General features: G+C 76.0%; 53 protein-coding genes and 1 pseudogene (1 of these 54 running past the window's edge). 30 read left to right on the top strand and 24 right to left on the bottom strand.

Features of this window, described 5'->3' with window-relative positions; genetic code table 11:
• Window positions 1–165: 165 nt before the first annotated feature.
• Window positions 166–468: a hypothetical protein gene (locus MUK52_RS28365; protein WP_246042607.1), complete on the top strand. Its 303-nt coding sequence runs from the start codon at window positions 166–168 to the stop codon at window positions 466–468.
• A gap of 97 nt (window positions 469–565) precedes the next feature.
• Here MUK52_RS28365 and MUK52_RS28360 read toward each other — a convergent pair whose 3' ends face one another.
• Both MUK52_RS28360 and MUK52_RS28355 read right to left on the bottom strand, forming a co-directional pair.
• On the bottom strand, window positions 566–1525 hold the full coding sequence (locus tag MUK52_RS28360; protein ID WP_428985438.1) for an MASE1 domain-containing protein: 960 nt from the start codon (window positions 1523–1525) through the stop codon (window positions 566–568).
• 45 nt (window positions 1526–1570) lie between these two features.
• Entirely contained in the window at window positions 1571–2404 is an 834-nt protein-coding gene (locus MUK52_RS28355) for a PP2C family protein-serine/threonine phosphatase (protein WP_114056304.1), read from the bottom strand.
• A 237-nt stretch (window positions 2405–2641) separates the two neighbouring features.
• Between MUK52_RS28355 and MUK52_RS28350 the strand changes: the two genes are divergently transcribed.
• Window positions 2642–3559, top strand: coding sequence for a MurR/RpiR family transcriptional regulator (locus tag MUK52_RS28350; RefSeq protein ID WP_114056305.1), 918 nt, complete (start codon window positions 2642–2644; stop codon window positions 3557–3559).
• Window positions 3560–3881: 322 nt separating this feature from the next.
• On the top strand, window positions 3882–4253 hold the full coding sequence (locus tag MUK52_RS28345; RefSeq protein WP_114056306.1) for a hypothetical protein: 372 nt from the start codon (window positions 3882–3884) through the stop codon (window positions 4251–4253).
• Here MUK52_RS28345 and MUK52_RS28340 read toward each other — a convergent pair.
• The 3 genes from MUK52_RS28340 to MUK52_RS28330 are packed head-to-tail and all read right to left on the bottom strand — an operon-like array spanning window position 4240 to window position 10791.
• The gene (locus tag MUK52_RS28340) at window positions 4240–5331 is read right to left on the bottom strand and encodes a trypsin-like serine peptidase (protein ID WP_284581182.1); all 1092 of its coding nucleotides are present in this window, start codon (window positions 5329–5331) and stop codon (window positions 4240–4242) included. The two genes, MUK52_RS28345 and MUK52_RS28340, sit on opposite strands and share 14 nt — an antisense overlap.
• A gap of 1 nt (window position 5332) precedes the next feature.
• On the bottom strand, window positions 5333–9151 hold the full coding sequence (locus MUK52_RS28335) for a trypsin-like peptidase domain-containing protein (protein ID WP_284581180.1): 3819 nt from the start codon (window positions 9149–9151) through the stop codon (window positions 5333–5335).
• Entirely contained in the window at window positions 9151–10791 is a 1641-nt protein-coding gene (locus MUK52_RS28330) for a P-loop NTPase family protein (RefSeq protein WP_284581178.1), read from the bottom strand. Before MUK52_RS28330 ends, MUK52_RS28335 begins: the two co-directional genes overlap by 1 nt.
• 420 nt (window positions 10792–11211) lie before the next feature.
• Here MUK52_RS28330 and MUK52_RS28325 point away from each other — a divergent pair, with 420 nt between their 5' ends.
• The 4 genes from MUK52_RS28325 (at window position 11212) to MUK52_RS28310 (ending at window position 14103) form a co-directional block, all read left to right on the top strand.
• Entirely contained in the window at window positions 11212–12015 is an 804-nt protein-coding gene (locus tag MUK52_RS28325; protein WP_284581176.1) for a caspase family protein, read from the top strand.
• Between the two features lie 217 nt (window positions 12016–12232).
• Window positions 12233–12424: a DUF5302 domain-containing protein gene (locus MUK52_RS28320; RefSeq protein ID WP_114056309.1), complete on the top strand. Its 192-nt coding sequence runs from the start codon at window positions 12233–12235 to the stop codon at window positions 12422–12424.
• Window positions 12425–12553: 129 nt separating this feature from the next.
• The gene (locus MUK52_RS28315) at window positions 12554–12964 is read left to right on the top strand and encodes a rodlin (protein ID WP_114056310.1); all 411 of its coding nucleotides are present in this window, start codon (window positions 12554–12556) and stop codon (window positions 12962–12964) included.
• 230 nt (window positions 12965–13194) lie between these two features.
• Window positions 13195–14103 (top strand): glycoside hydrolase family 19 protein, encoded by a 909-nt coding sequence (locus MUK52_RS28310; protein ID WP_502963636.1) that lies wholly within the window; start codon window positions 13195–13197, stop codon window positions 14101–14103.
• A 64-nt stretch (window positions 14104–14167) separates the two neighbouring features.
• On the opposite strand, the gene MUK52_RS28305 is transcribed toward MUK52_RS28310, so the two are convergent.
• The 3 genes from MUK52_RS28305 to MUK52_RS28295 form a co-directional block, all read right to left on the bottom strand.
• On the bottom strand, window positions 14168–16933 hold the full coding sequence (locus tag MUK52_RS28305) for a helix-turn-helix transcriptional regulator (protein WP_284581172.1): 2766 nt from the start codon (window positions 16931–16933) through the stop codon (window positions 14168–14170).
• A 213-nt stretch (window positions 16934–17146) separates the two neighbouring features.
• Window positions 17147–18937, bottom strand: a complete 1791-nt coding sequence (locus MUK52_RS28300; RefSeq protein WP_114058758.1) for a S8 family peptidase — start codon at window positions 18935–18937, stop codon at window positions 17147–17149.
• Window positions 18938–19368: 431 nt separating this feature from the next.
• Complete coding sequence (locus MUK52_RS28295) at window positions 19369–20124, bottom strand: DUF1838 family protein (protein ID WP_114058759.1); 756 nt, start codon at window positions 20122–20124, stop codon at window positions 19369–19371.
• A gap of 124 nt (window positions 20125–20248) precedes the next feature.
• Here MUK52_RS28295 and MUK52_RS28290 point away from each other — a divergent pair, with 124 nt between their 5' ends.
• The 6 genes from MUK52_RS28290 (at window position 20249) to MUK52_RS28265 (ending at window position 25778) form a co-directional block, all read left to right on the top strand.
• Window positions 20249–21280: a DUF1996 domain-containing protein gene (locus MUK52_RS28290; RefSeq protein ID WP_284581169.1), complete on the top strand. Its 1032-nt coding sequence runs from the start codon at window positions 20249–20251 to the stop codon at window positions 21278–21280.
• A 110-nt stretch (window positions 21281–21390) separates the two neighbouring features.
• Entirely contained in the window at window positions 21391–21996 is a 606-nt protein-coding gene (locus tag MUK52_RS28285; RefSeq protein WP_114056312.1) for a sigma-70 family RNA polymerase sigma factor, read from the top strand.
• The gene (locus tag MUK52_RS28280) at window positions 21993–22760 is read left to right on the top strand and encodes an anti-sigma factor family protein (protein ID WP_114056313.1); all 768 of its coding nucleotides are present in this window, start codon (window positions 21993–21995) and stop codon (window positions 22758–22760) included. Before MUK52_RS28285 ends, MUK52_RS28280 begins: the two co-directional genes overlap by 4 nt.
• A 291-nt stretch (window positions 22761–23051) precedes the next feature.
• Window positions 23052–24008 carry an ATP-grasp domain-containing protein gene (locus MUK52_RS28275; RefSeq protein WP_114056314.1) on the top strand — a complete coding sequence of 319 codons (957 nt, stop codon included), beginning with the start codon at window positions 23052–23054 and terminating at the stop codon, window positions 24006–24008.
• Complete coding sequence (locus MUK52_RS28270) at window positions 24005–24832, top strand: ATP-grasp domain-containing protein (protein ID WP_114056315.1); 828 nt, start codon at window positions 24005–24007, stop codon at window positions 24830–24832. The genes MUK52_RS28275 and MUK52_RS28270 overlap by 4 nt, the downstream gene beginning before the upstream one ends.
• 76 nt (window positions 24833–24908) lie before the next feature.
• Window positions 24909–25778 carry a DMT family transporter gene (locus tag MUK52_RS28265; RefSeq protein ID WP_114056316.1) on the top strand — a complete coding sequence of 290 codons (870 nt, stop codon included), beginning with the start codon at window positions 24909–24911 and terminating at the stop codon, window positions 25776–25778.
• A 25-nt stretch (window positions 25779–25803) separates the two neighbouring features.
• Here MUK52_RS28265 and MUK52_RS28260 read toward each other — a convergent pair whose 3' ends face one another.
• Together MUK52_RS28260 and MUK52_RS28255 are read right to left on the bottom strand one after the other, a co-directional pair.
• Window positions 25804–26163 carry a hypothetical protein gene (locus MUK52_RS28260; RefSeq protein ID WP_284581163.1) on the bottom strand — a complete coding sequence of 120 codons (360 nt, stop codon included), beginning with the start codon at window positions 26161–26163 and terminating at the stop codon, window positions 25804–25806.
• Between the two features lie 44 nt (window positions 26164–26207).
• Window positions 26208–27281: a DUF2330 domain-containing protein gene (locus MUK52_RS28255; protein WP_284581159.1), complete on the bottom strand. Its 1074-nt coding sequence runs from the start codon at window positions 27279–27281 to the stop codon at window positions 26208–26210.
• Window positions 27282–27424: 143 nt separating this feature from the next.
• Between MUK52_RS28255 and MUK52_RS28250 the strand changes: the two genes are divergently transcribed.
• Complete coding sequence (locus MUK52_RS28250; protein WP_162793259.1) at window positions 27425–27904, top strand: hypothetical protein; 480 nt, start codon at window positions 27425–27427, stop codon at window positions 27902–27904.
• On the opposite strand, the gene MUK52_RS28245 is transcribed toward MUK52_RS28250, so the two are convergent.
• A complete protein-coding gene (locus MUK52_RS28245; protein WP_284581157.1) occupies window positions 27862–28734 on the bottom strand; it encodes an NAD-dependent epimerase/dehydratase family protein in 873 nt (290 codons plus the stop codon). The two genes, MUK52_RS28250 and MUK52_RS28245, sit on opposite strands and share 43 nt — an antisense overlap.
• Before the next feature lie 72 nt (window positions 28735–28806).
• On the opposite strand from MUK52_RS28245, the gene MUK52_RS28240 reads away from it, so the two are divergent.
• From MUK52_RS28240 to MUK52_RS28225, 4 genes are all read left to right on the top strand, one after another.
• Window positions 28807–29742: a LysR family transcriptional regulator gene (locus tag MUK52_RS28240; protein ID WP_114056321.1), complete on the top strand. Its 936-nt coding sequence runs from the start codon at window positions 28807–28809 to the stop codon at window positions 29740–29742.
• Entirely contained in the window at window positions 29739–31307 is a 1569-nt protein-coding gene (locus tag MUK52_RS28235; RefSeq protein ID WP_284581154.1) for a hypothetical protein, read from the top strand. Before MUK52_RS28240 ends, MUK52_RS28235 begins: the two co-directional genes overlap by 4 nt.
• Before the next feature lie 114 nt (window positions 31308–31421).
• Window positions 31422–32906: a condensation domain-containing protein gene (locus MUK52_RS28230; protein WP_284581151.1), complete on the top strand. Its 1485-nt coding sequence runs from the start codon at window positions 31422–31424 to the stop codon at window positions 32904–32906.
• A 218-nt stretch (window positions 32907–33124) separates the two neighbouring features.
• Window positions 33125–33502, top strand: coding sequence for a DoxX family protein (locus tag MUK52_RS28225; RefSeq protein WP_114056324.1), 378 nt, complete (start codon window positions 33125–33127; stop codon window positions 33500–33502).
• A 44-nt stretch (window positions 33503–33546) separates the two neighbouring features.
• Here MUK52_RS28225 and MUK52_RS28220 read toward each other — a convergent pair whose 3' ends face one another.
• Window positions 33547–33816: a hypothetical protein gene (locus MUK52_RS28220; protein ID WP_114056325.1), complete on the bottom strand. Its 270-nt coding sequence runs from the start codon at window positions 33814–33816 to the stop codon at window positions 33547–33549.
• A 48-nt stretch (window positions 33817–33864) separates the two neighbouring features.
• Between MUK52_RS28220 and MUK52_RS28215 the strand changes: the two genes are divergently transcribed.
• From MUK52_RS28215 to MUK52_RS28205, 3 genes are all read left to right on the top strand, one after another.
• A complete protein-coding gene (locus tag MUK52_RS28215) occupies window positions 33865–34212 on the top strand; it encodes a thioredoxin family protein (RefSeq protein ID WP_114056326.1) in 348 nt (115 codons plus the stop codon).
• A gap of 146 nt (window positions 34213–34358) precedes the next feature.
• Window positions 34359–35546, top strand: coding sequence for a cytochrome P450 (locus MUK52_RS28210; RefSeq protein WP_114056327.1), 1188 nt, complete (start codon window positions 34359–34361; stop codon window positions 35544–35546).
• Window positions 35543–35794, top strand: coding sequence for a ferredoxin (locus MUK52_RS28205; protein ID WP_114056328.1), 252 nt, complete (start codon window positions 35543–35545; stop codon window positions 35792–35794). The genes MUK52_RS28210 and MUK52_RS28205 overlap by 4 nt, the downstream gene beginning before the upstream one ends.
• A gap of 106 nt (window positions 35795–35900) precedes the next feature.
• Here the strand turns inward: MUK52_RS28205 and MUK52_RS28200 are convergent, their stop codons facing one another.
• Window positions 35901–36107, bottom strand: a complete 207-nt coding sequence (locus MUK52_RS28200; protein WP_114056329.1) for a cold-shock protein — start codon at window positions 36105–36107, stop codon at window positions 35901–35903.
• 159 nt (window positions 36108–36266) lie between these two features.
• Window positions 36267–36635: an HGxxPAAW family protein gene (locus tag MUK52_RS28195; RefSeq protein ID WP_284581145.1), complete on the bottom strand. Its 369-nt coding sequence runs from the start codon at window positions 36633–36635 to the stop codon at window positions 36267–36269.
• Between the two features lie 300 nt (window positions 36636–36935).
• Here MUK52_RS28195 and MUK52_RS28190 point away from each other — a divergent pair, with 300 nt between their 5' ends.
• Window positions 36936–38312 (top strand): DEAD/DEAH box helicase, encoded by a 1377-nt coding sequence (locus MUK52_RS28190; protein WP_246042840.1) that lies wholly within the window; start codon window positions 36936–36938, stop codon window positions 38310–38312.
• 63 nt (window positions 38313–38375) lie between these two features.
• Here the strand turns inward: MUK52_RS28190 and MUK52_RS28185 are convergent, their stop codons facing one another.
• The 3 genes from MUK52_RS28185 to MUK52_RS28175 all read right to left on the bottom strand — a co-directional run bounded on the left by MUK52_RS28185 (window position 38376) and on the right by MUK52_RS28175 (window position 40697).
• A complete protein-coding gene (locus MUK52_RS28185) occupies window positions 38376–39323 on the bottom strand; it encodes a class I SAM-dependent methyltransferase (protein WP_284581142.1) in 948 nt (315 codons plus the stop codon).
• Window positions 39324–39513: 190 nt separating this feature from the next.
• On the bottom strand, window positions 39514–40068 hold the full coding sequence (locus MUK52_RS28180) for a hypothetical protein (protein ID WP_284581140.1): 555 nt from the start codon (window positions 40066–40068) through the stop codon (window positions 39514–39516).
• 98 nt (window positions 40069–40166) lie between these two features.
• A complete protein-coding gene (locus MUK52_RS28175) occupies window positions 40167–40697 on the bottom strand; it encodes an SRPBCC family protein (protein ID WP_284581137.1) in 531 nt (176 codons plus the stop codon).
• 245 nt (window positions 40698–40942) lie between these two features.
• Between MUK52_RS28175 and MUK52_RS28170 the strand changes: the two genes are divergently transcribed.
• The 3 genes from MUK52_RS28170 to MUK52_RS28160 all read left to right on the top strand — a co-directional run bounded on the left by MUK52_RS28170 (window position 40943) and on the right by MUK52_RS28160 (window position 43330).
• Entirely contained in the window at window positions 40943–42166 is a 1224-nt protein-coding gene (locus MUK52_RS28170) for a DUF418 domain-containing protein (RefSeq protein ID WP_114056336.1), read from the top strand.
• Window positions 42167–42294: 128 nt separating this feature from the next.
• Window positions 42295–42726 carry a hypothetical protein gene (locus tag MUK52_RS28165; RefSeq protein WP_284581135.1) on the top strand — a complete coding sequence of 144 codons (432 nt, stop codon included), beginning with the start codon at window positions 42295–42297 and terminating at the stop codon, window positions 42724–42726.
• A 64-nt stretch (window positions 42727–42790) separates the two neighbouring features.
• Window positions 42791–43330, top strand: a complete 540-nt coding sequence (locus MUK52_RS28160) for a nucleotidyltransferase domain-containing protein (protein WP_284581133.1) — start codon at window positions 42791–42793, stop codon at window positions 43328–43330.
• 109 nt (window positions 43331–43439) lie between these two features.
• On the opposite strand, the gene MUK52_RS28155 is transcribed toward MUK52_RS28160, so the two are convergent.
• Entirely contained in the window at window positions 43440–43652 is a 213-nt protein-coding gene (locus tag MUK52_RS28155; protein WP_284581131.1) for a hypothetical protein, read from the bottom strand.
• A 161-nt stretch (window positions 43653–43813) separates the two neighbouring features.
• Between MUK52_RS28155 and MUK52_RS28150 the strand changes: the two genes are divergently transcribed.
• The gene (locus MUK52_RS28150) at window positions 43814–45637 is read left to right on the top strand and encodes an RNA ligase family protein (RefSeq protein ID WP_284581129.1); all 1824 of its coding nucleotides are present in this window, start codon (window positions 43814–43816) and stop codon (window positions 45635–45637) included.
• On the top strand, window positions 45624–48611 hold the full coding sequence (locus tag MUK52_RS28145) for a poly(A) polymerase (RefSeq protein ID WP_284581127.1): 2988 nt from the start codon (window positions 45624–45626) through the stop codon (window positions 48609–48611). The genes MUK52_RS28150 and MUK52_RS28145 overlap by 14 nt, the downstream gene beginning before the upstream one ends.
• A gap of 98 nt (window positions 48612–48709) precedes the next feature.
• On the opposite strand, the gene MUK52_RS28140 is transcribed toward MUK52_RS28145, so the two are convergent.
• The 3 genes from MUK52_RS28140 to MUK52_RS28130 form a co-directional block, all read right to left on the bottom strand.
• Window positions 48710–49627, bottom strand: a complete 918-nt coding sequence (locus MUK52_RS28140) for an NADP-dependent oxidoreductase (protein ID WP_114058761.1) — start codon at window positions 49625–49627, stop codon at window positions 48710–48712.
• 80 nt (window positions 49628–49707) lie between these two features.
• Window positions 49708–50778 (bottom strand): RNA ligase (ATP), encoded by a 1071-nt coding sequence (locus MUK52_RS28135; protein WP_284581125.1) that lies wholly within the window; start codon window positions 50776–50778, stop codon window positions 49708–49710.
• Between the two features lie 113 nt (window positions 50779–50891).
• Window positions 50892–51659, bottom strand: coding sequence for a peptidoglycan-binding domain-containing protein (locus tag MUK52_RS28130; protein ID WP_284581123.1), 768 nt, complete (start codon window positions 51657–51659; stop codon window positions 50892–50894).
• Window positions 51660–52304: 645 nt separating this feature from the next.
• Between MUK52_RS28130 and MUK52_RS28125 the strand changes: the two genes are divergently transcribed.
• Complete coding sequence (locus MUK52_RS28125) at window positions 52305–52445, top strand: hypothetical protein (RefSeq protein ID WP_162793262.1); 141 nt, start codon at window positions 52305–52307, stop codon at window positions 52443–52445.
• Window positions 52446–52450: 5 nt separating this feature from the next.
• Here MUK52_RS28125 and MUK52_RS28120 read toward each other — a convergent pair whose 3' ends face one another.
• Together MUK52_RS28120 and MUK52_RS33220 are read right to left on the bottom strand one after the other, a co-directional pair.
• Complete coding sequence (locus tag MUK52_RS28120) at window positions 52451–52753, bottom strand: hypothetical protein (protein WP_114056342.1); 303 nt, start codon at window positions 52751–52753, stop codon at window positions 52451–52453.
• Window positions 52754–52800: 47 nt separating this feature from the next.
• Window positions 52801–52950, bottom strand: coding sequence for a hypothetical protein (locus MUK52_RS33220; protein WP_342777115.1), 150 nt, complete (start codon window positions 52948–52950; stop codon window positions 52801–52803).
• A 78-nt stretch (window positions 52951–53028) separates the two neighbouring features.
• Here MUK52_RS33220 and MUK52_RS33215 point away from each other — a divergent pair, with 78 nt between their 5' ends.
• Together MUK52_RS33215 and MUK52_RS33210 are read left to right on the top strand one after the other, a co-directional pair.
• Window positions 53029–53307, top strand: coding sequence for a hypothetical protein (locus MUK52_RS33215; RefSeq protein WP_342777116.1), 279 nt, complete (start codon window positions 53029–53031; stop codon window positions 53305–53307).
• Window positions 53189–53554, top strand: a pseudogene (locus MUK52_RS33210) (DUF3224 domain-containing protein); the annotation flags it as partial. The gene MUK52_RS33215 and the pseudogene MUK52_RS33210, both read left to right, overlap by 119 nt.
• A 102-nt stretch (window positions 53555–53656) precedes the next feature.
• Here MUK52_RS33210 and MUK52_RS28105 read toward each other — a convergent pair.
• Window positions 53657–54234, bottom strand: partial view of a LamG-like jellyroll fold domain-containing protein gene (locus MUK52_RS28105; protein WP_284581119.1) — the final stretch only. The gene runs 2158 nt beyond the window's last position; only the last 578 of its 2736 coding nucleotides appear in the window; its start codon lies off the right edge, out of view; it ends in the stop codon at window positions 53657–53659.

The following is a 54234-nucleotide window of genomic DNA, read 5'->3' as shown; positions in this document are numbered from 1 at the left end:
GGTGGGCAACCAGCGCCGCACACTGGGGTGTTGATGCGGTATGCCCCGCGGCGGCCGATTCCGCACCGGCCGGTCCAGCGCCGTATGCTGATCAAGAACGCTCCATCCGGAGCGGTTCGCGATCCATGTCGACTGCCCGATCGGGCACTTACGGGGAGAAGCACTGTGAAGCACGACGCGCTGCGCCGCGCGGCGTTGGCAACCGCGACGGCCGGCCTCCTGCTCGGCGCGGTGGCCACGGCCGCCCCGGCCTCCGCCGCCGGCAACTACGGCTGCACCGGCTGGAAGCAGAAGGTCAACACCTGGAGCGCCGTCTGCACCGTCAGGAGCGGACAGGCCCGGTCCGTCACCGAGTGCAGCAACGGCAAGACCGTCTACGGCAAGTGGGTGGGCCGCGGGAAGTGGAGGTTCGGCGGCGACTGCGGCCGGTACTTCATCGTCGCCCAGGACACGCAGGGCCGCGGCTAGCAGCCGCAGGGCGACGGGGGCCTGCCGAATGCCGGCGGGCCCCCGGTCCGCGTCCCGGGGCCGCGGGACGGGCCCAGCCGGTCGCCGTCGGCCGCCGTCAGTCGTCGGTCCCGTTCCGCCGCGGGGCCAGGCGTTCCACGACCTCGGAGAGGTCTTCGCACACCTGCTCGATCCGCAGCCGGATGTTGTTCTGCTCGGTCACCAGGGCGGACAGCAGCAGCACGGTCAGGGCCGCGGAGCCGTTGAGCGCCTGGAGGTTGACCATGATCTCGAACAGGGTGTGGTCGGCGAAGGGGCCCGCCTGGTCGATCGCCGCGGAGATCGCGATGACGGAGACCAGCAGGGCGCACGGCGCGCCGCCGACGTGCTGGAAGCGGACGCCGGCCCAGATCAGCAGCGGGAAGACGAGGAAGAGCACCGACAGGGAGCTGCGGCAGGCCACGGTGGTGACGAGGCCGCAGGTGACGAGCAGGGCCAGCGCCTCGGCGGCGCGGTAGGCATCCGCCGGCGGGGTGACCTGCGGGAGGATCAGCAGCACCGGGGTGACGAGGAGCACGCCCATGGCGTCGCCGGCCCACCAGGCGGCCCACACCGGCCAGAAATCCGACGGCGGCAGGTCGCCGGTGGCGACCAGCATCCCGGTGCCGATGGTCGCGCTGATCAGCATGGCGGGCAGGCCCGCCAGGAAGACGAGGGCCAGGGCGTCGCGCAGGTGGTCCATCTGCGTGCGGAACCCGGCCCGGCGCAGCAGCAGGTACGCGCACACGGGGGCGAGGGTGTTGCCGAGGAGGAGCCCCGCGTCCCCGGGTTCGAAGGAGGCCAGGTGCTCGATGTTCATGTACGCGCCGAGCGTGATGCCGGGCCAGGCGCGCAGGCCGAACCACAGCAGGGCGGCGAGGGCGATGCCGGTGGGCGGCCACAGCGGGGTGACCATGGCGCCGTCGACGACGATGCTCAGCAGGAGCCCGGCCTGTCCGGTTGCGTAGTAGGCGACCGCGACCGCGAGGATCCTGAGGACGTCGGCGGCGAGGGCTCGCCATTCCACGGTACGCACCACAGCATCAGACAACAGGCGGCGCCCCGGGGCCGGGCGTGACACGCGCTACTCGGCGCCCCGTCCGCCTCCGTCGTGGCTGATGACGAGGACGGCGGCGTCGTCGGCGTGGCCGGTGGAGTCCGCGACCTTCATGACCTCGGCGGCCAGTTCGGCGGGGTCGGCGCCCGCCGCCTCGCGTACGACGCCCAGCACGCGTTCGAGGCCGACGTCGATGGGGAAGGCGGGGCCCTCGACGACGCCGTCGGTCAGCAGGACGATGGATCCGGCCCGGTCCAGCCTGCGGCGGGTGACGGCGTATCCGGCGCCGGGCAGCATGCCGAGGGGGACGCCGCCCTCGTCCTCGGCCATGCCGTAGCGGCCGTCGACGGTGGCCCATATCGCGGGGACGTGGCCGGCCCGGGCGCAGTCCAGTTCCCAGGTCTGCGGGTCGAAGCGGAGCAGGGTGCAGGTCGCGAAGAGCTCCGGTCCGGTCGAGAGAAGCACGTCGTTGGTCCTGCCGAGGACCTCGCCGGGGTCGCCGACGACGGAGGCGATGGCGCGCAGGCCGATGCGCACCTGGCCCATGAAGGCGGCGGCTTCGACGTCGTGCCCCTGGACGTCGCCGATGGAGAAGGCGAGGGCGCCGTCGGGCAGCCGGAAGCCGTCGTACCAGTCGCCGCCGATGTCGAGGCCGTGCCGGGCGGGCGCGTAGCTGGCGGCGGTGCGCAGTCCGGGGACGGCGGGCAGGGAGGCGGGCAGCATCTCGCGCTGGAGGGCTTCGGCGAGCTCGACGCGGGCCTGCTGGTGTTCGGCGCCGGCGCGGGCGCGGGCGGTGAGCCGTCCGAGGGTGCTCAGCAGGTCGTCCGCGCTCTGCGACCGGGGGCCGCGGCGCGGGATCACGGACTGCTCCCGGCTGCTTCCATACGTCGCTCGTCCCTGCTCTCGGTTCTCGCGGCGTGTCTGCGCCCCAGACCCGTGCCCATCATATTTGCAGGTCTGCGCGGGCCGCGACAGGTCCGGTGCCGTACGGTTCCCCGACGGCCTTCCCACAGGCCGGAGCAGGGGCGGAGCACCGGGGGGCGACCACAGGGCGTGAGCTATGTTGGAAGACGAGTGACATGAGAGGGAGGCACACGGGTGTCATCCGGGCAGCAGGCACGCGCGCAGGCGGCTGCGATCACGCCGAGCGGGCAGGCGCCCGACCACGAGAGGGCTCCCGGTGACCGGGTCCGCGCCCTGTTCGACGGCCGCCGCCTCTCGCCCGGCCAGCGGCGCATCGCGCAGTACCTGATCGACCACCTCACCGAGGCGGCGTTCCTGTCGATCACCGAGCTCGCGGAGCGGGTGGGTGTCAGCCAGCCGTCGGTGACGCGCTTCGCGACGTCGCTCGGGTTCAGCGGCTATCCGGCGCTGCGGGACGTCCTGCAGCCGATGGCGCTGAGCGCGGTGGCGGGCTCGCCGGAGGCGCGTGAGCAGTACCGGCGCAACGAGCTCCAGGCGGCCGTCGACGCGGAGATCGAGAACCTGGAGAACGTGCGGCGGCTGCTCGCCGACACCAACCAGGTGCTGGACATCGGGCGGGAGCTGGCCCGCTCGGTGCCGCTGACGGTGCTGGGCCTGCGGATCTCGGTGTCGCTGGCCGAGTACTTCGCGTACGCGGCGCGGCGCATCCACCCCGACGTGCGGCTGGTGACCCGGGGCGGCAGCGTCGCCTACGACGCCCTGCTGCAGTCGCGGGAGGCGGGCGGGACCTGGGCGCTGGCGTTCGCCATGCCGCGGCACGCCAAGGAGACCCTCTCGGCACTGCGGGCGGCCCGGCACGCGGGGCTGAAGATCGCGCTGATCACCGACCACACGCTGGGCCCGCTGGTGGACGAGGCCGATGTCGCGCTGACCGCGGGGACCGGGGCGCGGCTGGTGTTCGACTCGTACGCGGCGCCGGGCATGCTGTCGGCGGCGCTGCTCCAGGCGATGGCCGATGCGGATCCGGAGCGGACGCAGGCCCGGCTCGAAGGGTACGAGCAGGTCGCCGACCAGCACGGATTCTTCCTCTAGGGACCGGTTTGCCCTGTGGTGACCTGCGGATTTTCATGCCGTCGAGGCGCATGTAATTTTTCATTCTCTTGTCTACTCGACGGTATATATATTTACTGAGCAGCGCGCCGGATCCGTCAGACGCGCCAAGGAGGGCGACCCCTAACGCCTTCCCGGAACGGATACCCGGGCCGGACGACTCCTCCTCACGTCCTGCCCGGGTGCCGGTCCCGGCAGCGGGTCCATCCAGAGCGCTTGTGGCGGCCCCCGGTCAACCCCTGGGCCGGGGCCGCCGCCCACCGACGTCTCGATCACCGTTCGACACCCTTCGGAAGCGACGAGAATGCGCCAGACGCTCTCCCCCGCCCTCAGCCCCGACTGGCCCTGCCAGGTCAAGGCTCCGGGCACCCAGGACTGGGAACGCACGGCCATGCGCTGGCTCCGGGACCTGCTCCCGGCACGCTACGGCAGCTACTCCACGCTGACCCGGAGTTCCGTCCTCCTCGCCCGGCACGCCCAGCTCCAGCTCCAGCACGAGATGCGGACCGTCCGCGTCGCCCTGGAGACGAGCCGGGCCGAGCTGCCGGCGCTCGGCGTCGGCGAGGCCGTCATCGAGAACTCGATCCGCATGTACGCCGTGGAGCTCCAGCAGCTCGGCCGTCTGTCGAGGGCCGTCCGGCTCGTCGGCGACGCCCTGCGCGTCACACCCAGTTGATCCCGGCGCGGGCGAGCAGCGGGTCGTCGACCAGCTCCCACAGCGGGACCGCGTAGTTCCCGAAGCCGTAGCGGCCGCCGTAGTGCAGGCCGAGGACGCGGTGGTCGGCGAGGTCGAAGACCGGGGAGCCGCTGTTGCCGCCGAGGGTGGAGCAGTCGTGGCGGACGGTGAGCCGGTCGGGTGCCAGGCCCGTCGTCGTCCCCGGCTGGAGCCGTTTGACGTTGTAGACGTCCATGAAGATGCGGCGCATCGCCTCGGGCTCGTTGCGGCGGCCGTCCTCCGCCGGGTAGCCGACCACGTACACGGGGCGGCCCGGCAGGTCGCCGGGCGGGTCGGCGGCCACCGCGAGGGGCGTCGCCGGAGCGCGGCCGTCCGCGGCGGTGTCCACACGCAGCAGGGCCAGGTCGACATCGGGGTGGATGCCGATCACCTCCGTGACGGCGAACTCGAGCGAAGGATCCCCGGCCGCGGTGTCCGCCTCCTCGGCGAGGTCCAGCCGGGCGGACATCCCCGGCCGGAACGTCCAGGCGCCGCCCCCGCCGTCGCCGTCGCGGCCGGCGGTGAACTCGGCGGCCACGTGGCGGTTGGTCATCACCACCCCGGGGGCGACGAGGAACGCGGTGCCCACCCAGGCCAGCCGCGGATGTCCCTCGACGTCGACGCGGCCCACGCGGGCGAGCGACTCGCGGATCGCGGGCCGGTGCCCGTCCAGGACCGCCCAGTCTCCCTGCTGGGAGGGGAAGTCGCGGCCCTGCACGAGGATCGCGGGCCGGCCCTCCAGCAGGACGATGGCCTCCACGCCGAAGTATTCGTCCTCGTCGACGTCGTCCGCGCGGCCCTCGGCGAGCTTCTCCAGCCCGCGGGCACCCGCCGCCAGCACCCGCGCCCGCTCCTGCACGGCGCAGGCGGCGATCTCCCGGGCCGCGGCCCCGGCCTGCGCGAGGCCCGCCGCCCCGCCGGGGAGCGGCGCGGACTCGGGCACTTCCGCCTCCAGGGCCTTACGTACGCGGGCGGCCACCTCGCGCAGGTCGCCGAAGACCTGCTCGGGCCGGGTGGCCACCGGTGATCGGGCCGTCATCTCAGACCACCTCCGCGGGTCGCCGTCCGCCGATCAGGGCCTGGGCGTCCGCGATCTCCCGGTGGACGGCGGGGCTGTGCTCGGCGAGGTGCTGCATGATCGTGCTCATCTGGGTGCCGACGTTCACGAACGCCGTCGTCTTGCCCTGGTAGACGACGTCCTCGACGCGCCGGGTGCCGCGGTGCAGGGCGACGACCGTCCAGTCGTCGGTCAGGACGGGCGATCCCGAGGACCCGCCGCGGGTGTCGGTGAAGTAGCGGACGTCCTTCGCGTCCGCCTCGTAGACCAGGTTGTTGCGCAGGGCGACGCGCTTCGGCTCGCCGCCGGGGTGCTGGATGATGTTGACGGGGACGGGTTCCTGCGGGGTGACCGCCAGCGGGTCGGCCGCGATCCGCAGGGGTTCGCGCGGCGGCCCGTCCGCCAGGCGGAGGACCGCGTAGTCGAGGTCCTCGTCCCAGGCGAGCAGCTCGGCCACGGCCGCCTCGTCGGGCGGCGTCGCGCCCGCGGCGGCGTCCGCGCCGTAGTCGAAGCGGCAGCGGGTGTTCCGGGCCTGGAGCGCGAGGTCCCCGGGGTCGACGGGGGCCCGGCCGGCGGCGGTCCGGGTGCGTGCGTTGACGACGTGGTGGTTGGTGACGAGCAGTCCGGGCGCGATGAGCCAGCCGGTGCCGGCGTGCGGGTAGCCGCCCGGCCCGAGCGGCGCGCCCGCCTCGTACGGGGTCACCTTGAGCCGGGCCACCGCGCGGCCCGCGGCCTCGCCGGCGAGGAGGAACTCGAAGGGGACCGTGTCGTCGCGGAAGACGATCTCCTCCTTGGTCTCGCCGGAGGGCGGCTCGGGCACGTCGGGCTCGCCCGCGGCGTCGCGCGCCACCCGGTCAAGGGCGCTCTGGAACACCGCGAGCGGGCCGGCCTCCGCCGTCTGGGCGACGGCGTTGCGCAGCCAGATCTCCAGCGGGACCGAGCCGTCCACGAGGCGCTCCACCCGGTTCATGGCCTCCAGGTCGGACTGCACCTGTGCGCCGGGCGCGGCCAGGACGGGCAGGACGCCCCGGTACCGGGGCATGATGCCGGCGAGCAGGAGGGGCCTCGTCGAGGGGTCGGCCAGCCCGGTCTCCAGAGCGGTGTCCCTGAGGCGGAGGATGTCCTCGCGCGGCAGGTAGGTGTCGTTCATACGGTCCAGGCCCCGTGGGAGCCGTTCCTTTCCGGTGTCGGCCGGGTCCACCGGCCGGGCGGTTCCGGGGGCGGCCGCGGCCATGGCGGCCGCCACTCCGGAGACGAGGTCGCCCCGGTCGTCGCGCAGGACGAGCAGGCGGCGGGCGAGTTCGCCGAGGGTGCCGCGGCGGCGGGCCTCCCGCAGCATCCCGGCCGTGCCTTCGCCGGCGGGTTCGGGCGCGGGTGCGGGCGGCCCGGCCCGGGCGGCATCCGGCGGGCGGCCAGGACCCCCGGGCGTACCAGGCGGTACGGTCCCACCGGGCGGCCCGGACCCGCCAGGCGCCACGGAGCCTCCAGCCTCACCGGGCTCCACCGGCGCACCGGACAGCGCAGGCCCGCCGGCTGCCACGGGCCCACCGGGCGGTCCGCCCCCGGCGGGCGGTGCGGGCGCACGCGGCGGCCCGGCTCCCGCCGGCGGCGGTGGCGGCGGGGCGGTGCCGGCGGCGTCGGCGAGGACGCGGCCCAGGGCCTCGCCGAGCCGCGGCTGCCCGGCCACGGCCAGGCGGATCGACTCCGCGAGCTGCTCCAGGGCCGCGTCGTCGGCGTCGGGCAGGCCCAGCACCTTCAGGGTGTGGTCCAGTGCGGCCGGGTCCCGGCCGGACACCTCCGCGGCGACGGCCCGTACGAGGGCGGGCTGCTGCGCCATCGCCTCGTCGGGCAGCGCCCGCAGCCGCTCGGCGAGCCTGGTCACGGCCTCCGGCCCGGCATCGGTCGCGGCGGCGAGCCGGGAGCGGGCCAGGAGGGCGCCCATCGCGTCGAAGTCGCGGCCCAGACCGGTCGCGAGGTCCTCGGCCTCCGCGAGGGCCCGGTCGGCGGCCGCCGGATCGCCGTCCTCCTCGGCGAGCCGGGCCGCGAGCAGCAGCAGGTCCAGTTCGGCGTCGGCGTCGCCCGCCTCCTCCGCCCGGTCGACCGCCCTGTCCGCCTCGGCCCTGGCCTCCGCGCGCCGGCCGAGCCGGGCCAGGGTCTCGACGAGCAGCGGGTCGAGCACGCTGCCGGGCGTCCACGGCCGGCGTTCCGCCAGCCGCGCCTCCGCCTCGCGGAGGTAGCCCTGCGCGAGCAGGTCCTCGACCTCCCGCGCGGTGATCCGCTCCCAGTCCTCCTGGTCGGCGTCGTGCAGCGGCAGCCCGGCGGTGTGCCCGCCGAGGCGGCCGTCCAGGAAGGCCGCGGACCGGGGCGCCATGTCGTCGGCGGCGCCGCCGAGGTGGCGTTCGACGCCGGGCTCCCAGCGCTCCTCGACCGTGCGGGGGTTCTCGTTGAGGCGCAGCCGGTGGTAGATCTCCTCGGCGCGGGCCTCCGCACCCGGCCGGGCGGCGTAGAACTCCACCGCGCGCCGGGCGACGCCGCGCATGAGGGCGGTGCCGGCGGTGTCGGACAGGCGCAGCATGATGGCGCGCAGGTCGGGCCGGTGGCGGATCCGGCCGGGCCCGGCGGGTTCCATCAGGTCGAGCCGGGCCAGCAGGCCGAACAGGGTCCGGGCCTGCTCCGCCGTGTCGACGCGCAGCCCGCACGGTTCGGCGAGGACGTCCCTGACCAGCTCGGGGGTGATCTTGCGCAGGGCGAGTCCGCCCTGGGCGAGGGCCCGTACGGAGGGGTTGCCGATGTGGCGCAGGATCCGGTCGTAGAGGAGCCCCTGGACGAGCATCTGGTCCACCTTGCGCAGGACCTGGCGGCGCCGGGGCAGGCTCTCCACCAGCTCGCCCAGGGCCTCCGCCCCGTCCCCGACGGTCATCGCGGCCCGTGCGGCGAGCTTCAGGCTGAGCGGGTGGCCGCCGACGCGCTCGGCGAGGGCGCGGGCGACGGCCCCGTCGTCGATCCCGCGGCTGCGCAGGAGCGCGACCGCCGCGTCGGGGCCGAGTTCGCCGAGTTCGATGGCGAGGGGGTCCACGACGCGGGCGGGGTGGTCCACGGGGGCGCGTCCGGCGACGATCCACCGCAGCCGCGGGTAGACCTTCTGAAGCACCGACCACATGGCCCACAGCCGGCCGATCGCGGGGTTGGCCCGGTACTGGGCCGCCTCGAAGGAGTCGACGGCGACGACCAGCGGCGGGGCCGGGGCGCCGCCCGCCGGCGGCTGCTCCCCGGGAGGCGCGGCCCCGACGGCCAGGGAGACGAGTTCGGCGACCTGCCGGACCAGCTCGGTCTCGCGGGTGCGGGCGGTGGTGTGGAACCGCTCGGCCGCGGTGCGCCCCATGCTCGACCGGGTGGAGGAGAGCCCGTACAGCTCGTCGATGGCTCCCCGCTCCTCGCGCTGGGTGCGGGCGGTCTCCTCGCACAGGCCGGCGAGGGCGTCGAAGGCGGGGCGGTGGTCGGGGTACTGGACGCCGAGCTGCCGGGCCATCTCGCCGATGAGCGTGGCCGGTTCGTGGACGGACAGGGTGGGCCGCGCGAAGTCCACGTAGGCGAAGGGGAAGGGGAAGGGAGCGGTGACGTCGTCGGGGAGGCAGTCGAGGAGGAACTTGGCCAGGAGGGTGCTCTTGCCCATGCCTCCGAGCCCGTGGATCAGCAGCGGGGGCCGTTCGGCCGGGCCGGTGCCGTCGGCTCCGTCGTCGAGGACGTACGCGCGCAGCCGGGACAGTTCGGCGGTGCGGCCGTAGAAGGCCTGCTGCTCCATCACTCCTCCAACAGGCGGCGCAGCGGCTGGAGGAGGCGCACCCGCTCCAGCAGGCGCTCGAGCTGCCCGGGGTCGGGGATCCCGGCGGTGCCGGGGATCCGGGACAGCCAGAGCACGGCCTGGTGGGCGGCGGCGAGGGCGTCCGCGTCGAGCCGCCCGGCATCGGGGGGCCGCCCGCTGAGGTAGGCGAGGGCGATGCGCTCCGGTGCCGGGCCGGCCTGCACCTGGGCGAGGTTGGCCTCCAGGCAGCGCCGGGCGGCGGCCGGCCCGGGCAGGTCGGCGAGGGCGGCCTCCCGGGTGTCGTCGCGCAGGGTCCAGACGGGCGGGTTCGTGGTGAGCGTCGTGCAGTCGTCGACGAGTTCCTGCTGGGCGCGGCCGGAGGGTTCGGCTTCGCCGGGCAGGCGCAGGGTGTCCGGTTCGAAGCGGACGAGGAGGCAGGCGGCCTGCCGGTAGGCCCGGCGCTCCTCGGACGGGGCCGCCGGCTCCAGGGCGGCCGGGGCGCCGAGCTCGCGGTGCAGCAGGCCGGCGTAGTCGGCGCCGGGCGCCAGGGACCGCCAGGCGCCGACGGCGGTCTCGGCGGCCGTGCACAGCCTGCGCATGAGGCTGTCGCCGGAGGCGGGCGCCTGTGCGGCCCCCCACACCGCCGCCGCGGAGGCCGCGGCCAGGCGGAGGGCTTCCGCGGGGGGTACGGGGGCCTGGGTGAAGTACGTGCGGAAGAAGTCGTCCACGTCGTCGCGTCCGAGGATGCGGGCCGTGTCCCGGCACACGGTCTTGCGGATCTCGTACGGCAGCTGCGGCATCGTCCCGGGGTAGCCGAGCAGGACCAGCCGGGGCGCGGTGCCCTCGGGTTCGGGCCCGTGCTCGAACAGGGCCTGGGCCAGCTGGCCGATGGCGTCCCAGGCATCGGAGGTCGAGGCGAGCCGGTCGCACTCGTCGAGGATGATCCAGAAGGCCTCGGGGGCCGCGGTGGCACGGGTGACGATCTGCTGGACGGCCCATTCGTGCGCGGACAGTGGATCGTTCAACGGTGTCGGATTCAACTGCGGCGGCTCGGCCTCCGGGTTGAGGCGTGCGGCGATCTGCCGGATCAGCCGGGCGGCGGTCGTGGTGTGCGTCAGCGTCACGCGGACCGGGCGGAATCCGCAGTGCTGGCCGAGGTAGCGGATGAGGCTGTAGCTGTAGGAGCGCCCGCTGTCGGGTTCGCCGTCGACGACGAGGACGGTCTTCTCGGGGTCGGCGAGGAACTCCCTCAGCCGTTCGCGCAGCTGCGCGCGGTCGATGAACACCTCTGCGCCGTTGCGGAGCACGCCGGCGCGGAAGTGGTCCTGGTCGGAGACGTGCACGCGTTCGTCGTCGGCGATCCTGACCCGGAGGGCGAGGACCTGCGGCTGGAACTGGCTGGTGAGTTCGTCGAGGGTGAGCAGGACGTCGAGGAGGAAGAGCTGGGCGGTGATGCTCTGCCGCACGGCCCGGACCAGGGCGGCGGCGTTGTCCCCGGCCTTGGCGGTGAGGCTGAGCGAGCCGATGAACGCGGGCGGGTACCCGGCCTGCCGGAGGCGGTCGTGGGGGTCGGGGGTGTCCAGGAGGTAGTCCCGCACCCAGGCGGTGACCACGCCCCATTCGGTGTCGGTGAGCGGCATTGCGCACCTGCCCGTCCGCCCGTGGGGCGGCCGACGGATCCACTGGTGGTATCTGTCATGGTTTCACCCGCTTCATCAGGGTGCAAGGCCGGGGTTCGGGGCCGGGGTGCAGGCCCGGGGAGCCGCGGGTGCGGACCTGCTCCGGCGCGGGGCGGTCGGCGCCCGGGTGGCCGGGGGCCGGTTGGTCGCAGCCGTTGCTCCGCCCGCATGCCGCGCGGGCGGACTCACACGGCCGCGTCCGGTCGGGACATCCGCTGCGGTGGCGGCCCCGGCCGGTACGTCGTTCGGCCGCCCGCCGCTCCCCCGGCGGGTGCCGTTCCCGATCGGGCGGCACCGGCCTCCGCCGGGTTCGCGGGGATCCGCGCCGCGGAACCATCCCCGAGGCATCCCGCCCCTGCACCTATCCCCGAGGAGGACCCCGTGCCCGCAGGACTCTCCGTCCACGTAGGACTCAACAGCGTCGACCCCGCCGCGTACGGCGGGTGGGACGGCCGGCTGCTGGCGTGCGAGAACGACGCGCGCGACATGGCGGCGGTCGCCCGGGCCGCCGGCTTCGAGCCGACGGTGCTGCTCACCCCCGAGGGCACCGTGGACCGCGTCACGGCCGAGCTGCGCAAGGCCGCGGGGCGGCTGGACGACGGTGACATCCTGCTGTTCACGTACTCCGGCCACGGCGGCCAGGTCCCCGACGAGGAGGGCGACGAGCCGGACGCCCTCGACGAGACCCTCGTCCTCTTCGACCGCCAGTTCCTCGACGACGAGCTGCACCGGGAGTTCCGCCGCTTCTCCCCCGGCGTGCGGATCTTCTGCCTGCTGGACTGCTGCCACAGCGGGACGGCCACCGAGGCCGCCTCGCAGCCCGGCGGCGAGGGGGGTGCGGCGGTCCGCGTCATGCCCGCCGTACGCCAGCAGCAGCTCTTCGAACGCGACCGGGAGTTCTACCAGGAGCTCCAGCGCGAGCTGCGCAAGAACGGGGTGGACGGCGAGCCCGGCACCCTGCTGATCTCCGCCTGCCAGGACGACCAGTTCGCCCTCGACGGCCGGGTGAACGGCGCGTTCACCGAAGCCCTGCTGCGCGTGTGGGACGCGGGGGCCTTCTCCGGCGCCTACCGGGACTTCCACCGGGCCATCCGGGAGCGGCTGCCGCGCACGCAGGTGCCCAACCTGCACACCACCGGCAGCCCGTCGCCGGAGTTCCTCGGGCAGAAGCCCTTCACCGTCTGATCCGCCGCCGCGCGGACCGTGACTTCCGGCGCGGCCCGTCGTTGGTCACGGTGGTCAAGCGAAGTGCACCCGTGACGTCCCGGGCCCCCGCGGGGGTCCGGGACTTTGCGTTGGCCGCCGGACTCCGGCGCGCCGGGACCCCGTCGCGGGGAGAACTCGCTGGTCCGGGCGGCGCGGGGCTGACAGACTGGCGGCTTCGCACACCGGAGGAGGACACATGGCACAGGAGTCGGACGCGCCGCAGGACGAGTCGCCCGCCGAGGAGGCCAAGCGCAGGTTCCGCGAGGCCCTGGAGCGCAACGCGCGCAACGCGCGGGCCCAGCAGGCCCACCAGAGCCGGACGAAGATCCAGGGCATCAGCTCCGGGGCAGGCGGCGGGCAGAAGCGGACCCGCCGCAAGGCCGGCTGACCGGCCCGCCCGAGCGCGCGCTGGGCCACATGGGTGACAGGCGATAACCCCCGGCGGGAACGGCAGTTGATCAGCTCGTCCCGCCGGGGACCACCATCCATGCGACAGCGCGACAGAAGGATCCTCCTCATGCTCAAGAAGCTCATGGCCACGACCGCCGCCACCGCAGCCGTGCTGGGCGCCGGTGCCGCGGCCGCCTCCCCGGCGATGGCCATCGGCAACGACAACGGCGTCAACACCGTCAACGGCAACGACTCCGCGCAGATCTACGGCAACCAGGAGACCAAGGGCGCGATGAGCCCCCAGCTGGGCCTGGTCCAGGGCTCGCTGAACAAGCTCTGCGTCGGCCTGCCCGCCAAGGTCAACGCCCAGTCGCTGATCGGCGCCCTCAACATCGGCGTCCAGGACATCAACGTCCTGTCCAACCCGATGAACCAGCAGTGCGCCGAGAACTCCACCCAGGCCAAGGGCGACGAGTCCCTCTCCCACATCCTGGACAACATCCCGGTCCTCTCCGGCAACCTCTCCGCCGGCAGCTGACCCTCCGGGCGCGGCCGCGGCGCCGCTCCCCCCGCACGGCAGGCAGGGCCCGTACGCGCCACCCCGCGTGCGGGCCCTGCCCGTTGCCGCGCCCGGGCCCGGTCCGGGCTACCACCCCGCCACCAACTTGGTCTAGACCTTGACAGGTCCATACCAGTTCGCTTGGCTGGGGGCAGTGCCGCCCCACCGGCAATTCCCCCCGCCCAAGGAGAAGTTGCGTGATACGTCCGCTGCGCCGTCGCGCCCTCGCCCTCGCCGCCGCCGCGGCCGCCGCCCTCGGCATCGCCGCGGCCCTGCCCGCCTCCCCGGCCGCCGCCGCACCGGCCTGCGCCACCGCCTGGGCCTCCTCCGCCGTCTACACCGGGGGCTCGACCGCCTCGCACAACGGCCGCAACTGGCAGGCCAAGTGGTGGACCCAGGGCGAGACGCCCGGCACCACCGGCCAGTGGGGCGTCTGGTCCGACCAGGGGGCCTGCGGCACCGGCGGCGGTACGGACCCGGACCCGGGCACCGATCCGTCCGGGTTCGTCGTCACCGAGGACCAGTTCAACCGCATGTTCCCGAACCGGAACCCCTTCTACACCTACCGCGGCCTCGTGGCGGCCCTGTCCGCCTACCCGGGCTTCGCCAACACGGGCGACGACACCACCAGGCGCCGGGAGGCCGCCGCCTTCCTCGCGAACGTCTCGCACGAAACAGGCGGGCTCGTCCACATCGTCGAGCAGAACACCGCGAACTACCCGCACTACTGCGACGCCACCCGGCCCTACGGCTGCCCCGCCGGCCAGGCCGCCTACTACGGCCGCGGACCCATCCAGCTCAGCTGGAACTTCAACTACAAGGCGGCCGGCGACGCCCTCGGCATCAACCTGCTGGGCGACCCCTACCTGGTCGAGCGGGACCCGGCCGTCGCCATGAAGACCGCCCTGTGGTACTGGAACACCCAGAACGGCCCCGGCACCATGACCGCGCACGCCGCCATGACGAACGGCTCCGGCTTCGGCGAGACGATCCGCTCCATCAACGGCGCCCTGGAGTGCAACGGCGGCAACCCCGCCCAGGTCCAGAGCCGCGTGAACGCCTACCGGAACTTCACCGAGATGCTCGGCACCACCCCCGGGCCGAACCTCACCTGCTGACCGGGCCGGGCCCGACCGGCCCGCCCCGCCCGCCCGGAGAGGGCCCCCGCGGCGCAGCCCGCGCTCAGGGGGCCCTCAGGGCCGTCGCGAGCTGCGCCCGCGAGCGCACCTCCAGCTTCTGGTAGATCCTCGTCAGCCGCGCCTCGACGGTCTTGACGCTGACGAACAGGCGGGCCGCGGCCTCCTGGTTGCTCGCCCCCTGCGCCACCAGCAGCGCGAGCCGGGCCTCGGCCTCCGTCAGCGCGGCCAGCGCCACGGCCGGCCCCGCCTCGGCCGGCACCGGTTCCGGCCCCTCGGCCGCCAACTGCGCCCACGGCCGCGCACCCGCCTGCTCGAAGACCGCCGCCGCCGCCCGCAGCGCGGCCCGCGCCGGAGCCTTCCGGCGCCGCCGCCGCTCCGCCCGGGCCAGCGCGAGCAGCGTCCGGCCGCGCTCCACCGGGAGCTGGAACGCCTGGAATCCGGCCGCCGTCCGCGTCAGCAGCTCCACGGCCGCATCGGCCTCGCCCAGCACGGACAGGGCCGAACCGCGCGCCCGGTCCAGCGCCGCGACGACCGTCCCCCGCCCCAGCGACCGGGCGACCGCGCCGACCTCGTCGATCAGCTCCACCGCCTCCGCGGGCGCGTCCGCGGCGACGAGCGCCTCCGCGAGCTCCCCGTGCCAGCGCAGGATCGAGGGGTCGACCACCTGCTGGGCCGCCTCCAGGCCGGCGACCCGGCGCAGCGTCGCCACCGCCTTCGCCGCCTCGCCCGTCGCCAGTTCGACGAGGCCGAGCGCGTACAGGCTCCGCGACAGGAAGACCTGGTCGCGCTCCTCCTCCGAGGCCTGGATGCCGCGGCGCGCGTACCCGGCGGCGCGGGCGAAGCTCCCGCCCGTCACCTCCGCCATCGCGGCGACGTACCAGGCGGGCCCGGGTGAGAGGCCTGCCTCGATGGTCAGCTCCAGGGCCCGGCGGGCGTGGTCGGAGGCGGTCGAGCACCGGCCGCGCCGCAGCTCCACCTCGGTCAGGCTGCGCAGCACCTCGAAGACGTCCTCGGCGGAGCCGGTGCGGCGGACCGCGGGCAGCAGCGCGAGGAGTTCGCGGCGCGCGTCGGCGAGCCGGTCGTCGAACAGGGCGTGCCGGACCGCCAGGTACTGCGGGGCGTTGCGCATGCCGAGGGGGACCTCGGGGGCGGGCAGGGCGAGCGCCTCGGCGAGGATCTCCTCGGCGTCCGGGTCGCCGAGGATGCGGCCCATGCGGGCCCGGACGGTGAGCGCCATGGCCTCGGCGACCTGGTCCCCGCCGATGGCGGCGAGCCGGCCGGCCTCGGCGGCCTCGTCGCGGGCGCGGACGGGGTCGCCGTCGCTGAGGTTGTGCTTCCAGGCGACGCGCAGGCGGACCGCGGCCTGGAGGGCGGGGTCGCCCTCGGCGTCGTCCATGGCGTACGCGAAGGTCTCGTCGAGGGTGCCGAGGGCCTGCCCGGCGGCGTCGATGACGGCGAGGCGGGCCCGGACCCGGTCGGAGCGTGAGGCGTCGCGGGCGAGGACGGCCCGGGTGGCACGGCGGGCGAGGTCGGCCCGGCCGGCCCAGCCGGCGTCCTCGGCGGCGGCGACGAGCCGGGCCAGTTCCTCGCCGGGCCGGTCGCCCGGGGTGCGTTCGGCGGCGAGCAGCCCGAGTTCGGCGGCCAGTGCGCGCTGTCCGCGGCGGCGGCAGTCCGCGGCGGCCCGGGTGATCTCGGCGGCGAGCCATTCGTCGGGGGTGTCCACGGCGAGGGCCCGGTGGCGTACGGCCTGGACGGGGTCGTCGACGGCGGCGGCGAGCGCGGCGTGCCCGGCGGCCCGCTCGGGCCAGCCCGCGTCGGCGGCCAGCGCCATGGGGAGGGCGCCGGCGGTGAAGGCGACCGTGCCGTCCTCGCCGACGGTGACCAGTGCGGCCCGTTCGGCCTCGGCGAGTTCGGCTTCGGCGTCGGGGCGGCCGGCCCGGCGCAGCAGGGCGGTGGTCGGCCGGGCCGCGAGGGCGGCGAGGAGCAGGGTGCGCCGGGTGCGGGCGGGGGCCTCGGCGAGGAGGCGCCGGGCGACCTCGCGGGCCTGGCCGGACAGGGGCAGGGTGTCGGCGTGGTGGGCGGCGCCGTCGCGGGAGCCGGCGGCTTCGGCGAGGGAGTGGCCGAGGGCGAGGGCAAGGCGCGGGTTGCCGCCGCTGGCCTGGTGGACCCGGCCGGCGAGGCGGGCGGGCAGGCCGTGCCGGACGAGGAGTTCGGCCACCTCGTCGGCGCCGAGCGGCGGGATGCGTATCGCCGGGGTGCCGGGGCCGCACAGGGGCGCGGCGACGGGTACGCCGCCCTGGACGCATTCGGCGACGAGGACGCGGACCCGGGGCGGCGTCAGCCGGAGGGCGAACCGGAGCAGATCGGTGCTTTCCGGATCCAGCCATTGGGCGTTGTCGACGACGAGGAGGACGGGGCTGCGTGCGGCCAGCGTGCGGAGCACCTCGACGACGGCGAGGCGCAGGGCGACGTGGTCGCGGCCGGCGCGCGGGGTGTCGGTCTCGCGGCGCAGGTGGGCGATGGCGGTGCGCTGCGGCCCGGAGAGGGTTTCGAGCGCGGCGCAGGGGACCGAGGCGAGCAGCGCGGCGGCCGACGCCTCGGGGATCCACCGGTCGGCGGCTTCGGGGGCGAGGCGGAGCACGGTGTCCTGCCTGGCCTCGGCCGCTGCCGCGATGGCGCCGGCGAGTTCGGTCTTGCCCGCGCCGGCGGGTGCGGTGAGCAGGGCGCGCCCGTGCTCGGCGAGCGCCTGCTCGACCGCCTTGATCAGTTCACCGTGTCCTACGGTCGCGTTGGCGCGCCCCGCTGCCACGCACAGCCACCAGCCTCTCGGTCCCCACTCTGTGCCTTTCCTGTGAGGAGCGAGAATACGAGGTCGCGGGCCGGGTGGAGGCGAAGTGTGACGCACAATTCAGTCACGGCCCGGAAAGCCTCGCGGGCCTGCCGGTACGAGGGTATCGGCAGGCCCGCGGGTGTCATCGGGTGGTGCGTGCGCCGGCCGCCGGGGCGGCCGGGCGGGGGTGCGTCAGAAGGCGAGGTTCCAGGCGTCGAGGTAGCCGGTGTCGCCGCCGGCGTTGTCGTTGACCCGGAGCTTCCAGGTGCCGTTGGCGACCTCGGAGGAGGCGTTCACGGTGTAGGTCTGGTTGATGTTGTCGGCGCTGCCGCCGGCGCGGTTGTGCAGGGTGTAGACCGAGCCGTCCGGGGCCACCAGGTCGACCTTCAGGTCGCCGATGTAGGTGTGCTTGATGTCGACGCCCACCTTGAGGGTGGCCGGGGCGTTGCCCGCGACACCGGTGACGGTGATCGGGCTCTCGGCGGTCGAGTTGTCGAAGATGTTCACGTTCATGGTGTTCTCGAAGCCCGGGGCGGGGGTGGTCGAGGTCACCGCGTTGAGCGTGGCGGCCGCGTCGGCGAGGCCGGTGCCGCAGCCGCCGGTGCAGGTGCCGGCGAGCGGGCGGGTGTTGGTCTTGATGGCCGCCTCGATCTGGGCCGGGGTCAGCGAGGGCTTGGCGGCGACCATGAGCGCGGCGAGGCCGGCGACGTGCGGGGCGGCCATGCTGGTGCCCTGGTACGGCTTGTAGTTCTCCGAGCCGGGGGTGGTGAGGCCGGTGTTCAGCGTGGAGAGGATGGCGTTCTCGGGGGTGGTGACGGTGCCGGGCGTGTCGGTGGCGCGGCGGGTCTCACCGCCCGGGGCGGCGACGTCGATGCTGGCGCCGTAGTTGGAGTAGTACGAGCGGTCGCCGGCGCGGTTGCTGGCGGCGACGGTGATGACGTTGCTGCAGCTGGCCGGGGTGAAGCCGGCGGCGTCGGTGTTGCTGTTGCCGGCGGCCACGACGACGGTGGTGCCGCGGGCGACGGCCGCGTTGATGGCGTTCTGGTAGCTGGTGGAGCAGGTGCCGGAGCCGCCGAGGCTCATGTTGATGACCTTGGCGGGGTTGGCGTTGGCCGGGACGCCCGCGACGGTGCCGCCGGAGGCCCAGGTGATGGCGTCGACGATGTCGGAGGTGGCGCCGCCGCACTTGCCGAGGACGCGGACGGGCTGGATCTTCGCGTTGTACGCGACGCCCGCGATGCCCTTGGCGTTGTTGGCGGCCGCGCCGATGGTGCCGGCGACGTGGGTGCCGTGCCAGGAGGAGTCGCTGGCCCTGGAGCCGGTGCCGCACTCGCCGGCCGCGTTCCAGTCGCCCTGGTCCGCCGGGTTGCTGTCGCGGCCGTTGCCGTCGCGGGCGGCGGCGGAGCTGCTGATGAAGTCGTAGCCGGGGACGATGTTCGCGGCGAGGTCGGAGTGGGCGACGTAGCCGGTGTCGAGGACGGCGACGGTGACGCCGGTGCCGGTGGCCTTGTCCCAGGCTGCCGGAACGTTCATGCCGGCGGTGGGCTCGAAGAGGTCCCACTGCTTGGCGTACTCGGTGTCGTTCGGGGCGGCCATCGCGTAGGCACGGGTGTCCGGCTCGACGTAGGCGACGTCGGGGTCGGAGCGGAACTGGGCCATCAGGTCGGCCGCGTCCTTGGGGGCGGTGGCCCCGCCGAGGCTGACGAGGGCGGCACCGGTGCCGAGGCGGCGGTCGAAGGCGGCCTTCTTGCCGGCCTTCTTGCCCTTCGCGGCGGCGTCGGTCGCGGCGGCGCTGTTGGAACTGGCCTCGGCGGCAGTCGACTTGTAGCCGACGATCAGGTTCTCGACCGGGGCGGCGGCCGGGGCCGCGGGGGCGCCGGGGGCCGGGATGGTCGAGGCGGCGGCCCGGCCGGCCGGGGCGGCCTCGGCGCCGGGCAGGGCCACGGAGGCGGTGGCGGAGCCGGCCAGCAGGGTGACGGACATCGCCGCCACGGATATCAGCCTGCGTCGCGTTGCGTGCACGGTCTTCCCTTTCGCGGGCCGGTCCCGGGCAGGCCGGAGCGACCCCGGTTGGGGCGGTGTGGGAGGTGGGGTGACGATCTTACGGGGCCGGGCGGGCTGGTCAGTTCCGGCCCGGCCACCGCGGGATCGCCGCGCCGTCCCTGCCGCTTCGGCGGGGCTGGGACGGCGTCGGTGCTGGGCGGTCGTCCGGCTCGCGGCTTCGCACCATGTGGGGTTGGGACGGGGGCCGCGGGCGGGGGAAGATCGCCGGTGGCCAGACAGTAGGCAACGGGCAGGTGAACTGGATACGGGGAAAACCCTTGTCCGCCCCCTGCCGACCCCCGAGCTGCCCTGCCGGGACCGCCGGCCACCTGCCGGAACCCCCGCCGAGCTGGGGCTTTGCCGCGCGGGCCCTATCCCGTGGTGCCGAGGCGGCGGAAGTGGGTCCAGCTCGTCTCGTTGGGCTCGGACCACTTCTCCGGGGCGTGCGCGAACTCGGGATGCCGGTCGGCGATGAACCGCCGGGTGCGCTCCGGGACCTCCGCGTACGAGCCGAGCTTGCGGCCGCGGCAGTGGAAGGTGAGCCCGCCGGGGCGCTGGCCCTGCTCCATCCACGGCAGCCAGGGCGACATCCGCGTCCAGGACATCGTGCACGGCACGCCGGGCTCCCCGGTGTCCAGCACCGAGGCGGGGGCGAAGAACTGGAAGAGCTCCAGGGCCCGGTAGGTGTCCCCCGCGGAGTGCAGGGGGTAGTCGGCGACGGGCAGCGGCGAGGGGTAGGAGAGGGGGATCTCCAGGCTGAAGCAGACCTGGTCGCCGAGCCGGGTCAGCGGGACGGGGAACGGGCGCAGGGCCAGGTTGGCCGGGTCGTTCCAGACGTGGACGACCCGCCTGCCCTCCCAGGTGTCGAGGATGTCCCGAGTCCGCGGGTCCAGGTAGAAGGCGGCCTCGCGGGCCAGGAGGCGGTAGCCGCCGCTCTCCTCGTCCGCCACGAGGCGGGCGGCGTTGACGCCTTCGAAGCCGAACAGGCGGCGGTAGGGCTCGTCCGGGGCCCAGGAGTGGACGTCGCCGGACCACCAGAAGACCGTTTCGGCGCCGTCGAGGGAGGCGCGGGCGCGGGCGAAGGCGCGCAGGAGCTCGGCGGGGGCCGGGCCGGGTGCGGTTGTCATGCCGGGTACTCTGCTCGGCCGCGCGCAGCCGGGCAAGGCGCCCTCGGGCCGGTTGTCGCGGGCCGGCGGCCGGGATGCGGACTGCGGGTTGACGCGGGGGCGGTCAGCGGCGACGGTGATCCGCATGGTGAGGGGAAGCGGGCGCCGCAGGCGCCGCGGACGCCGTCCGCTCGCGCTGCTCGCGCCGGTGCTGTGCCTGGCGTTGGGGGCGGGGCTGGCCGCGGCCCTGCCGGACGGCGCCCGGCCGGACCGCGCAGGACCGCGCGCCTCCGGACTGCCCGCGCCCGGGCCGGCCACGGCGGAGCCGAGCGCGGATCCGCCCGTACCGGCGGATCCGCCGCCCGCCGGGCCTCAGGCCTCGTCCGGCTCCGTGTCCGTGGACTGCGGGCGGGGAGAGGAGGGCCACCACAACGAGGACAACGTGGTGCTCTCCCCCGGACTCCGCGCCGGCGCCCACCACACCCACGCGTACGTGGGCAACCTGTCGACGGACGCGGCCTCGACGGACGCCTCGCTGGCCGCAGCTGCGACCAGCTGCCGCGGCGGCGACCGCTCCGCGTACTTCTGGCCCGTCCTGCGCCGCACCGACCGGCCGGGGACCCGCCCGCACGAGCGCGCCGCCGGGCACGGCAACACGGGCCGCATCCTGCCCGAGGCCGCCGTCACGGTGGAGTACCGCGGCAGCCCGGTGAGCCGGGTCGTGCCGATGCCCCGCTTCCTGCGGGCCGTCACCGGCGACGCGGCGGCGGGCACCGCCCGCGACAAGGGGGGCGTACGGGCCCGCTGGGGCTGTTCCGGTACGCCGGACCGGTCCACCACCCGCTACCCGCGCTGCCCGGCCGGCGAGCGCGTCACCCGTACGCTCGTCTTCCCGAGCTGCTGGAACGGCCTGGACACCGACAGCCCCGACCACCGCGCCCACCTGCGGTTCCCCGCCGCGAACGGCGTCTGCCCGGCGGACTCCTTCCCGGTCCCGCAGCTGCGGATCGGGCTGGAGTACGAGGTGGAGCCGGGGGTCCCGGTCGCCGTCGACTCCTTCCCCGAGCAGCGGCACGATCCGCGGACCGACCACGCCATGTTCGTCAACGCCATGACGGACGCGCAGATGGCGGCGGTCGCCGACTGCCTCAACAGGGGTGCGCGCTGCCGCCTCTGACCCCCCGTCCGCCGCCCGCCTGGACGATGTGACGCAGCTCACTTGAACCGGCGGCTCCGGAACAGCGTGTTCTGACCGCACGGCAGGGCAAGCGAGGACGAGAGGGCGATATGGCCGGACCACTGTGGCCCCGTACCCGGCGGGGCGCGACCGACGAGGCGCTGATCAGGTCGGTCTACGAGGAGCACGGACACGCCCTGCTCGCGTACGCCACCCGGCTGACCGGGGACCGGGCCACCGCCGAGGACGTCGTCCAGGAGACGCTGATCCGGGCCTGGCGGCACGCCGAGGTCCTGGTGAACGGGAAGGGCTCGGTGCGCGGATGGCTGCTCACCGTGGCCCGGAACATCATCACCGACCGGTACCGGGCCAAGGCCGCCCGTCCGCAGGAGGTGTCCGGGGCGGCGGCCGCTCCCCCGGTGGAGGTCGACCACGCCGACTCCGTCGTGGACACGATGACCGTCCTGGGGGCGCTCGACCAGCTGTCGCCGGAACACCGGGACGTGCTGAAGGAGTTGTACTACCGGCAGCTGAGCGTGGCGGAGGCGGCGGACAGCCTCGGCATCCCGGCCGGTACGGTCAAGTCGCGCTCGCACTACGCGCTCAAGGCCCTGCGCGAGGTGTTCCGGCAGAACGGCGGCGCCGCCAAGGGCCGTCGACATCGGTCGGGCAGGCCGCCCCAGCAGCCCGCCGGACTGCGGGAGGTGGTGGCATGAACCGGCAGCGGCACGAGCACGAGGAGGAGCTCCTCGGCCCGTACGTTCTGGGGGTCCTGGACGCGGAGGACGTCCGCCGGGTCGAGGAACACGTCGGCGGCTGCCTGCGGTGCCGCGAGGAGGTGGCCGCGTTGCGCGAGATGGAAGCGGCGCTGGGCGAGGTGCCCGCGGAGGCGTTCCTCGACGGGCCGCCGGCCGGCGGCGACCTGCTGCTCCAGCGCACGCTGCGGCGGGTGCGCGGCGAGGCCGCCGCGGCCCGGCGCAGGCGGTGGGGGCTGGCGGGCCTTGCGGCCGCGGCCTCGCTGGCGGCGGTGTTCTGGACCGGCGCCCGGATGGGCGGCGGCGAGCCCGTCGCGGCGCCGCCGCCGGACCCGTCCCCGGCGGTGACGGCGGCCCCGTCGCCGCCGCCGGCCGGGACCAGGGTGGCCTCCGCGACCGACCCGGGCACCGGGGCGCGGATGACGGTGAAGGTCACCCCGGCCGCCAGGTGGGTGCGTGTCCACGCGGCCGTGACGGGCGTCCCGGCGGGCGAGCGGTGCCGGCTGGTCGTGGTCGCGCGCGACGGCAAGCGCAGCACCGCCGGCAGCTGGGTCGTCGGCGGGCAGGCGCAGGCGGGCAGCCAGGGCGGGGCGGCCGGCGGCGAGGCGAAGGGCGCCGCCCTGGACGGCTCGGCCTGGGTCGACCCGGCGGACGTCCGCGAGGTCCTCGTGGAGAACGAGTCCGGGAAGACGTTCGTCTCGGTGCCGGTCCCCGCGGCCGTCTGACCGCGCCCGCCGGTCCTGCGGGGCCCGGCCGCCGACTCCCCCGGCGGCCGGGCCCCGTACGGCGTTCCCGGGGGCCGGCGGAACCGGGCGGGTGCGGTGCTGCGTGTGAACCCGTGGCGCCCCGTCCGCCGCGGGCGCCCCCGGTGCAGGCCGGGACGGAGGCCGGTGCGCCCCCGCGCCGCGGACCGGACTGATCATCACATTGCGGTTCATGACATCCTGTGACATCACAATTCGCCGGACGTAGTCGGCGGACATCCGGCGATGATGGGGTGGGGAATGTCCAGGTCCATGAGGCTGTGCTTCCTGGTGGAGGAGCACTACCGCCGCGACGGGATGCCCAACGAGGTGATCGGGCAGCTCACCGCGTGGGGACACCGCGTCGACGTGGTGCGCCCCGGCGGCTCGCTGCTGGACATGACCGGAGGCGTCGGCTCCGGCGCACACGACGCCTGGGTCCTCAAGACGGTGTCGGGCGGCCCCGGGCTCGTCCTGCTGGAGGCGGCGGCCGCCGCCGGGATGACCACCGTCAACGACGCCCGATCCATCCGCGGCGTCCGGGACAAGGCGCTCGCCGCCGCCCTCGGGCGGGCCGCCGGCCTCCCCGTGCCGGCCACGTACGCGGCCGCCCGGCCGGAGCTGCTGCGGGAGGTGCCCGCGGCCCGGTACCCGCTCGTCGTCAAGCCCGCCGACGGCAGCTCCGGCCGCGGCGTGCGCCTCGTGTCCTCCCCGGAGCGGCTGGAGGCGCTGCTCCCCGAACTCGCCGCCGAGGGCGGCATGCTGATCGCCCAGCCGTACGTGCCGAACTCGGGCAGCGACATCAAGGTGTACGCCGTCGGCGGCGAACTGTTCGCGACGGAGCGCCGCTCGCCGCTCCACCCGGACCCGGCCGTGCGGGAGCGCCCCGTGCCGCTCTCCGCGGAGGTCGCGGCGATCGCCGCGCGGGTGGGGGCGGTGTACGGGCTGGACCTGTACGGGGTCGACGTGCTGCTCGGGCCCGACGGCCCGGCGGTGGTCGACGTCAACGACTTCCCGAGCTTCCGTCAGGTCCCCGACGCGGCCGCGCGCGTCGCCCGCGCCGTCCTCGGCCTGGCACGCCGCGGCGGCGGGGGCCCTGCCGGGCCGCCCCCGCCGGCGCTCGCGCGGACGGTGCCCGCTGTGGCGGGCGCAGGAGCGGGCCCGCCGGCGGGCGCCGGAGCGCCCGCGCTGGCCCTGCCGGCCCCCCGGACGGGCGAGGCCGCACGGTGAGGGTCTGCCTGATCACCCCCGAGCCGGGACACCCGCTGCTCGCCGCCGCAACCGGCCTGCTGCGCGCCGCCGGACACCGCGTCGACGCCCTGGATCCGGCCGCGGAGCACCCCGCCGGGGCGCCGGCGGACGTGTACCTGCTGAAGGCGCGGACCCCGCGGGCCCTGGCGCTGGCCCGGGAGCTGGAGGGGCGCGGCGCCGTCGTCGTGAACTCGGCCGCGGCGACCGCACTCTGCCAGGACCGTACGGAGATGGCCGCGCTGGCCCTCGCGGCAGGCCTGCCGTTCGCGGGGACCCGCACGCACGCCTCGCTGGCGGCCTGGGCGGCGCAGGAACCGGCTCCGGGCGACGGCCGGCTGCTGGACCCGCCGGTGGTGGTCAAGAGCCGCCACAGCCGCCGCCACGACCTCGTCGCCCGCGTCGACGACCGCGCGCAGCTGCGGGAACTCGCCGCGCAGTGGCCCCGGGAGCCCGTCGTCGTACAGGACTTCGCCCCGAACAGCGGCTGGGACCACAAACTGTGGGTGATCGGCGGCCGGGTCTTCGCCGCGCTGCGCCGCTCCGAGCTGGCCCCGGAGGGCCGCGGACCGGCCCGGCCGCAGTCCCCGGCCGGCCTGCCCGACGGCTGGGCGGAGCTCGTCCTGCAAACCGGCGAGGTGTTCTCGCTGGACGTGTACGGAGTCGACGTCGTCGACACCGGCGGCGGCACCCCGCTCATCGTGGACGTCAACGCCTTCCCAGGCGTCCGCGGCCAGGACGGGGCGCCGCAGGCCCTGGCCGCCCTCGCCCTCGCCCGGGCCCGCGCCGGGCGGCGCCGCGGCTGAGACCCGGCGGGGGGATTGCGCGGCCGGGCGCGTGTCGGCGGGCCGGGCCCGCCCGGGGCGGCGTGAGGATCAGCGGATGGGCGTCCTGCTGCCGGTCCTCTTCGCGCTGTTCGCGGCGCTCAGCAACGCGCTGGCCACCGTGCTCCAGCGGCGGGCCGCCCTGACCGTGCCGCAGAGCCGGGGGTTCCGGCCGGGGCTGGTCCTGGACCTGCTGCGGCGGCCCGTGTGGGTCGCCGGGATCCTCGCGGTGGTCCTGGCCGGGGCGGGCCAGGCCGCGGCGCTGGCCACCGGCGCGCTGGTGCTCGTACAGCCGCTGTTCGTGCTGGAGCTGCCGCTCGCGCTGCTGATCGCCTCGCTGCTGGTCCGGCAGCGCCTGCCCGCTGCGGTGTGGGGGGCCGTCGCAGCGGTCGTCGGGGGGCTGGGCCTCGCGCTGGCCGCGGCCGCACCGTCGGAGAACCGTACGCACGTCCCGCTCGACCGGTGGCTGCCCGCCCTCGCCGGATGCGCGGCGGCCGCGCTGCTGCTGGCGCTCGCCGGACTGCGCAGGCCGCCGGGGCGGGCCCGGGCCGGCTGCCTGGGCGCCGCCACCGCCGTCTGCTACGCCCTCACGGCCGCCCTGATGAAGGACTCGGTGCCGCTGCTCGCCGAGGGCGGCGCGGCGGCCTTCCTGACGGCCTGGCAGACGTACGGCTTCGCCCTCAGCGGCCTCTGCGCGCTGCTGCTGCTCGAACACGCCATGCAGGGCGGCCCGCTGGTGGCCTCGCAGCCGGCGCTGACGCTGGGCGACGCGACGGTCAGCATCGTGCTGGGCGTCGCCCTGTACGACGAGCACCTGCGGACGGGCTGGTGGGTCCTGCCGCAGCTGGCCGGCGTCGCGCTGGTCTGCGCGGGCATCGTGGCCCTGGCCCGCGCCGAGACGGCGGAGGGCGCTCCCCCGACGGCCTGATGCCCGCGGCGTCCCTGGGCTACGATCACGTCGCAATCCGTTCGAACGAACCCCAGAGGTGGCCGGTGGCGCCGAACTCCCGCACCCAGGCGGCGGCAAGAGCGGCGGCCGCCGTCCTGGCAGCCGTCCTCCTGGCCGCGGCCTGCTCCGCCGACCCGGCGGACCCGGCCGCCCCGGCGGATCCCGCCGCCCCGGCCACCACGCCGCCGGCATCGCCGTCCCCGGCCCCGCCCCGGCCGACACCGCCGCCCGCAGAGCCGGCCACGACGGCTCCCGCGACCCCGGCTCCCGCGGAGCCGTCCGCCCCGCCGAGGCCGGAGCGGCCCTCCACCCCGCCGCTGCCGACGCTGCCCGAGAGCCCCCCGCCCTTCAAGCCGGGCGGCACGTACTCCCTCCCGCCGCAGCCCCGCTAGAGCACGGCCCGGGCACCTACACGGGGGGCGCGGTTCGGGCGTTGCGGCGGCGGAGCCAGGCCGCCGCGGCTGCCGCGGTGGCGGCCAGGGCGGCGCCGAGGGCCGGCAGCCAGGCCGGGACGCCGCCGATCTCCAGGATCCGGTCGCGGTACACCACCCGGCGGTACGGGGTGTCGGCGGCGGTGGCGCGCAGGTCGTGGTCGCCGTCGATCCGGGCCGGATGGGGGAACCGCTGCTCGATCGCCGTCAGGAACGCCTCCTTGCCGTCCGTGAGGGAGGCGAGCGGCTGCTGCGGGGTGATCCGCCCGGCGAAGGTGACCTCCGGTTCGGCCCCGCCGATCGCCGACGCCGGTTCCATCCGGTGGTCCGCGAGGACGTACAGGCCCAGCGACTGCGGCGTCCTGGCCATCCGCGACAGCCGCATCGGGTAGACGAGGCGGTCGCTGTCGAAGCGGATCCGCAGCGGGTCGAGGTCGCCGCGGAGGGGCCTGCCCTCGTCCTGCGGGGCGAGCCGTACGGCGACGTACTCCCAGCCCTGGTCGACGTACGGCTTCACCTCGGTGGTGAGCGTGTCGGGCAGGGAGAAGCCGTTGGCCTCCAGCCAGCCGCGCAGGGCGGCGGGGTCGGTGGCGGTCAGCCGGGCCACGTCGAAGGCGCCGAGGCGTTCGCGGCCGACGACGCCGACCGCCGGCGCGCCGGCTCCCGGCGCGGCGCCGGCGGCGGCGCCGTCCACGGAGTCGAACGGCCAGTCCCCGCTGCGCGGCAGGAAGTAGTGCCGGGTGCGGCGCTCGGGCGCGGTCAGCCGGGAGAGCTGCGTGAAGACCTCGGCGTCCGCGAGGTCGACCGACGCCCGTGTCGGCACCGGCATGATCCAGGCGGCGCGGCGCGCGTCCCCGCCGACGGTGAACCGCATCACGATCTGCTCGGTGCGGCCGTCCCAGCGGACCACGGACGTCTCGCGCTCGACGCCGAGGCGGGCGCCGCCGTCCGGGATCATCGCCCCGCAGCCGCACGCGTAAGCGGGGCTGATCAGCGAGGCCGCCTGGGTGGCGAGCAGGGCCAGGAGCAGGGCCGGTATCCGGCTTTTCATCCACACGGGGTCTCAGACGACGGCCCCGGTGCTCCGGTTCCGGCCGCCGGCCGGGACCCGGCGGCCGTGTGGGCCGGTGCCGCGTGTTCCGGTCTGCGGGGGTCCCCTGTCCGGCTGTCCGACGGCATCCCCATACTGCTGCCATGAGAGGGACGGACAACCCGCGCAGCAGCCCGCTGGTGCCCGACGCCGTCGTGGCCGAAATCTCCCGGCATGACTGGGATTCCGTCGGCTGCGGGTGCGGCCGCGGCGCCGGGCATCTGGTGGACACCCTGTGGAACGCCGCCGAGGGGCACCCCTCCGCGTTCCGCGCGCTCGAAGGGCACGCCTTCCTGGCGGGCGTGCTGCGGCCGCCGGCCCCCGCGGTGTGCGGGGTGCTGATGGCGGTGTGGTCGGCCGGCCCGCCCCGGCAGGCAACCCGCGAGGCGCTGCTGTGGACGCTGCTGGTGCTGCTGGGCGCGGAGGACGACGGGTCGGCGTACGAGGCGGGCCTGTACGGGCAGTGCGCCGCGTTCGTGCGGCGTGCCGCGGACTCGCTGCGGAGCGAGGCGGTGGACCGGCCCGGCTCCGTGTCGGCGGCCTACGCGGACGGCGTACTGGAACTGCTCGGCATGGCAGCCTGAGCCTCGGCGACGGCTTGCGGAAGCCAGTCCGCGACCCGCTCGAAGGGGAAGCCGAGGGCGGCCGCGCGGCTGTTGTCGAGGACGTAGGCGCGGTCGTAGGAGAACGGTGATGCCGGCTCCCCGGGCGCCACCACCCGGAGGCGGGCGGAGCGTCCCACCCGGGCGGCGACCGCGTCGCACAGGCCGAGGACGTCGAGGGAGCCGTGGGAGGCGGCGTCCACCGCTCCGGTGAACTCCTGCTCCGCCGCCCAGTGCAGGAAGCGGGCGATCTCGCGGTGGTGGACGAACGAGGTGGCGTACGGGGCGCCGTGCACGGCGACGGGTTCGCCGGCGCCGATCCGCTCGACGTAGTGGGCGAGCCGCCCGGTGAACTCCTCGCGGCCGCCGCCGAGGACGTGCGCGGTGCGGACCGCGGCGAAGGCGAAGGGCGCCGCCGTCCCGCCGGGTGCCGGGCGGGCGAGGACGGCTTCGGCGCGCCGCTTGCCGTCGGCGTAGGCGCGGGCCTCGGCGGTGGGGGGTGCCGGGTCGTACACCTCCATCGTGGAGGTCATGACGTACCGGGCGGTCCGCCCGGCGAACACGCGGCGGGCGACGGCCGCCTGGCGGGGCGTGTAGCAGACCTGGTCGACGACGGCGTCGAAGGTGTGCGGGCCGAGTGCCGCGGCAAGGCCGGGCGCGTCGTCGCGGTCGGCGACGAGGTGGAGGGCGCCGGGCGGCGGGGCGGTGGAGCCGCGGTTGAGGACGAAGACCTGGTGGCCGGCTTCCAGCAGGCCGTGGACCAGGTGCTTTCCGAAGTACCGGCTGCCGCCGATGACGAGAATCCGCTTCATGGCCCCGACTCTGCCGGGATAGGGTCCGCCGGAGAACCGACGATCCGCTGATCATCCCGTAAGGAAAACTGCATGCTCGATGTGCACCGGTTGCGTGTCCTGCGGGCGGTCGCCGAGCACGGCAGCTTCAACCGGGCGGCCGCGGCCCTGCTGCTGACCCCGTCGGCCGTGTCCCAGCACGTCGCCGCCCTGGAGCGGAGCGTCGGCCACCCGGTGGCGGTGCGCAGCCCGCGCGGCGTGACGCTGACCGAGGCCGGGCGGCTGCTGGTGGAGGCGGCCGAGGCGATCTCCGCCGAGCTCGACCAGGTCCGGCATGCCATCGACCGGCTGGCCGCGGTGCGGCAGCGGCTGACGCTCGCCACCTTCACCAGCGGCGGCCGACACCTCCTTCCGCGGGCGCTCCCCGGGTTCGTGGCCGCGCACCCGGAGGTCGAGCTGACGGTGCTGGAGGCCGAACCGGAAGCCGCACTCGCGATGGTCCGCGGCGGCCGGGCCGACCTCGCGGTGGCGTACGCCTTCGACGGCCCGCTGCCCCTGCCGCCGGGTGTCGCCTGGACGCCGCTGCTGGACGACCCGCTGTGGCTGGTGCTGCCGCCCGCGCATCCGCTGGCCGGGCGGGACGCCCTCGGCCCCGACGAACTCGGCGGCGCCCGCTGGGTGCTGGGCTGCCTGCGGACGGAGGCCTTCCTGCGCCGGTACGCGGCGCAGGCCGGGTTCGAGCTGCGGGTGGCGGCCTCCACCACGGACTACTTCTTCGCCCAGACGCTCGTCGGCGCCGGGGTGGGCGTCGCGCTGGTCCCGCAGGTGTGCCTGGCCCCGCCCGCCGGATGCACCGCCGTACGGGTCGAACCGCCCGTCCCGCCCCGGCACATCGGCCTGCTCGGCCCGGTCCGGCGCCGGGCACAGCCGTACGCGCAGGCCCTGGCTGCCGCCCTGCGCACGGCGGCAGAACCGGCCGCGGCAAGACCGGCCGCGGACGCCGCGCGGCCCGCGGAGGCCGCGGGATGAGCCGCCGCCTGCTCCCCGGCATCGCGGCCCGGGAGGACATCCCCTCCGGCCTCCTCGACCGGTTGGTGGCAATCGCCGTCACCGGAGGGAGGCCGGGCGACGACCGCGCTGCCGTGTGGCAGCTGGCCTGGACGCTCTGCGACCGCAGCGACCTCGGCGCGGAGCGGGCGCGCGCCCTCGCCGCGGCCGACCCGGACACCGCCGTCGTACTCGCCCGTTCCGGACTGCTCTCCCCCGCCGACGTGGATCCGGCCGCCCGGCCGCAGGCGGCGCTGGCCCTGCTGGACGAGGGCTCCGGTCGGCCCGGGTGGGCCCGGCTGCTCGCGGCTTCCCCCGACCGCGAGATCCGGTGGCGGCTGGCGTCCTGCCCGGGGCTCCCGCCGGACGTGGCGCAGGCGCTGGCCGCCGACCCGGACCCGGGCGTCGCCGCCGAGATCGCACTGTGGACGGCGGACCCGGCGCTTGCCGCCCGGCTCGCCTCGCACCCGGACGCGGAGGTCCGGTCGGCCGCCGCGCTGAACGGGGCCACCCCGCCTGAGGTGCTCACCGCGCTCGTCACCGGCGAGGGGCTCCCGCCGGCGCGGTCCTGCCCCGTATGCGGCCGCGGGGAGGCACCCGCCCCGTACGAACCGCCCGCCCGGGCCCGCTGCTCCGGGGCGCACGAGTCCGCCGTACACGACACCCTGGAGCGCGCCGCCCGCAATCCGGCGACGCTGGCCTCGGTCGCAGAGGGCATGGCCGGCCACCCGTCCGTCCTGGTCCGGTGGGCGCTCGCCGAACGGGCCGACCTGCCTCAGGAGGTGTACGCGCGCCTCGGCGCGGACCCGGCCGTCGCGGTCCGCCGCGCGGTCGCCGAGAACCCGGCGATTCGGGAACCCCTGATCCGCACCCTGGCGGCTCGCCGCGACGACCCCGACGTGCTGCGCGCGTTGGCCCGCCACCCCCGGCTGCCGCTCGACGTACTGGCCGAGGCGGCGTCGGCGGTGCGCATCGGCCCGGTCCTGCTGCCGTCCGTCGCCGCCGCGGACCCGGAGGACCTCGCCCGTGCGGCCGCCTCGTCGCCGGCGGCGGTGCGCATGCTGATCGCCGAGCGGCACGACCTGCCCGCCCCGCTGCGGGACGCCCTGGCCGACGACGCGGACGCCGCGGTGGCCAGGGCCGCGGCCCCGCACCCGGGCCTGTCCGGAGAGCAGTTGCGCGCGATGGTGGCGCGGCATGGGGGGCAGGTCTGCGCGCGGGTCGCCGCGAACCCCGGCGCCCCCGCGGACCTGCTGGAGGAGTTGGCCCGGCGCGATCCGCCGGTGCGGCGGGCGCTCCGCGCGATCGCCGTCCACCCGAACGCGACGCCAGCGGCGCTGCTGGTGTGCCTGGAGGACGCGCGGGCCTGCAAGGACGCCGCCGCCCACCCCGCGCTGCCCGCGGCCGTGGTGGTGCGGCTGCTGGACCATCCATGCGCGGAGGTGGCGTGGGCGGCGGTCGGCCATCCGGCGCTCCCGGTGGCGGCGGTGGAGCGGCTGGTCGCGGAGGCCGAGCGTGCCGGGCCGGGCGGGCGGGCGCCGGGCTGAGGGCCGGGCCGGTCCGCTGCCGTCGGCACTGCGGCCGCCGCCGCCCCGTCACTTCCGCAGCCCGGGTGTCGTTAGCGCCAAGGGGTTGACTCTGGGGGGCGAAGGGATGACGGAATGCGGCAGTTTCCTCTGGAGATGCACGGCATGGCACCGGGCCGGGTCGTCGAATGGCGGTTGCGGTCCACGGCAGGGCCGGAGCCGGCCGCTGAGACAGAGGGCAGGAGGGCGTCCTTCAACCAGGACAAGCACTTCACCGTCGCGGAGGAGAGCCGCGGCGCCGACGACCCCGTCGCCTCCTGGCTGGCGGTCACCTTCGAGGTCTCCGAGGACCTCGACGAGGAGGCGATGACGCGGGCCCTCCTCGCGTTCGTCCGGCGGCACGAGGTGCTGCGGTGCGAGTTCCGGCGCCTGGCCGGCGAGTTGGCGTGCGAGCCGATCCCGCCGGCCGAACTCGCCCTCGCCGTGCACCCCGTCGCGTTCTTCGACTCGGCCCCGGAGCTGGTCGGCTTCCTGTCCGAGCGGTTCCAGCGGAGCATCGACACCCTGGCCTGGCCGCTGTTCACGATGGGCGCGGTCCTGCGCCCCGGATCGGCGACCGTCTACCTCGCCTTCGACCACATCGTGTGCGACGGCCTGTCCATGCCGATCGTGGTGCAGGAGGTGCAGGACGCGTACGAGGCGCTGCGCCGCGGCGAGCAGCCGGACGAGCAGCCGGCGCCCAGCTACCTGGACTTCGCGGAGGAGCAGCGCCGCCGCTACCTGTCCTTCGGCGCGGGCGACGCGCGGCTCGGCTACTGGAAGGACTTCATCGCCCGCGGCGGAGGCGAGTTCTTCCCCCGGTTCCCCCTCGAACTGGGCGTGGAGCCGGGCCTGATGTACCCCATCGTCAACGAGGCGTCGCCGCTGCTGGACGCCGCCGAGACGGAGGTCTTCGACAAGGCGTGCCGGGAGGCCGGCGGGAAGGCCTTCATGGGGGTGCTGGCGGCGGTGGCCGTGTGCCTGCGGGATGCCGGGGGGCCCGGCGTGTACCGGGGGTTCATGCCGGTGAGCGAGCGCGGGCGGTCGGGCTGGTCGCAGTCGGTGGGCTGGTTCGTGAACACGATGCCGATCGAGTTCGACGCCTCGCCGGGGCGGGGTTTCGCGGAGGTCGTGGCGGGGGTGCGGGCGGGGTTCGGCGCGATGATGGACCACATCGACGTGCCGTTCGTCCGGGCCTGGGAGCTGCTGGCGCCGGCGGAGTTCGCGGCCCGGTCGTGGCCGTACCCGGTGAACTTCTTCTCGTACATCGACATGCGCAAGTGCCCCGGCGCCGAGCGGCACGCCGACTGGCGGCCCGCGTCGCACGTCTGGTCGGCGCGTGCGAACGGTGTGTGCTCCTGGTTCCAGCGCGACGCGGAAGGGCTCCACATGAACTCGATCTACGTGGACACCCCGGCGGCACGCCACACCATGGCCGCGTTCCAGGAGGCGCTGCGGCGGACGGTCACGGAGATCGCACGCCACGGCTCCTTCGGCCGCCCGATCGGGCTGGCTGCCCCCCGGGGGCCGGTCGGGGCGGCGCTCGGGGTCAGCGGATACGGGTACGCCGCCCGCGGCTGAGGCGCGCAGGCAGGGCGGCGGGGTACCGTCCGCGGCACGCGCGGGTCGGGCGGGGCGGCCCGAGGGAAGCCGGTACGGGCCTCCCGGCGCCGCGACCGGGGCGCCCGCACGCCCCTACGGGCCCTCGGCGGCGGATCCGCCGCCGCGCGGACTGCCGCGCGAGGCTACCGGCCAGTACGATGCCGGGGTCCCCTGCTTCCGGCGAAAGGACCGCTCCCGTGCCGCGCACCCCTTCCTCCCCCGCGCTCCTCGCCGGCTTCCTGGCCGCGATGGGGGTGGCGCACGCCGTCGCACCGAAGCCGTTCGACGCGATCGTCCCGCGGGCGCTGCCGGGCAGCCCGCGGCTGTGGACGTACGCGAGCGGCGCGGCGGAGCTGGCGGTGGCGGCGGGGATCGCCCATCCGCGGACCCGCCGGGTCGCCGGACTGGCCGCGGCGGCGCTCTTCGTCGGGGTCTTCCCCGCGAACGTGCAGATGGCCGCCGACGCGCGCCGCCGCTCGCCCGCCCACCGGGCCGTGGCGTTCGGCCGGCTGCCGCTGCAGGTGCCGCTCGTGCTGTGGGCGCGCAGCGTCAGCCGCGGGGCGGCCTCCCGCTGAGGTGCTGCCGGTCCGGGGGCCGCCGGGCCCGGCCCGGGGCACGCTCAGCGGCTGTCGCCCGACCAGTCCCAGCGCGCCGGGTCATGGGCCCGCCGGCGGTAGTGGGCGCGGCCGCCCGGACCGTAGCGGCCTATCTCCGTGGGCAGCGCCGCCTCCTCGGCGAGGCGGCGCGCGCTCCATCCCGTGATGTCGAGCAGGAGCCCGTCGAGGGGCCCGCCGACCAGTTCGCCGTACTGGCGGCCGGGCTGCGCGCCGGGGTCGGGGTCTTCGTGGTCGGCGCCGTAGACCCGGCGCCGGAGCATCCTGTCGTCCATACCCGCCAGCTTCACAGACGCCACTGACAACCGAGCAGGAGCACCGCCATGGCACATCGCGTACACCGGCCGGCCGAGGACGAGGAGTTCGCGTTCGTCCTGCGGATGGCCGAGGGGCCGGTGCTGGCGTGTTTCGTCGGGAGCTGGCCCAAGGCGCTCGCGGCGAGCCGCGAGATGGACGCGCTCGCGGCCGAAGCAGCCGCGGAGTACGGGCCGCGCCTGACGGCGGTGCGCGCCGACATGGCCCGCTGCCCCGGCCCCACCCGTCGGTTCGGCGTCACCTCCGCGCCGACCGCGCTCATCCTGCGCGACGGGCGGGAGGCGGCGCGGTACGAGGGCCCGGCGGCGCCGGAGGAGTTCCGGGCGTTCCTGCGGGAGCACCTCGGCGCGCCCTGAGGCCCGCGTCCGCAGGGCGCGGCAGGGTCGGGCGCCCGTGCGGACGCGGCGGCCATCTGGCCGAAACGGGTATGGGTCGGATAGATGCCCAGGGCATGTAATGGGTTCACACGACGGAGCCCCGGACCACGCCGACGAGGTGCTGCATGTCAGAGACCGTTGTCTTCCCGCAGAACCGGACCTGCCCCTACCACCCGCCGACCGCCTACGAACCCCTGCGCGCGGGGCGCCCCCTGTCCCGGGTGAGCCTCTTCGACGGCCGCTCCGTGTGGATCGTCACCGGGCACGCCGAGGCACGCGCCCTGCTCGCCGACGCCCGTCTGTCCTCCGACCGGCAGAACGCGGCCTTCCCCGCCCCCACCCCGCGTTTCGCGGGCCTGCGCGACCGCCGCACCGCCCTGCTCGGTGTGGACGACCCGGAGCACAACGCGCAGCGCCGGATGCTGATCCCGAGCTTCACCCTGAAGCGGACCGCGGCCCTGCGGCCCCGGATCCAGGAGACGGTGGACCGGCTGCTCGACGACATGGTGGCGCGCGGCCCGCGGGCGGAGCTGGTCGGCGCGTTCGCCCTGCCGGTGCCGTCGATGGTGATCTGCGACGTGCTGGGGGTCCCGTACGAGGACCACGAGTTCTTCGAGGAGCAGTCGCGCCGGCTGCTGCGCGGCCCGGAGATGGCCGACGTCGAGGACGCCCGCACCCGCATCAACGCCTACCTGGCGGAGCTGATCGAGCGGAAGCGGTCCGAGCCCGGCGAGGGCCTCCTCGACGAGCTGGTCGGCCGGCACGTGGAGGCGGGCGGGACGGACGTCGGCGAGCTGGTGTCGCTGGCGGCGATCCTGCTGATCGCGGGCCACGAGACCACGGCGAACATGATCTCGCTGGGGACGTTCACCCTGCTGCGGCACCCGGAGCAGCTGGCGGAGCTGCGGGAGGACCCCTCGCTGCTCCCGGCCGCGGTGGAGGAGCTGATGCGGTTCCTGTCGATCGCGGACGGCATGCTGCGGGTGGCCACCGAGGACATCGAGGTGGGCGGTGTGACGGTCCGCGCCGATGACGGGGTCGTCTTCTCCACGTCCGTCATCAACCGGGACGAGGCCGTCTTCGAGCGGCCGGACGTCCTCGACTGGCACCGTCCGGCCCGCCACCACCTCGGCTTCGGCTTCGGCGTGCACCAGTGCCTGGGGCAGAACCTGGCGCGGGCCGAGATGGAGATCGCCCTGGGCACCCTGTTCGCTCGGCTGCCCGGGCTGCGGCTGGCGGCCGACCCGGACCGCATCCCGTTCAAGCCGGGCGACACCCTCCAGGGCATGGTCGAACTGCCGGTGGCGTGGTGAGCGGCGACGCGCCGCGCGAGCGGCGCACCGGCGGCGGCGCGGCCGGCGCCGTCGCCGTCGCCGTCGACCGCGGTGTCTGCATCGGCGCCGGCCAGTGCGCCCTGACCGCGCCCGAGGTGTTCACGCAGGACGACGACGGCTTCGGGCAGGTGCTGCCGGGGCGGGAGGACGGCCACGGCAGCGCCCTGCTGCGGGAGGCCGTCCGCGCCTGCCCCGTCTCGGCGGTCTCGCTGCGGACGGGCGGCTGAGCCGCAGGGCCGCCGGCCCTGGGGCGGACGGTCGCGGGCCCCGCCGGATGCCTGCCGGCGGGGCCCGCTGCCGGACGTCTCGCGAATGCGTGGAGTGGTGTCCGGGTCAGGAGTGGGGAACGACGTTCTCCGCCTGGGGGCCCTTGGGGCCCTGGACCACGTCGTATTCGACCTTCTGGTTCTCCTCCAGCGACCGGTACCCGGAGGACTGGATCGCGGAGAAGTGGACGAAGACGTCGGGGCCGCCCGCGTCCTGCGTGATGAAGCCGAACCCCTTCTCCGCGTTGAACCACTTCACGATGCCTGTTGCCATTGGTGCTGATCCTTCTCAACGTGCCACGCGGACCGCACAAACGGTGCAGTCGTCACGATCCTTCCCTTGTGTCCCGCCCGCCACACTCCGGGTGCAGCCAACCGGGGACGGATCGAACACCAGGCCGCCCGCGGCGGGACGCGCGGGCACGCCGGCTGTTCAGACGCCGGTGTCCGGGGCGGGGGCCGGCGCCGCGCGGCGGGGGCGGCCGGCCGCGGCCGCGGCGCGGCGGCCTCCGCTCATGCGGCAGCCCAGGCAGTCCGTGTGGCCGCCGCGCGCCGCGGTGTCGCGGACCCGCCAGTCCCATGCGGATTCGGGCCGGGGGCCGCTCGGCTTGCCCCAGCCGGCCAGGTGCAGCAGCCAGGTGGCAAGCCCGGCCGCCGCGACGACCGCGAGGCCCAGCCAGAGGACCGGCTCCGAGGAGAGGCACAGTCCGGTGCCGGCGACGGCACTGCCGAGGACCGCCAGGGCGGTTCCGGTCCAGCCGGCCACGGTGTGCCCCATGTCCACGTGCCCGTGCGCGCTCATGCGTTCTCCCAGTAGGCTTCCGAACAGGAAGTTTCACCTCGCGAGAGCCCGGGAGCACCTGGACCGCCTGCGTTCCGGCGGGGCCGCGGCCCTGGCCGCCGCCGCGGCGGGCGCCCCCCGGGGCGCACAGGCCCCGATGGTAAAATCTCCCTTTTCGCGCCCCGAGGAAGGCTCTGCATGAAGAACCCGTCACCCTACGGGCGTTTCGGCGTCAGGCCCGCCGCGAAGGCGGCCCCGAGGAGCACCGCCGGCAAGGGCGGCAAGGCACCCCGGAGCGTCGTGCCCGCGGGCGAGTTCGCCATGCCCGAGCCGGCCGTGCCCGCACTGCCGCCGGTGGCGTCGTTCGAGGAGCTGGACCTGCCGCGCGAGCTGCTCGGGACGCTGGCCGAGGCCGGGGTGGCCGAGCCGTTCCCCATCCAGGCCGCCGCCCTGCCCAACGCCCTCGCCGGCCGGGACGTCCTCGGCCGGGCCCGCACCGGCTCCGGCAAGACGCTCGCCTTCGGCCTGGCCGTGCTGGCCCGGACCGCCGGCCGCAAGGCGGAGCCGAAGCGGCCGCTCGCGCTGGTCCTCGTACCGACGCGCGAGCTCGCGCAGCAGGTCACCGAGGCGCTCGCCCCGCACGCCGCGGCGCTGGACCTGCGCATGACCGCCGTCGTCGGCGGCCTGTCGATCGGCCGGCAGGTCGGCGAGCTGCGCCGCGGCACCGAGGTCGTCGTCGCCACCCCCGGCCGCCTGAACGACCTGGTGGGCCGGCGCGACGTCTCCCTGGAGCGGGTCCGGACCGCGGTGCTCGACGAGGCCGACCAGATGTGCGACATGGGCTTCCTGCCGCAGGTCACCGAACTCCTCGACCAGGTCCGCCCCGACGGGCAGCGCATGCTCTTCTCGGCGACCCTCGACCGCAACGTCGACCAGCTGGTGCGCGCCTACCTGAAGGACCCTGTCCCGCTCTCCGTCGACCCGTCCGCGGCGACCGTGACGACCATGGACCACCACGTCCTGCACATCCAGGCCGCCGACAAGTACTCCGCGGCGACCGAGATCGCCGCCCGCGAGGGCCGCGTGCTGATGTTCCTGGACACCAAGCACGGCGTGGACCAGTTCGTGAAGCACCTGCGGGCCATGGGCGTGCGCGCGGAGGGCCTGCACAGCGGCAAGTCGCAGCCGCAGCGGACCCGGACGCTCGCGCAGTTCAAGGAGGGGACAGTGACGGTCCTCGTCGCCACGAACGTCGCCGCCCGGGGCATCCACATCGACGACCTCGACCTCGTCGTGAACGTGGACCCGCCCGCCGACCACAAGGACTACCTGCACCGGGGCGGACGCACCGCCCGGGCGGGCGGCTCCGGCAGGGTCGTCACGCTCGCCACCCCGAACCAGCGGCGGGACGTGGTCCGGCTCATGGCCGAGGCCCGGATCCGGCCCACGACCACGCAGGTCCGCTCCGGCGAGGCCGCGCTCAGCCGGATCACCGGGGCCAAGGCCCCCTCCGGGGTGCCGCTGTCGGGCGCCTCGCCGACCGACGCCAAGGGCCGGCCGTCCGGCTCGGACCTCGGCTTCCGCGGCATGGGCAGCCGGTCGGGCAAGGCCGGCCGCGGCAAGGAGTCCCGCAAGACCGCCGAGGCCAAGGCCCTCGCCGAAGCCCGGCGCGCGGCCCGCGTCCGCCGAGGGCACTGAGCGGGACGGCACGGGGGCCGGGCCGGCCCCCGCCGGAGGGGCCGGCGTACCGGGCCGCGGCCGTCAGCGGCGCTCGCGGCGCCGGCGGCGGGCGGTGACGATCGCGCGGGTGACGACCGGCGGCAGCAGGTCCTTGGCCAGCTTCCGCCAGGCGGCTCCCGGCCGGGGCCTCGCCACCGGCTTCGGGGGCGCGACGGGCTCAGGCGCAGGCTCCGGAGCCGGGTGCAGCGGCTTCGGCGGCTCGGGCGGGACGGCGCCGTGGTCGCCGATGCGCACCAGCTGCTGCCCGGCCACGTCGTCGATGCCGTGCCACAGATCGGGGCGGCCGTCCAGCCAGTCGAGGAGGCCCCTCCGGTACGGCTCGGGGTCGTCCCAGGTGGCGTACAGCTTCGCCCCGGAGACGCAGATCAGCCGCAGCCCCTCGGTGGCCACCGCCGCCCACACGGCGGCGGCCACGCCGGGGCAGTGCTCGGAGCGGTAGTCGTCGAAGGCGACCACCGCGCCCGGCGCGGCGACGGCCTTGGAGGAGGCGATGTCCTGCACGACGTGCTCGTACAGGTGGGAGGCGTCGATGTGGACGAACCGGCAGCTCGCCGGCCGGACCCGGTCGGCCACCACGAACGTCGGCGCCTGGATGACGGTCGGCAGCCGCTCGTGGAAGGCCAGGTAGTTCACCTCGAAGCCGCGGCGCGTGAGGGTGGGGTACGAGCCCTTCGTCTCCGCCAGGTTCGACTCGTCCGGCGCGGGCGAGTCGAAGAGGTCGCAGACGGTGAACTCCTCGCCGTCCCGCAGGTACCTCCCGAGGAAGATCGCGCTCTTGCCCATGAACGCACCCAGTTCGAGCAGGTCGCCCGGCTCGGCCCCGCTCTCCTCCTGGTGGGTCAGGAACCAGTCGAAGATGGCCTGGTCGTAGTCCGAGAACCACCCCTCGACCTGCTCGTACGCAGTCGGAGCGGGGATGGCCGGCTCTCCGTCGGGGGTGGTGACGGGAGCATGCGAAACGTGCGACACGGAGTGCAGCCTCCAGGGGAACGGCTTGGATCGACGCTGATACCCGGCCGGGGGTAGGCAGACCATAAGCCTGCGGGCGGCCGGATGACGAGTCCTTGTGCACACTGGTGGAATCTCGGTCCGCAGGCGCTCCCGCGATGCCGCCTTCGTCCCGGTCCGCACCGGGGGCCTGCGGTGCGGACCGGCGGTGTCAGGCGGTCGCGGTCGCGGTCGCGCGGCGCAGGCGCTGCGCCGCGCCGTTGCGGACCAGGCGCGTGCGGGCCGCCCCGGCGAGCAGCACGAGGGCCTCCGGGGGGACGGGCGAGCGGACGGCAGTGCGCTGGCACCAGTCCGAGGCCCGCGCCAGCTCCTCGGCCGACCAGGGCTCGCCGCGGACGACGGCCTTCAGCAGAACCCACTCGCGCAGCCGGCCCGCGGCGAACGCGCGCCCGGCGACGGCGGCGGACATGGCCGCCGCCCAGTCGGCGAAGCCGTCGGAGTGCAGCAGGCGGACGGCCCGCCGGTCCAGGTGCGTCACCACCGCGCTCTCCGCCATCACGGGGTCGGGGTCGCGCAGCACCGCCGCGACAGCGCACGCCTCCGCCTCGGCCTCCGCGCGGCTCCCTGCCGCGGGGGTGCCGGCCGCGGGGGTGCCGGCCGCGGCCGCCGCGGCCAGGGCGTCGAGGTGGCGGGCGTAACGCCAGTGCTCGGGCGGTGCCGTCCCCTCCGGCGCCGGCGCGGGTATCGGCTCATCGGTGCTCCCCATGGGTCCCATTCCACACGACGGCCCCGGACGGGCGGCGCCCAGGGTGGGCGCGCAGTGCGTGGACGCGGAGGTGGACGGGACGGGGACGGTTCCGGCGGTCAGCCGGCGGTCGGTGCCCGACCGCCCGGCTCCGGCCCGGGCTCGGGCTCGGGCTCGGGCAGCGGGGCGCCCGTCTCCAGCAGCGTCTTCAGGCTCGACGCCAGCATCGGCCAGGCCTCGCCGCACATCCCGATCAGCGGGCCGTCGGGGACGAAGCCCTCGTGGCGGATCGTCAGCCGCGCCAGGGCGTCCCCGACCGGCTCGATCTCGTACGCCACCCGCGTCCGCGGCTGGGCGGCCAGCTCGGCCCGCAGCTCCTCCCCGACCCCCGCCGACGCCGCCCACTCGGGAGTGAAGGTGTGCCAGGTGTAGGCGAGCCGGCGGTCCGGGACGCACTCCAGGACGACCTGCCCGGCGTCCTCGGTCCGCGCCCCGCGCTCCACCCACACCATCGGCGAACCCACCGCCCAGTCCGTCTCGAACGCCAGGCCCCAGTACCGGCGGGTGTACCCGGGGTCGGTGAGGGCCTGCCAGACGACGGCGGGGTCGGTCCGGATGTAGACGGTGTACGTGATCGCGCTGTCGGTCATGCCCCCATGCTGCGGGACGGCCCTCCGCGGCGGCCGGATTGGCCCGCCCGTGGGACCCGGAACGGCGGCCGGGGAGGCGGCCGGGACGGCGATCGGCGGGGCCGCACTGCCGACCGTGTCTCCTTATGACTTGGTTACATCCCTGCTGCTACGTTCTGGCGCGCGGACTGGCGGCATGAAACCCGCCGGTCCGACCACGTGGAACCGGCCCGACCGGACCGGCCGGACCGAGGAGAGGCACAGGCATGCGAGGCGCTACCCGTCCCCGCACGGGCGCGGGCGGCGCAGGCGCGGGCCGCCTCACCGGGGTGGACGCCGTGCGCGGACTCGCCGTACTCGGCATGTTCGCCGTACACGTCGGCCCCGGGGCGCAGCCCGACGGGGCCGGCTACCTGGTCGTCGCCGCGGACGGGCGGGCCCCCGCCCTGTTCACGCTCCTCGCCGGGTTCTCTCTGGCCCTCGCCGGGCGCGGCAGCCGGCCGTCACCTGCACCGGCAGGCGGACCGCTCCGGCGCCACCGGCCGCTGCTGATCCGCTGCGCGGTGCTGGCCGCCCTCGGGCTGCTCCTGGCCGCGCTGTGGCCGGGGTTCCTGGTCATCCTGACCTTCTTCGCCGTGTACTTCCTCGCCGCGGAGCCGTTCACCCGGCTGTCCACGCCGGTGCTCACCGCCGTCGCAGGGGCGTCGGTCGTCGCCGGGCCCGTCCTGTCGTTCGCCCTCGGGCCCGTGTTCGGGTACGGGCAGTCCGGGCGCGGCGCGGTCCCCGAGCCGGCCGGGCTGACCAGCTGGGAGGGGCTGGGCCGGACCCTGTGCGAGCTGCTGCTGACCGGCGCCTACCCGCTGGCCACCTACTTCCCGTACGTGCTGGTCGGGCTCGCCGCCGGCCGGCTGTGCGACCTGCGGGAGCGCCGCAGCGCGCTGCGGCTGGCAGGCTGGGGCGCGGCCGCGGCCGCCGCCGGGTACGGCACCGCCTGGCTCATCGCGCACCTGCTCGGCGGCCGCGACCGGCTCCTCGCGGTGATAGCCGCCCGCCACCCGGAGGCCGCGGGCGCCGCCGACCCCGTACGCGCCGTACTGGACGGCCAGTTCGGCGCCATACCCAGCACCTCCTGGGACTGGCTGCTCGTCGCCGACCCGTACAGCCAGACGCCGCTGGAGACCCTCGGCAACGCGGGCGTGGGCTGCGCCCTCATCGGCCTCTTCGTGCTCGCGGCGCAGAACCGGGCGGGCGTACGGCTGCTGGCGCCGCTCGCCGCGCTCGGGGCGATGGCGCTGAGCGCGTACGTCGGCCACGCCCTGGTCCTGGCCGGACCGGCGCACGGAGCGGCGTCCTGGACCGCGCTCGGCGTGTTCGCCGCGGTGTCGATGGCGGCGGCCTGGGGCTGGCAGCACGCCTGGGCCGGCAGCCCCCTGCGCCGCGGCCCGCTGGAACACGTCCTGCGAGTGGCCAGCCAGGGGCGCGCGGGCTGAGGCCGTGGGCGTCCTGCGTGCCCGCGGGGCGCATGCGCGCCCCGGTGCGCCGGGGCGTCGGCTTCCGGACCACCCGTACGCGTGATGGCGCATGGATCAGGTCGGGGCAGCTAGGGCACGCTGGGCCCATGGAGTTGCGCCGGGCCGCACGGCCCCTGCCGTTGACCCTCGCCGCCCTGGTGCTGGCCACGGGCTGCGTGACCGTACGGCCGGAAGGACCTGCGCCGGCGGAGCCTTCCGCACCGGCGGCCGGCCGGGAGGCCTCCGTGGCACTGCCGTTGAGCCCGCTGCCGGCCGGGGGTCGCACGGTCACCGAGCCGACGTCGGCGCCGGCCGCCTCCTCCGCCCCGCAGACGGCCCCCGCGCCGCGCAAGCAGCGCCGCCAGGCCGACCGCACGCCGGCCGGGGTCCGGAAGCCGCCGCGCGCCGAACCGGCGGCCCCGGCCAAGCGCCGGAAGCAGCCCGCACGCCCGCAGCCCCGCCACCCGTACGACATGGCCTCGCTCTGCAAAGCCGCCAAGGGCACGGTCTCCCCCTCCATCGTCGCCCTCTGCGGTTAGCCGGTGCTGCGGCAGCGGGGAATCCTGCTGCCGCGGCCGGGATCCTCGCCTACCCTGCTCGGCCATGGACGAAGAGCGCAGTGGTCGGCAGCTCCGGCTGATCGGTGAGACGGTGGAGATCGCCAAGGCCCTCGGGGTGGAGGTGCGGCTCCGCGGGGGTTGGGCCATGGACTTCTTCATCGGCGAAGTCACGCGTGACCACGAGGACATCGACTGGTTCGCGTGGGCGGAGGACGCTCCGGCTCTGGCCGACGGCCTGCTCCGTTCCGGGTACGAGCCGCTGCCCGGGCCGCCTGCCGAGCAACAGCTCGATTTCCGCAAGCAGGGCGTCGAGAGCAGCTTCGCTCTCTTGGACGAGGACCGTTCGGGGCGCGTTGTGGTGGCCGGCGGCCCCTGGGCCGGAGAACCTTGGCCGGAGGGCATGCTCGACGCCGCTCCCGGCCGTATCGGGGCAGTGCAGTGCCCCCTCATCAGTCCCCGCGCTCAGATCACGATCAAGCACATGACACCGGTCTGGGTTCCCGGACGGCCCCGGCGCATGAAAGACGCCGAGGACATCACCCGGCTGGAATCGGCTCTGCGCGCGCGGGGCACCCTCCACTAGCAGGGCGGCCACGCGTGTCAGGAGTGGGGGCGGCACCGGGCGGTGCAGGGGGAACCACAGGGTGCCTCGGCCCGTGCGGTACGGGGTCAGTTCGGCCTCCAGTGCCGTGTCACCGGCTGTGTCCGGCGCTGCTGTGGTGCTTCCAGCCCGCGAAGTACACCACCGCCCGGCCTCCCGAGGTGAGCGCCGGGATACCGCAGGAGACCGCCTCGCCCGCGCCGGGGACGGCTGCGCGCAGGGTGCGGCGTACGTCCTGCAGGACGGGACGGGCTTCCTCCGGGAGGGCTGCCGGGTCATCGTCGACGGTCTTCGCTGCGGCCATGGCGGCAGTGTGCCGGCTCGTTCGGGGTCCGCTCGCCGGCGCGGCCGCGGCCGCCGGACGGGTGTGAGGGGCGTGCCGAGGGGCCGGGTTAATCGGTGGAGGCCCGTGCACGCCGGTCCGTACAGTGACCGGACGCCCGTCGCCGAAGCCGAGAGTCCGCCATGCGCACCCCCTATCCCCGGACCCCCCACCTCCCTTGGTCACCGGGAGCGACCGCGGACGACGTACGGGCCACCGGGGCGGAATGGTTCGCCGGGAGGGAGGTGGTCGTCACCGAGAAGCTCGACGGGGAGAACACCACCCTTTACGCGGACGGCCTGCACGCCCGCTCCCTCGACTCCGCCCACCACCCCTCGCGCGCCTGGGTGAAGGGCCTGCACAGCAGGATCGGCGCCGGCATCCCGGCGGGATGGCGCATCTGCGGCGAGAACCTGTACGCCCGGCATTCACTGGCGTACGAGGACCTGGACAGCTGGTTCTACGGGTTCTCGGTGTGGGACGGCGACCACTGCCTGGGCTGGGACGAGAGCGTGCGCTTCCTGCACGGACTCGGCGTGCCCGTCCCGCGCGTGCTGTGGCGCGGCGTCTTCGACGAGCGGGCTCTGCGCAGGCTGCGCCTCGACACCGCGCGGCAGGAGGGGTACGTCGTGCGCACCGCGGCCGGCTTTCCGCGGGAGGACTTCGGGCGGTGCGTCGGGAAGTGGGTGCGGCGCGGGCACGTCACCACTGACGCGCACTGGATGTACGCACCGGTCGTGCCCAACGGGCTCGGGCCGCAGGCAGCGCTGTGGGAGGTCCGGTCCGGTGCGGAGCCCGATCCGGTTGCGCTGGCGGCCGCCGTCGGCGTCGGTGCCGAGGCCGTCGGCGGTACGGCGGTGCCCTCCGTCGTGGCCGAGGTCGCGGGCCGGCTCGACGCGGCCGGCCGGACCGGTGACACCCGCCTCGCGGGGGTGCTGGCCGCGCTGCTCCACCGGATGCCTCGGACCGCGGTCGGGGCGCGGCTCGCGGCGGGGCCGGTCGGCATGCGGGCCGCTCGGCGCGTCGCGGACCTCGTCGGCCTGAGCCCGCGCCTCCGGCGGGCGTTCCCGGACGAGGAGCGGCGGGCCGGGCTGGTGCGCATGGCCGCGGCTGCCGATCTCGGGGTGCTGCATGCGCTCGCTGCGGCCGTCGGGGCGGGCGGTGACCGTGTTGCCGTTGCCGAAGCCTCGGAGTGCGTGGAGTGGTCCGCCCTGTACGCGCAGGAGGAGGGGCTGCTGGGACCCGAGCCGCTGCGGCCCCTGCGGAACGGGCTGCGGGACGCCCTCGCCGGGCTGGATCCGGACGCCGCCGACCGGTGCCGGGCCGAGGCGCTGCAGTTGTTCGCGCAGGGCCGGATCTCCACTGCCGAGGAGGCCGTTGCCGCGACCTGGCGGTGGCGGGACGGCCGCTTCCCGCGGCTGGTGCAGCTGTGCGGGCCCGCGGGGAGCGGGAAGAGCACGTACGCCCGGAGCCTGCCGGGGATCGACGCGTACATCGCCCTGGACGACCTGCGGGCCGCCCGCGGCAACCGCGCGGACCAGCGGGACAACGCCGGCATCCTGCGCGAGGGCCTGGACCGGCTCGACGCGGCGCTCGCGGCAGGCGGCACGGTGGTCTGGGACGCCACGTCCCTGACCGGGCAGCAGCGGGGGCTGACCGCGGCGGTCGCCCGGCGGCGCGACGCCCTCGTCACCCATGTCGTGCCCCTGGTGGAGGAGGCGGAGCTCGTCCGCCGCAACGGTGCACGCGAGCATCCGGTGCCGCCGCGGGTCCTGGCCTCGCAACTGCACCGGTTCAGCCCGCCCTACCCCGGCGACGGGCAGGGGCACCGCATCCGCTACCTCGGGGCCGGCGGGGACGTCGAGGACGCCGCGGGGTGTGCGGCCCCGGCCCCGGGCCCGGGCCCGGGCCCGGGGAACCGAGTGGGACAGCGTATCGGGAGGGATCGCGCCGATGCGGACCAGTGAGCAGCTCTACCACCAGGTCCGGTGGGACCCCCGGTTCGACCCGGCGCGGTTCGTGATGGGCCTGCACCAGCGCGGGGCACCGCCCAAGCGGGTCCCGCTGCCCTCGTTCGTGCCCGGCGGCGACATCCCCTGGCACCGGGTGCTGTTCGTCGAGGCGGACGGCGAACTCGTCTGGGACCGCGCCACCGGCACGGACCGGATCGACTCCACCACCGCCGGGCGGGTCCGCGACCCGCGCCTGCTGCGCGCCCCCGCCTTCGCCGCCCGGACCCCGTACGTGTGGGATCCGGCCCGCCCCGGCGCCGCGGGCGGGGCTTGGCGGGCCGCCGAGGAGGCCGGGGCCGGTGCGGTGCGTCGGCCGACTGCGTCGGCCGCTTCCCCCGTTTCGGTGCGGCTGCTGACCTGGAACACGCTGTGGGACCGCTACGACGCGCCGCGCATCGACACGGCCCGCCGCAGGCCGCTGCTCTGTGCCGAGCTGGAGGCCGCCGACGCGGACGTCATCGCGCTGCAGGAAGTGGAGCCGGCCCTGCTCGACATGCTGCTGGAGCAGCCGTGGGTGCGCCGCGCGTACACGGTGTCGGCCGCCCCCGACGGCCGGGACGTCTCCGACTTCGGCCTGCTGGTGCTGAGCCGGCTGCCCGTGGCGGAGGCCGGGCTGCACCGCCTCGGCCCGCACAAGGCGGTCTCCGCGGTGACGGTGCGGACCGCGGCGGGGCCGCTGGTCGTGGCCTGCGTCCACCTGACGAGCGACCACACGCAGGACGGGGCCGCGCGGCGGGCCGAGGAACTGGCCCGTGTCGCCGAGGGACTCGGCGGTGTCGATGCCCACGTGGCGCTGGTCGGGGACTTCAACGACGGGCGGGGCGGGGCGGACGGGCCCGCGGCGGTCCTGGGGATGTGGGACGCCTGGAGCGAGGTGCACGGGGCGTCGGACGACACCCCCACGTTCGACCCGAGCGCCAACCCGCTGGCGGCCGTCGGCTCCCTGAGCGGACGCGCCGCCCGGCTCGACCGCGTCCTGCTGCGCTCGGACGCGGCCCGGGTGCGGCGGGCTGCCTTGCGGGGTGATGTCCCGGAGGGGGGCGGCCTGTTCCCTTCCGATCACTACGGGGTCGAGGTCGATGTCGAGGTCGGGGTCAGGGGCAGGGTCGGTGGCGGTGCCGGTGCCGGTGGCGGTGGCGCGGTGGGCGTCGAGGGCTCGGGCGCCCGCGCGGGCGCGCCGACCTCGCGGACTGCCGTCGCCTGGCTGCCGCCGTACGATCCCGCCGTCAAGGCGCTGCGGCGCGAGCACGATCCCGCCTTCGGACGCTGGCCCGCGCATGTGAACCTGCTGTTCGGGTTCGTCCCCGAGGCCTCCTTCGAGGAGGCCGTGCCCCTGCTCGCCGAAGCCGCCGCCGCGACCGCACCGTTCCCGGTGCGGATGGCGGGCGTGTACGACTTCGGGCACCGCGACGACGCCGCGCTGTGGCTGGACCCGGCCGCGGCGGGCGAAGCCCCCTGGCAGGAGCTGCGGCAGGCCCTCACCGCCCGGTTCCCCGCGTGCCGGGGGCGCGGCGGGGGGTTCACACCGCACCTGACGCTGGGGCGCAGCGCCGACCCGCAGCGGGCACTGGCGGAGTTCACCGCCCGGCTGGGCGGACCCGGGGCCGGCCGCGACGCCCGGGTGGAGGAGCTGGCCGTACTCTCGCGGCGCGGCGACGAGCCGATGCGGGTACGGGCCACGGTGCAGTTGGGAACGGGGAGGGTGCGCTGGCTGCCGGAACCCGGGGCCGCGCGGGACGGGGAGCCGCAGCGGCGGGACGGCGTCGAGGGCGACGCCTCCGTTGCCGGACGTGTCGCCGACCGCGTCGCCGGAGCGCTCGCGGGCGGCGTCGTGCACCTCGTCGGATCCCGCCGCACGGGCTGCGCCCTGCCCGGAGCGGACCTGGACCTCGTCGCGGCCCTGCCCGGCGCCCCCGACATCGAAGCCGTGCGGGAGCGCGTCGCCGAGGCGCTCCCCGGGGCGCGGCGGCTGCGGGTCGTGACGGGTGCGCGCGTGCCCGGGCTGCGGCTGCACGTCGACGGGTTGGACGTGGACGTGGTCGTCGTCGGCACCGGCGGGATCCGGCCCGAGGAGGCCGTGGCGCGCCGGGCGGAGCTGGGCGAGGCGGCGGCGGTCGCACTGAGCGCGGTGTCGGATGCGGAAGCCGTGTGCGCCGCCGCTGCCGAGGGCGGGCCGGAGCGGCAGGCGGCGTTCGCCGAGCTGGCGCGGCAGGTGAAGGCCTGGGCCGGGGCTCGCGGGGTGGATTCGGCTCCGTTCGGCGGGGTGCCGGGGGTGGCCTGGGCGGTGATGGCTGCGCGCACGGTGCGGGAGGCCCCGGAGTTGCGCGGCGCGTCCCTGCTGCGTGCGTTCTTCGCGGCCTGGGCCGCCTGGGACTGGCGTGAGCCCGTCGCGTTGACCGGGGCAGGCGGCGCGGGGCCGTCGGCCGTGCCCGGCGGGGGCGGGGGCGCCGTCGCGGTACTCACCCCGTCTGAGCCGGTGCGGAGTTGCACCGCGCAGGTGGGGCCCGGGATGCGGGACCTGCTGACGCAGGAGCTGTACCGGGCCTGGGAGCTGCTCGAGGCCGACCCGGCCGGTGTGGCGGAGCTGTGCGCGGTGCCGGCGCTGCACCGCCGGCACGCGGCGTGGGCCGTCGTCACCGTACGGGGTGGCACGCCGCGGGAGTGCGAGGAGGCGCTGGGGAGGGCGCGGGGGCGGATGCGGGCTCTGGTGGGGGCACTGGAGGACATCGGCGGCGGCGGGGGCGCAGGCGTGCATGCCTGGCCGCGGCCTCTCGACTCCTCGGGCGGTGTGGTGCGGTACGCCGTCGGGCTCGGGGCCGCCCCGCCGGACCGGGCCCGCCTTGAGGAGGCGGCCTCCCGGTGGTGCGCGGCCCTGCCGGGCGTGAGTGTGGAGTGGGCGGAGGGAGGGGACATCCCGACGGTGGGGTAGGGCGGGGGCAGGCGGTCGGGAGTTCGCGGCGGCGGAGGCGGCCTCCGGTTTCCGCCGCCGTGGCCGGGGCTCCCCCCGCAGGGCGGGCTGCCGCCGGGTCAGGGTTCGATGATGATCTTGCCTGCCGTGTGGCCTTCCTGGTTGAGGGCGAAGGCCGCTGCGGCATCGGCGAGGGGAAAGGTTTCGGCGACCGTGACCTTCAGCCGGCCGCTGTCGGCGAGCTTGGCGAGTTCGGTGAGGTCGCTGCCGACGGGGCGGACCCACATCCACTGGCCGTCCGCGCCGAGGACACTGGGGTCGGCGATCGATGCGTGGCGGCCGTCCGGCGCGAGGACGGCCTGGGTGACGTCGAGGACGCCGCCGACGAAGTCCGCCACGACGGACACCCCGTCCGGGGCGAGTGCCCGGACCCGGTCGACCAGGCCCTCGCCGTACTGCACCGGCTCGCAGCCCAGTTCGCGCAGGCGGTCGTGGTTGCGCGGGGAGGCCGTGCCGATGACGCGGGCTCCGAGCGCCCGGGCGATCTGTACGCCGAAGCTGCCGACGCCGCCTGCCGCGCCGTGGACGAGGACCGTGTCGCCCTCGCCGGTGTCCAGGCGGGTGAGCAGCTGGTAGGCGGTGAGGCCGGCCAGCGGCAGGCCGGCTGCCTCGCGCCAGCCGAGGGAGGCCGGCTTGCGGGCGAGGGCGCGCGCGGGGACGCTCACGTACTCGGCGAAGGTGCCGCCGTGGACGTAGTCCTTGCGCGCGTACGCCATCACCTCGTCGCCGACGGCGAACTCGGGGACGTCGATGCCGAGCCGCTCGACGGTTCCCGAGACGTCCCAGCCGGGGACCACGGGGAAGAGGACGTCCATCAGCCCGTCGAGGCCGCCCGCCATGATCTTCCAGTCGACGGGGTTGACCGCGGCGCACCGGACCTTGACGAGGACCTCCCCCGGCGCCACCTTCGGCATGGGCAGGCGGGTCTCGCGGAGCACCTCCGTCCCGCCGTACTCGTCGTACGCCATCGCCCGCATGGTGTCCTCGGACATCGCACCGACCTCTCGTGTGGGTGTGGGCCGGTCCCATCCCACCACGGTCCGCGGCCGGGCGCGCGCTACTCGAACTCGGTGCCGCCCTTGCGGGTCAGGTAGGCGGGGCTGACCGCCTTGGCGATGGCCCGGCCGCCGACGACCGGGCTGTACCGCTCCGCGGCCGGGCGTATGACGACGCCCTCGCGCAGGTGCGCCTGCCGGCCGGAGACGGTCTCGCGGCCCGTGGCCAGCTCCAGGACCGTGTCCAGGTCGTACGGTCCCTCGTACAGCCGCGGTACGAGGGGCAGGGCGCCGTCGGAGAGGAGTTCCGCCGCGTCCAGCCAGCGGACCTGCCCGTCGATCTCGGCCGACACGTCGAAGACGGCGTACCCGGGGCCCGAAGTGCGCGCGTCGGTGCCGTAGGCGAGGTCCTGGACGCCGGCGCCGTACACCTCGGCGAAGATGCCGACGCGGGTGGCGCCCAGCCGGGCCGCGAGCTTCGCGGCGGCCTCGGCGACGCGGTGGCCGCGGACGGCGCGCCAGTAGAGGTTGCGGTCGTCCTCTGTCAGGGCGAGGCTCTTCGAGCCGCAGCCCTTGGAGGAGACCAGCACCCGGTCCTCGGCGGCCAGGTAGGTGAGCAGGCAGGCGGTCCCGTGCAGCTTCTCCGTCAGGACGACCTGCTCGCCCGGCTCGAAGAGGTCCGGGTAGCGCTGGATGTTCTCGACGTCGACCCACGGCAGCAGGTCGGGCGCGGCCTCCACGTCGCCGCTCATCGAGGTCGGGATCGGCGGCACCCACTTGGTGATGCCGAGCCGCTCCGCGAAGTCCGTGCCCTCCTCGGCGGCGCGGGCCAGGTCGACGCCGGCGAGCGCGCGCGGCCGGCACACCAGGCCCTGCGACAGCTCTCCGCGCAGCCGGACCGCCTTCACCCGGTCGGCGCCGGAGCCGGAGAGGCGGCCGGTCAGGCCGAGTTCCGCGATCAGGTCGGCGGGGAGGACGGCCTGCTCGGGGATGTACAGGGCGAAGTCGCCCGTGGCGTAGGCACCCTTGGCGACGACCGCCCGGTACAGGCCTACTTGGGCGAGCTCCAGCGCGTCGGCGTGGGGATGCTCGTGGACGGTCAGCTGCTCGACGGTGACCTTCAGCGTGGACATGGGCGGCTCCTCGGCTCGGCGGGGGGGGGTGGCTCCCACACTTTCCGAGGAGTTATTTGCGCTGGTCCAGCTCTTTTCCGGGTGTTAATGTGCCGAGTTCTCGCAACCTGTCGTCAGATGGTGAACTGTGCTCGGGTCGCAGGGCCGTAGACGCCCGACGGGTCGCCGTTGATGTCGCGGTCGCGCTGGAGCTGGGCGACGCCGCGCTTCGTCTGCCCGTCGTACACGCCACTGACCTTCACGTACGTGAACCCCTGTGCGTAAAGCGCCTCCTGGAGGGCGGTCACCTCCGACCCCCGGTCGCCCATGCGGAGCGTGCCGCCGTCGCCGGTCTGCGGCCTGCGGGACGGGGCCGAGGCGGACGGCGGCGGCGAGCTGTCTGCCTTGGGGCTCGCCGACGGGGTCGGCGAGGCGGTGCGAGTCGCGGTGGCGGAGGGGGCGGGGTCCGGGGCCGGGTCGGGGGCCCGCAGCTCCGGGACGGACACGTCGGGCCGCTGGGAGGAGAACGCCGGCTCCGGTTCGGCGTCCCCGCCGGGCAGGAGGGCCAGCGCGCCGGCGCCGAGCAGGAGGGCGGCTCCGCCGGCCGCCCACAGGGGCTTCCGGCTGCGGCGGTCCTCCTGCCGCCGGCGGCGGGCCGCCGCGCGGCCGCCGGGCGCGGAGGCCGGGGGTGCGGAGGAGGCCGGGGGTGCGGCGGAGGCCGGGGGTGCGGCGGAGGCCGGGGGTGCGGCGGGCTCGGGGAAGGCGGCCGGCGCCGCGGGGCCGGGTTCCGGCCAGGTGATCCCTGCTGCTGTGGAGGTGTGCGGGTGGGGGCCCGCCGGGGTCATGTAGGGGCGTACGAGGCGGCCGTCGTCGGACCCGGGCTCGCGGGCGTCTGGGGACATCGTGCTCTCCCGGCGGGGAATGGGACGGCCGGTGTGGCGGTGCGGCGCCGGCCCCCGGCCGGTCGGGGCCGTTCCGGTGGGCGGTTCCTGACCGGCGCACTCTCGCCGACCGGGCGGACCCGGTCAAGCCCGGTGTCCGAACTGCACCATCCGTCCTGCCGGTCGGGGCGCCCTGCCGTGGTCGGCGGTGCGGGGAGGGCGGAACACGGCGGTGTCACCCGGACGCGTGAGGGGCGGGGCGCCGGCCGGGCCTCCGTCAGGCATCGTGGACGGCATGCAGCTACGCCGGGCCCTGCCCCTGTCCCTCGTCGCACTGCTCGCCGGGGCGGGCTGCGCAGCGGCCGGCCCGGAGCCGCCGCCGCGCGGGCCGGTGCCGCCGCGGACCTCCGTGCCGCCGCCCGCCGCGCGGGAGGCGGCGCGGAGGCGCCGCGCGGGCCGGCCCCGACGGCCGGGCCGCCGACCCCGCCGCGGACGGCCCCGGCGGATGGGGCGGAACAGCCGCCGTCCGGGGTCCCCGATCCGCCGGCGCGGAGTGAAGGCGCCGTCGTGCGGCCGTCCGCGCGGGCCTCGCTCCCTGCCGTGCCGCGGCGCGTGCAGCCGCCGCGGCCGCGGCCGGTGCGGCCCCGGCCGGTGCGGCATACCGCCGTGGCGTCCCCGGAGGGCGCGCGGCCGCCCGGTGCGGAACCGGAGGCGTTCCTGCCGTACGGCGACGACCCCTGTGCCGCGGCGGAGGGTGCCGTGCCGCCGTCGGTGATGGACCTGTGCGTCCGGCAGTACGGACACTGACCGGTTCAGGCGCTCCGGCGGACGCCCGCGGCGACCGCGGCGCAGCGCCGGGCCGTGTGCCTGCGGGCGGTGCGCAGGCGGCGCAGGGTCGTGTGGCCGCGGCGCCGCCATTCGCCGCGGGGCAGGGCGGCGCGCTGGCCGCCGCTGGTGATGAGGGCGTTGACCGGGGCGTGCGGGTCGGTCGCCATGCCCTTGGCCACCAGGACGCCCACCACGAGGGGCAGCACGGCCACGGCCAGGGCCGAGCCGGCGACGGCCACCTGCTGGATACGGGGGCGCGGGGTGCGGAGCGGGGCGTCGGTGGTCATGGCCCCATTCGACCAGCGGCGGCGCGGCGGGGTATCGGGGCGGATACTCAGGTCGTCGGGAGCGGGGTACTCAGGTGCGGCGGGGTGGAGGGGAGGCGGTCGGCGTGGTCGGGTCCGGGGTGTCGTTCGAGGCGGCCGACGGGGACGGGCCGGCGGCGGGTGGCGGGCGGCGCGCCGACGAGGTGCGCACCGCTCATGAGGGGCTGTTGCAGATCCGTCGTGTGGTGAACGGGCCGGAGGGCGAAGGAGTTCCCGCACCGTGGGAAGTCCGGGCCATGCCGCGGGCGGTGGCGCTGGCGCTGGAGGCCGCGGGTCTCCCGCCGTCGGCCGTGGACGCGGAGGGGCGGCGGGTGCGGACCGGCTACCGGGTCGCGGAGGGCCCCGAGGGGCGGGCGCAGGTGTCGTGGGTCGGGCCGCCGGGCAGTGGCGCGGCCGGTGAGGAGCGGGAGCGGCTGGCGGAGTGCGCGGCGGTGCTGGAGCGGCTCGGGTGGGTCTGCCTGCTCTACCGGGGTCCCCGCAGCCGGCGCTTCGTGGAGGTCGAGGCGCCCTGCTGATCGGGCTGGGGCAGTGCCGCGACCTCGGCGGCGACGGCGGAGCGGAGGCCGGGCGGGCCGACGGCCTCGGCCTCTGCACCGAGCCCCAACAGGTCCCCGACGGCGACCGGCTGCGCCTGGGACGTTCCTGCTGCGGGAGGACGGCGCGTTCGACGCGGGCGGCACCCGGTGCGCGTTCGGGGTCGTGCCCGGCTCGGGGACGGGCGGGCCGGCCGGGCTGTCCGGCTCGGGCTCGTTCGCGTACCGGCACGGCGACTCGTCCGTGCCGTATGCCGTATGCGTTCGCGTACAAGCTGGGCCGACCGGGGGCGGGAGGGCGCGGAGCCGTGCGGCCCGCGCCCTCCCCCGGCTACGGTGCGCCGAAGGCGAGGGTCAGCTGCGGGGTGCCCTCCCCGGCCGCCGCCTCGGACGACCACAGCCACAGGGCGTCCGACCCCGAGCCGGTCAGCGCCACGCTCCAGGAGGAGCCGAGGGCGGCGGCCACCGGCGCCGCGGACAGGCCCGTGGTGTGGACCGCCGAGCCGTCGGGGACGGGGCCGAAGGTGCCGAGGGCCGGACCGCCCGGCTCGGGACGGGTGTTGTAGGTGGTGGCTGCCTCGCTCCATGCCCCGGCGACCGGCACCACCGAGACGGTGTCGGCCGTTCCGGCGCCGCTCATCGTGCTGGTCTTCACGCTCAGCGAGGCCGACTTCAGCACCGTGCCCGGCGGCGCCGCCGGCAGGTCGAAGCGCAGGTAGGACGTGTACAGCGGGTTGCCGCGGACGGCGAGCGACCCGGAGGTGCCGAAGGCGGTGCCGGGTGCCCCCGCGTTGGCGTACGTGTCCTCGGCGGCGGTCACCCGGACGACCGAGTCGGCGGGCGCCGAGGCGAGGCGGTGGTGCTCCTGGACCTGCGCGGGGGTCAGGACACTGCCGTAGACGGCCGTCT

It is taken from the genome of Streptomyces sp. 2P-4, assembly GCF_030167965.1.
Taxonomy (GTDB): Bacteria; Actinomycetota; Actinomycetes; order Streptomycetales; family Streptomycetaceae; genus Streptomyces; species Streptomyces globosus_A.
The sequence above is the reverse complement of the archived record's forward strand: the minus strand, read 5'-3'. Positions and strand labels throughout refer to the sequence as shown.

Excerpts from the sequence above, each read along its gene's own strand:
- MUK52_RS28345 (WP_114056306.1), top strand. The coding sequence starts at position 3,882 with ATGCGCCAGACGCTCTCCCCCGCCCTCAGCCCCGACTGGCCCTGCCAG.
- MUK52_RS28340 (WP_284581182.1), bottom strand. The coding sequence starts at position 5,331 with ATGACGGCCCGATCACCGGTGGCCACCCGGCCCGAGCAGGTCTTCGGC.
- MUK52_RS28335 (WP_284581180.1), bottom strand. The coding sequence starts at position 9,151 with ATGGAGCAGCAGGCCTTCTACGGCCGCACCGCCGAACTGTCCCGGCTG.
- MUK52_RS28330 (WP_284581178.1), bottom strand. The coding sequence starts at position 10,791 with ATGCCGCTCACCGACACCGAATGGGGCGTGGTCACCGCCTGGGTGCGG.
- MUK52_RS28320 (WP_114056309.1), top strand. The coding sequence starts at position 12,233 with ATGGCACAGGAGTCGGACGCGCCGCAGGACGAGTCGCCCGCCGAGGAG.
- MUK52_RS28315 (WP_114056310.1), top strand. The coding sequence starts at position 12,554 with ATGCTCAAGAAGCTCATGGCCACGACCGCCGCCACCGCAGCCGTGCTG.
- MUK52_RS28300 (WP_114058758.1), bottom strand. The coding sequence starts at position 18,937 with ATGTCCGTCACCCTGCTGGCCGGCTCCGCCACCGCCTCCGTGGCCCTG.
- MUK52_RS28295 (WP_114058759.1), bottom strand. The coding sequence starts at position 20,124 with ATGACAACCGCACCCGGCCCGGCCCCCGCCGAGCTCCTGCGCGCCTTC.
- MUK52_RS28290 (WP_284581169.1), top strand. The coding sequence starts at position 20,249 with ATGGTGAGGGGAAGCGGGCGCCGCAGGCGCCGCGGACGCCGTCCGCTC.
- MUK52_RS28285 (WP_114056312.1), top strand. The coding sequence starts at position 21,391 with ATGGCCGGACCACTGTGGCCCCGTACCCGGCGGGGCGCGACCGACGAG.
- MUK52_RS28280 (WP_114056313.1), top strand. The coding sequence starts at position 21,993 with ATGAACCGGCAGCGGCACGAGCACGAGGAGGAGCTCCTCGGCCCGTAC.
- MUK52_RS28275 (WP_114056314.1), top strand. The coding sequence starts at position 23,052 with ATGAGGCTGTGCTTCCTGGTGGAGGAGCACTACCGCCGCGACGGGATG.
- MUK52_RS28265 (WP_114056316.1), top strand. The coding sequence starts at position 24,909 with ATGGGCGTCCTGCTGCCGGTCCTCTTCGCGCTGTTCGCGGCGCTCAGC.
- MUK52_RS28255 (WP_284581159.1), bottom strand. The coding sequence starts at position 27,281 with ATGAAAAGCCGGATACCGGCCCTGCTCCTGGCCCTGCTCGCCACCCAG.
- MUK52_RS28250 (WP_162793259.1), top strand. The coding sequence starts at position 27,425 with ATGAGAGGGACGGACAACCCGCGCAGCAGCCCGCTGGTGCCCGACGCC.
- MUK52_RS28245 (WP_284581157.1), bottom strand. The coding sequence starts at position 28,734 with ATGAAGCGGATTCTCGTCATCGGCGGCAGCCGGTACTTCGGAAAGCAC.
- MUK52_RS28240 (WP_114056321.1), top strand. The coding sequence starts at position 28,807 with ATGCTCGATGTGCACCGGTTGCGTGTCCTGCGGGCGGTCGCCGAGCAC.
- MUK52_RS28235 (WP_284581154.1), top strand. The coding sequence starts at position 29,739 with ATGAGCCGCCGCCTGCTCCCCGGCATCGCGGCCCGGGAGGACATCCCC.
- MUK52_RS28230 (WP_284581151.1), top strand. The coding sequence starts at position 31,422 with ATGCGGCAGTTTCCTCTGGAGATGCACGGCATGGCACCGGGCCGGGTC.
- MUK52_RS28220 (WP_114056325.1), bottom strand. The coding sequence starts at position 33,816 with ATGGACGACAGGATGCTCCGGCGCCGGGTCTACGGCGCCGACCACGAA.
- MUK52_RS28215 (WP_114056326.1), top strand. The coding sequence starts at position 33,865 with ATGGCACATCGCGTACACCGGCCGGCCGAGGACGAGGAGTTCGCGTTC.
- MUK52_RS28210 (WP_114056327.1), top strand. The coding sequence starts at position 34,359 with ATGTCAGAGACCGTTGTCTTCCCGCAGAACCGGACCTGCCCCTACCAC.
- MUK52_RS28200 (WP_114056329.1), bottom strand. The coding sequence starts at position 36,107 with ATGGCAACAGGCATCGTGAAGTGGTTCAACGCGGAGAAGGGGTTCGGC.
- MUK52_RS28195 (WP_284581145.1), bottom strand. The coding sequence starts at position 36,635 with ATGAGCGCGCACGGGCACGTGGACATGGGGCACACCGTGGCCGGCTGG.
- MUK52_RS28190 (WP_246042840.1), top strand. The coding sequence starts at position 36,936 with ATGCCCGAGCCGGCCGTGCCCGCACTGCCGCCGGTGGCGTCGTTCGAG.
- MUK52_RS28180 (WP_284581140.1), bottom strand. The coding sequence starts at position 40,068 with ATGGGGAGCACCGATGAGCCGATACCCGCGCCGGCGCCGGAGGGGACG.
- MUK52_RS28175 (WP_284581137.1), bottom strand. The coding sequence starts at position 40,697 with ATGACCGACAGCGCGATCACGTACACCGTCTACATCCGGACCGACCCC.
- MUK52_RS28170 (WP_114056336.1), top strand. The coding sequence starts at position 40,943 with ATGCGAGGCGCTACCCGTCCCCGCACGGGCGCGGGCGGCGCAGGCGCG.
- MUK52_RS28165 (WP_284581135.1), top strand. The coding sequence starts at position 42,295 with ATGGAGTTGCGCCGGGCCGCACGGCCCCTGCCGTTGACCCTCGCCGCC.
- MUK52_RS28160 (WP_284581133.1), top strand. The coding sequence starts at position 42,791 with ATGGACGAAGAGCGCAGTGGTCGGCAGCTCCGGCTGATCGGTGAGACG.
- MUK52_RS28155 (WP_284581131.1), bottom strand. The coding sequence starts at position 43,652 with ATGGCCGCAGCGAAGACCGTCGACGATGACCCGGCAGCCCTCCCGGAG.
- MUK52_RS28150 (WP_284581129.1), top strand. The coding sequence starts at position 43,814 with ATGCGCACCCCCTATCCCCGGACCCCCCACCTCCCTTGGTCACCGGGA.
- MUK52_RS28145 (WP_284581127.1), top strand. The coding sequence starts at position 45,624 with ATGCGGACCAGTGAGCAGCTCTACCACCAGGTCCGGTGGGACCCCCGG.
- MUK52_RS28140 (WP_114058761.1), bottom strand. The coding sequence starts at position 49,627 with ATGCGGGCGATGGCGTACGACGAGTACGGCGGGACGGAGGTGCTCCGC.
- MUK52_RS28135 (WP_284581125.1), bottom strand. The coding sequence starts at position 50,778 with ATGTCCACGCTGAAGGTCACCGTCGAGCAGCTGACCGTCCACGAGCAT.
- MUK52_RS28130 (WP_284581123.1), bottom strand. The coding sequence starts at position 51,659 with ATGTCCCCAGACGCCCGCGAGCCCGGGTCCGACGACGGCCGCCTCGTA.
- MUK52_RS28120 (WP_114056342.1), bottom strand. The coding sequence starts at position 52,753 with ATGACCACCGACGCCCCGCTCCGCACCCCGCGCCCCCGTATCCAGCAG.
- MUK52_RS33220 (WP_342777115.1), bottom strand. The coding sequence starts at position 52,950 with ATGAGCGGTGCGCACCTCGTCGGCGCGCCGCCCGCCACCCGCCGCCGG.
- MUK52_RS33215 (WP_342777116.1), top strand. The coding sequence starts at position 53,029 with ATGCCGCGGGCGGTGGCGCTGGCGCTGGAGGCCGCGGGTCTCCCGCCG.